The following is a 57,671-nucleotide window of genomic DNA, read 5'->3' on the forward strand; positions in this document are numbered from 1 at the left end:
AAAAAGAAGGATAAGAATTTGGAAAAGCCTTATTTGGACGAAACAATGCCACATCAAATTAACGCTCCATCCTTTAAAGAATCCGGGATAAAAATGCAACCACCCTTCATTAACGAATATGGAGTTGTTATCGGAGACAGCTTATATGATTCCAAGGAATCTCCATTAAATAACTGGAGTGATGAAACTGATCCTTCCATCATGGCAGGAGATCAATGGGTACACCCTACAAATGATATTGGGTGGAATTCTGCAGAAAACCGCGAGCTCGTTGAAAAATCAAAAAAACCACAAGGTGTACCATTCACCCACCCAGATAAGGATGTTAGTTATGGGAGCGATTGAAAATTAGATCCATAAAAGAAGCAGCAGAGTAGGACACTCCGCTGCTTCTTTTATGATTCGACCCCTTCCTCATCATTTTTAGGGGGATGTATACCTGTTAACGAGATCAGTAAAGCAACTGCACACGAACCACCTAACACATAGAACATGATATTGTCCGATCCTTTTATTAATAATGCTACTATCGGTGGTCCAAGCGCTACGCCAATAAATCGCATGGAGCTATAAATAGAGGTAATAGTACCCCTTTCTTCTTTTTCGATTCCTTCTGTAATGAGTGCATCCAGACTAGGTAACGCAATCCCTATTCCAATTCCTCCAACAAAAAAGAGCCCAGTTGTAACCCAAATATTACTGAAAAAACTATTAGCTAAAACAGTTCCTCCTAGTAACCCCGTACTAATAACGATCAGCCATTTCATCAGCACTTTATTCTTATCAATTTTTTTACCTGTTATATAAGAAGCTATACATAGAGAGGCTAATGGCACAGCCAAGAAAAATCCTTTCTTTATCCCCTCAATCTCATGTTTCTTCTCTAATAAATCAGACAGGTAAAATAAAACTCCAAACAAAACAAACATTAATATACAGCCAATAAAGAAGATAGCAAATAACCATTTACTATCCTTGCGGAAAATTGCTTTAATCGCTTGTAAAAACTCTTTAAATGGTAAGGGATTTTCTTTTTTCTTAGGCGATTTAACAAGAAAAATCATTAATATAATGGATATGATACAAAACACTGGAATGGCAAAGAAGGGTAAAAACCAAATAAAACCTGCTAATACAGCTCCTAAAATAGGACTTAAAACCTTACCTAAAGTATTGGATGTTTCAATAATCCCTAAATTCTTGCTCACTTCAGAATCACTATTGAACATATCACCCACTAGAGGCATAACGATGGGAGCAGCTCCTGCGGCACCTACTCCTTGTAAGGTTCGACCAATCAAGATAATCCAATAAGGATTGTCCATTTTCCAACCTGCCCAACCAGAAATAACTCCACCAATCGCTGTAATTATTAAGCTTGGAATAATTACAGCCTTCCTACCTAATCTATCAGATAGATACCCTGCAATAGGTATTAAAATAATCGCTACAATAGAGTACACCGTAATAATCATACTGACTTGAAAAGAAGAGATCTTCAACTTCTTTTCAATTGTAGGCAAAACCGGAATTAACATCGAATTCCCCAAAGTCATCACCAGAGGTATCGACGCCAAAGAAACAATTGCCCATCTTTTCTCATGCTCCATCTACTGTACCTACCTTAAATTATTTCATCCCCCTTAATATGAATCCAAATGCCCAAAAATATTTATGCACAAATCCCGTTTTGGTGCCAGGCACCAGCAGGATTTTCCCAAACAATGTCGAAAAGCCAGACATTCCGCAAAGTGGAGTGCCTGGCTTTTCTCTTTACTTCCCTCCAGTAAAGGAAATTCCTTTTATGAAGTAGCGATTGAAGAATCCATATATTAACAATACTGGAAGTGTAAATACCATGGAAGCTGCCATTATATAATTCCAATAGGAAATAAATTGTCCTTTAAATGTATTTAAACCTAACGGTAAGGTGAACATAGATGGATCAGACAGAATAATTAAAGGGCGCATAAAATCGTTCCAGAAACCCATAAACACAAATATCGCTTGAGCTGCAAGTGCTGGTTTAGCTAAGGGCAAGACAATTTTGAAGAAAGTCCCAAAACGGCTTAATCCATCCATTTCTGCTGCCTCTTCCAACTCTTTCGGGAAGTTAATAAAGAACTGGCGCATCATGAATATAAAAGTGGCATTAATCATAGCTGGTACTATCATACCTTGATACGAATTTAACCAGCCTAATTCACGAAGGATTAAATAATTAGGAATCATTGTTACTTGAGATGGAATCATTAGTACCGCTAGGATAATAATGAATAAGGTTTTTCTACCTGGAAAACTTATTCTTGCTAACGCATATCCTGCCATTGAATTAAACAGGATATTTAATGATGTTCCAATGATAGCAATGACTAAGCTATTAAACAGCCACCGGGGGAAAAGCTCTTGTTCCAAAAAGATTTGTTTATAATTGTCCAAAGTAAAATTCTTTGGAATAAAATTTATTGCACCACTAACTATCTCTTCTAATGTTTTGAATGATGAAGATACCGCCCATAAAAAGGGAATGAGCGTGATGACTGCATAAAGCGTTAGTATTCCGTATAACAAAATTTTACCAAAACTACTTTTTTTCTTCAATTTCGCCGCCCCCTTAATATAGTGATTCTTCTTTAGAAAATTTGCGTTGTAACAACGTTGCCACAAGAATAACAATTGAAAGCATCACTGCAATCGAAGCAGCATACCCCATTGTTCCTAGACTTTTAAAGGCATATTGATAAATTAATAATACTACCGTCAAAGTAGAGTTATCTGGTCCACCAGATCCACCAGAGAAAATAAACGATTGATCAAATAATTGGAATGTCCCGATAAGTCCCATAATCACAACAAAAGATGTCACTGGGCGGAGATTGGGAACCGTAATATAGATAAATTTCTTAAATGCATTAGCGCCATCTAATTCAGCTGCTTCATAAAGGGAGTCCGGGATACCCTGAAGAGCTGCTAAATAGATAACCATAAAAAATGGTGCGGTTGCCCAGATATTCATAATCATAATTGCGATTAATGCTACACTCGGATCACCCATCCAATTATATGTAGGAAGTCCAATCATCGATAAGAGTTTATTAATCAATCCGTTTTGGTTGTACATCCACATAAATATTAAAGTTAATACTGCGGAAGAAGTTAATGTTGGTAAAAAATATACAATTCGGAAAAAACTTTGACCCTTTAAGCCTGTATTTAATGTTGCAGCCAATATTAGTGCAAGTAAAGTTTGAATTGGGACAACTATTATCACGTACTTAAACGTGTTCCATAGGGCACGTAATGCTCGCTGATCCTCTGCTATATTCGTAAAATTACTCAATCCGACAAAATCATACGAGGTAGTACCTAAAAGCTGAACTTTATGAAAAGATAAGAAAAATGCATATAAAATTGGCCCAATAATGAATAATGCCAATACAAAAATTGTTGGTGCCATAAAAGAATAACCTTGTGTTGCCTCACGTAATATCCTTTTTGAATAGGTTCTTTTTTTCTTCATAATTTTCACTCCTTTTCTCTTCCAAGAGTTCGGGATGATCTACCTATTTGAACTCTTTCTAAAGAAGAATCATTTTCTTCTTCACAAAGAGATAAATAGGTGATTTAAAGACTCTTGTTGTGCCTGGCGATTATATAAACCAGGCACCCCTTGGATCGAGTCAAAAAACTTAATTATTCGCCAATTTCTCTATTTGCTTGTGCTTCTGCTTCTTTTAACGCTTCATCTAACGGTCTTTGCCCTAAGAATGCAGACACAAATTGATTATTGAAGTTGTTCATGATTGTCGGTAGGTTTACTCCATTTGACCAAACCGTTGCATAAGAGGCACCAGAAACTAGCGGCGCACGGTATTCATCTTTATCAAACCCTAGTTTTTCAGCTACAGATTTACGAGTTGGTAGCGCGAACCCTTTAGAAGTCCATATCTCCATGCCTTCATTTCCTGTTAAAAATTCAATTAATTTCCAAGAAGCTTCTTTCTTATCTGAGGCAGCATTCATTACATAAGATACCGTATAGGCCATTGTTGCCTTATCTCCGTTAACCGTCGGCAATTCAGCTGTGCCATACTCGACATTTGGAAAAGTATCTTCTAAGAATGGAATCGCCCAGTTCCCTTCAATAACCATCGCAGCCTTTTCCTGACCAAACATTTCCCCGCCCCAGTTAGCTCCTACATCTGAAGCTTGAGCTGCTGACTTGTCAATATTTCTTTGATCTACGATTGGTTGTAACGCTTCAATTACTTTTGCATCTCCAAAGTTCGCTTTCCCATTTTTAACCACTTCGCCACCAGTGGCTTCCGCGATATAGTACATACGTGCTAATTCTGGCGCAACACCTAGACCAACTACTCCATCCTTTGTTAACACTTTTGAAACTTCACGAAGCTCATCCCAAGTACTAGGAACTTCTACACCTGCTTCTTCAAACAATTTTTTATTATAAAATAAGGCTAAAGTAGAATAATCTTTTGGAAAGCCATAGGTAACCCCATCTTTTTGGAAAGCTTCAAGTAATGGAGTTTCAAAATCATCAACGTCAAATTCATCTGTCACATAGTCATCAAGTGGCTCTAAAACACCTGTTTCAATTAGTGCAGGTGCTTCAAACGCGTCCAAGTAAAAAACATCAGGAGCTTCTCCACCAATTAAACGTGTTTTCATTACGTCCATATATTGATCTGAAATAACTTCGTGCTTTACCGAGATATTTGGATGCTTTTCTTCAAACGCATCTAGAGCTTCTTTTAATAATCTCGTTTCAGAAGGATTTCCTCCCCAACCAGCAAGAGTGATTTCTACAGAATCTCCAGAGCTTCCTCCATCTGACGAACCTTTGCTTCCTCCAGCACATCCAGACAAAATCCCACCAACAAGCATCGTTGTTACCCCTAATGTTGCCAACCATTTTTTCGTTCTCATCATTTAATCCCCTTTTCCATGGAATATATTTTTTTATTAGAGAATAGCTCAACATTAAACTTTAATTTTGGACAACCTTACAACCAGTTGAATTTTCTAGTATTTCTACAGTAACAATTTCATTAATGTTCTTACTTACTTTCAGAGAAAGATTTCCTTCTCCAATTCTCATTCCCTCAATTACTAGCTCATTCATAGAGCTTGGTAACACAGGGTTTAACTGAATTTCTCCTTGTAATACATTTGGGAAGAGGCCTAATATTGTTTGTACAAAAACTAATGGAGTTCCTGCTGCCCATGCTTGAGGGGAACATGCTACAGGATACTTAACTGCTTTCCCAAGTGATTTATCATAACCACAGAATAATTCTGGTAAACGATCATATTCAAAATGTGCTGCAACTTCCATTAAACCCTCAACAATAATATTAGCTTTTTCTTGTTGCTGAAGTTTGCTCATTCCAAGCAACACCATACTGTTATCATGTGGCCAGATACTTCCATCATGATAACTCATAGGATTATAGCCAGCCTCACCTTTGCCCATCGTTCTCAAGCCATATCCAGTAAACATTTTAGGAGATAAAAGTGTATTGATAACAGCTTCCGCTTTGTTTTTATCCAACATTTCTGAAAATAATACATGCCCAGGATTCGAAGTGATAGTACCAACCTGTTTCTTATCACTATCTAGTGCAATAGCGTAAAATTGTACATCTTCCATCCAAAATTCTTTGTCGAATTTTTCTTTTAACTTCTGACTCTGCTCACGTAACTGCGCAGCTTCCCCTTGTTTATCTAAGATGTCATAAATAGCTGCTATTCCCATTTTTGCTTGGTAAACATAACCTTGAACCTCTGACAAAGCGATTGGAGTGGTAGCATATTCACCAGTACGATGCACTATTGAATCGCCCGAATCCTTCCAACCTTGATTCGCAATCCCTTTGCTGGATTCCTGATGATATTCAACAAATAAATCACCATCACGGTCTCCATATTGATCAATCCAAGTTAATGCAGCATTAATATTCGATTGCAAGTCTTTTACTATTCCGAGATCACCTGTCCACTTCACGTACTCAGTAAGCAATACTAGAAATAGTGGTGTCGCATCGATAGTTCCATAATAAGGTGTAAAAGGAATTTGCTCAGTTGTCGCTAATTCTCCAAAACGTATTTCATGCATTATTTTACCCGGTTGCTCATCTCTCCAAGGATCAACTTTTGTCCCTTGTTTACTTGCCATCGTATAGAGTGTTCCTTTCGCTACTTCCGGTTGAAAAGCAAGCATTTGTAAGGCAGCAATTAAACTGTCTCTGCCAAACGGAACTCCAAACCAAGGTAAACCAGCTACTGGGAAAACCCCATGACCTAAATCCGTTAATAGTACCCTCAGATCGCCAAGACCTCGATCGACAAGTCGCTGTAGTGGCTGATAATCTGTTTTTATCTTCGTAGTAGTAGATTCCCATTTTGTATAAGAATCTTTAAGTTTTTCAATCGCTATGTCTGCTGGAATAATCTCTGTTACTTTCATTTCCCCATGCTGAGGCTCTATCATAAAGGTAACTGTTTGTTCCTCATCATGTTCTAAATGAAACGAAAAGCTGACCTCACCATTTTCATCAATATGCTGCGCTTCCTTATCCCATTTGATATACGTTCTACGAGCAAGTTCATCAGCTCCATCATAATGGAAAGTTAAACTTTGGTTCTGAACACTTTGTCCAGTTCGACTGCCAATATCGCCATTTTGAAAGCCACGAACAATAAACATATCTGCAAAATCAACATCCATCTGAATACTAAGATCGAATGATACTTCTTTCGGAAAATAGTTTTTTACGGTAATAGATTCATAGAGTACGTCATCATAGATAAATCGACTTCGTTTCATTTCAACCGATTCTCTCCACAAAATCAACTTACCATCTTTTTCCATATGAGGGTTCGTCAATAATATCGTAGCCATATAATTTTCCGCTGCATCAGAATGTAAGAGAATAGGATTTTCCCCGTTTATTTTTAAGTCAAGCTTACTTAAAAAACGTGTATCTTTTGAATATAACCCTAAGCCATAAGGATGGTTCTCTGGGATATTTCCGCTTGTGTCAGTTAATAGAAATAAATCATTTTCTTTGATAACGCGATATTCCATCATAATTCCTCCCCAAATTCGTGTACCAAAACGTTTTGGATGAAAATCAAAAAATTTTTCTTCTTCCCAAAACGTTTCGGATTTTCTTGATGAAAAAACCACTTTCTACTTCGTGGCCTTTTTGGTTGACTCCCTAATAATGAGTTCTGTATCTATTATTTTCGCCTTCGACTCCAGTTGATTCTCTAACATATTAATGAGAAGCATCGCTGCTTCATAGCCTAGTCTATATTTGTCTTGGCGGATGGTAGATAAGGTGGGACTGACATAAGAAGCCAATAGGATATCATCGTACCCAATTATCGCAACGTCCTCTGGAACTCTTTTGCCTAATTTCCCAACCGCTTTCATAGCACCTAAAGCCATTAAATCGCTTGCACAAAATATAGCTGTAAGTTCTGGGTGTTCAGTCAATAATTCTAGAGCTGCAGCTTCTGCGAGGTGTTCTGCAAATTGTCCATTCTTAATCCATCCTGTTTTTAACCGGAGATTATTTTCTTCTAGTGCCTCCACGTAGCCTTGTAATCGTCTAGTGCTTACATCCGCTTTACTATGCCCATTAATCAAACCAATATTTTTATGGCCTTGTTCAATCAAATGAAGGACAGCTATTTTCGCCCCCCTTACATTATCTGTTGTCACATAGCCCACTGTATTTGATTCAATCGGTATATCAATTAGAACACATGGGATATCACTTTGTAATACTTCCTCCAAATACGGATCATCTGTTTTTATACCTTGTATAATAACACCATCCACTCTTCTTTCTCTACATAGTTGAGTATAGGTCTTTTCCCTTTGTTTGGACGAGGTAGTACTAAATAGAACTAAATCGTACTCGGCATCTGCAGAGGCTTGGTTTAAGCCACATAGGATTTCGAAGGTAAAATTGTCCTTTACACCTTCTCTATTCATATTAGACACAAGAAGACCTATCGTTTTGGATTTCTTCATAACAAGACTCCTTGCTACGGTATTAGGACTGTAGTTCAATTCTTTTGCTACATCCAATATTCGTTGTCGTGTCTGTTTACTAACATCTGAGTAACCGTTTAGAGCACGGGATACAGTGGTGACAGACACGCCAGCAACTCTTGCTATATCTTTTATTGTTGTCATGACTTTCCTCCAAAACGTTTCGGGTAATTTTCTTATTTGAAGGATACCACGTTTTTGAAAACGATTGCAATACTTTTATTTAAAAAAACTATTTTCTTATCTGTTTCCGTATTTCAGCCATTTTTTCACTTTCATGAAAAGTGTGAATTATATATAGGAATAACTATCTATGCAGAGCTCCACATAAAAAAGAGACCTCTATTATAAAAATAGGGTCTCGTTCCCGTAATCCCTACCCAATAATCACTCGCTCCACTGGATAATGATAATTCGGCGGTTTTTGTTTACTTTCTAATATGAATAGGAAGGTTAATAACCCAACACGACCAATAAACATTAGACACATAATGATGACTTTTCCTATAGTTGACAAATCAGGGGTAATTCCCATTGAAAGGCCAGTAGTACCAAATGCAGAACAAACTTCAAAAAGGATTTGGATTAGACTAAATGGTTCTGTAAAACTTAATATAACTACTGCAAAACAACAAATAAGGATTGCTAATAGTAGTACAACTAACGACTTAATAATATCCTCTTCATGAATCTCTCTTCGAAACAATTTAATGTTTTTATGACCTCGAGCAAAATGAAAAAGAAATAGGATATTTAAAGCAAAGGTTGTTGTTCGGATCCCGCCACCTACAGAACTTGGAGAAGCACCGATAAACATTAAGCCACTCATAACTAGCAATGTTGGTAAAGTAAATTCGCTAACATCCATTGTTGAAAAACCACCACTTCTCGTCGTAACAGATTGAAACAACGCATAGAAGAATGATTCATGCCATGTCATTCCCTTAAAAAAATGAGAAAACTCTAATAGGACAATTGCAACTGTTCCAAACGTTATTAAAAAGGCAAAAGTAATAGTCGTTATTTTGGTAAATAAGGAGAAGCGGAAACGTCCACCCTTATTCATAATAAACTCTTTTACCTCTACCAAGACGGGAAATCCAATAGCACCAGTAATAATTAATATCATTGTAATAAATTGCACAAAATAATCTTTAGCAAAAGGTGCTAATGACTCACCAGTAATATCAAAGCCACCGTTTGTAGTTGCACTAACTGAAGCAAAGAACCCATGTAAATAAGCTTCTTGCCAAGTTTGGTAAAACGATAAGTAATAAGTTCCTAAAATTAATGCTCCTAATAGCTCGATTGTTAAAATCAGAACAAGAATTTGCTTAATTAGCTTTACAATTCCAGACAGACTTGACTGGTTTTGGTCAAGCATCATTAGCCTTCTTTCACGGAGTCCTATCTTCCTTCCCAATAAAAGCCAGATAAATGTACCTACTGCCATTACACCAACCCCACCAAATTGGAGAACAAAAGCAAGAAGCAAAACACCAGGTACTGTAAAGGTATCTACTGTATTCACAACCGATAGTCCGGTAACACTTACAGCACTTACAGCAGTAAATAGAGCATTAATAAAGGTCCAATCGGCACCATCGAATCGTGCAATAGGTAAGCTTAATAAGATTAAAGCCACTACAACTGCAAGGAGATAAAAACTTACAATTAGTTGGGCTGGTGTTAAATGATGTACTTTCTTACTAAAAGTATTTTTAAATTTTATCATAGTGTCCCTTTCAAAATGAAATGCATAAACGCCACGTTCAACACCTACACACATAAAAAATACCATTACCACTAGCAAAGTAAAATAATAACTTGGCTTCAGCAAGTCCGTTCGTACTCTTATAAAACTAAATTATAATGTCATACATTAATGAATTTCCACATACAAAACTTACCTTACCCACACTTTATTTCATTAATTGGCTATTACTTACTAGTATTGATCATTCGTATTTCCTCATACTAACTATACAACTTTTAAAACAAAAGTTGTATACAAAAAGGAGTGATTAAGATGGCGAGAAGTAGCAACAAATTACTAGTTCCAGGTATTGAACAAGCTTTAGATCAAATCAAATATGAAATTGCTCAAGAATTTGGAGTCACTCTTGGGTCAGATACCGCTTCACGTTCGAACGGATCTGTTGGCGGAGAAATTACAAAACGCCTTGTAGCACAAGCACAATCTCAACTTAATGGTAAATAAACTAAATAAATTGGCTAAACCCAGAGTTATACACTCTGGGTTCTTATTATGAAAAATTTCACGAAACGTCAAGAAGACCCCAGTCGAAAGGAGTCTCCTTTGAATAAAACAATATCAAATATAATAATAGCAATTTCTAGCTAATACCCTACTCAATTATTCTTGCGGTGTTCGCGATCTTTTCTTTCGTGTTTATTGTTGTTGGAGTTATGCTCTCTTCTCTCGTTCTGTTTTTTATTATCTTGCTTTCGGTCGTCTTTTCTTTCTTTCCACTCTTTATTCTCCGGCTTTCGGTCACCTTTTCTTTCTTTCCATTCTTTATTGTCGTGCTTTTGGTCACCGTTTTTTTCTTTCCATTCTTTTTTCATTTTATCCGGATTTTTTTTCCATTCTTCTCTTTTCTGCTCTCTATGCTCTTTCCTTTTTTCCTTTTCTTGTTTATATTTCTCTTTTTGCTCTTTAGTGAGATGATCGAAATTCTTATTTCTCTCTGTCTGTCGATCACGTGCTTTCTTATTCTCCACAATCCCATTATTTGAAGCTTTGTTTAAATCCTGGTTCTTTATTACATTTTGGGATCCATTAACATTTGAGCCTTGTGTTTCTGTGCTCTTTTCATCCTGTTTAGAAGTATTATCTGAATCTACAAGTTCTATGTTCTTTTCTTTTTGAACAAATTCCCCAGGTGAAATTCCCAGCTTTATAGCTTCCCCACGCTTTTCGCTAGTGGTTTCGATCATAGTTACACTTATATCATCTATTTGAATTGTTTGGGAAATAGATAAAATTTCGGTTTGAATCTTCTTTTTCCAAGCTAAATTATCACTGTTACTTAGAACTGATGCAATAATAACCTCACTACCAGAAGTTAAATAGCCCTGTTGGCGGATTATATCTAGTATCTGAGTGGAGACATTCATTAATCCTTCATTTTCCCAGTTCTGCAAGTTCTTTACTAGCTTCTTTCCTTCCTCGTTATACCCAACAATGGAAACCACTTGCATCTTTTTATTTAAACTAAGCTCTATGCTAGGGTTCACATCTAACGAAACATAGGCGTAAACTTGGTTATTCATATACTTAGGATAAAAAGAAAATAAAAGAATAGCAGCTGTTAGAACAGTAACGATGGCCCATCTTAATTTAAAAAAAGTTGCTAAACCCCTCTTTTTCATCTCTCTAGATGTATGCAAAGGAAAAAAAATGACTTCTTCCCCGATACCGACTTGCGTCTTTTGTTTTCTAGATTTCAAAAACTCGCCTTCAGGGGTTAGCATTGTGACATAGTCATCATGAACTTCGAGCACAATCCCTTTTTTCACCCTTAATCGCCCCTTTTAAATAATCTTTCAAATATATATAATCCCCCGATAATATAATGGACACCGCTATTATGTATTTACGGTTGCGTTCTATTGTTTTTCTACTTACATTAACCAAACCTTCTAATTGTTTCATTGGAAGCATTTTTTTCTCAAATAAATGTTTTTTCAATTCAAGGTTTTGAACTAATATAATCGCAACTTCAATAGCATTTTGTCTCGCGTCCGAATGTTTTGGTGAGCATTCAAGTAAGTCAGAAAAAGAAAGGCCAAATTCCTTTAGAACAGATTGGTAATAAGCTATTTCTTCTCTACGCTGTTCTTGATCAATCTGTTTTTGAAATTCTTCCACTGATAATGTCGCTTCTATCTTATTGGAAGCATAATCATCTTGATCATCATCTTGATCTGACATCGTAATCGTCATGTTTTTACTTTCTTTTCTTATATAGTCAATAACTCTTCTTTTTATAATTAACTCAGCAAAAGATAATAAGGAGCTTCCCTTATCTTTTGAATACTTTTCAATCGCTTCGTTAAAAGCTATTAATCCGATACTAAATTCATCATCTGTCTCATTTATATATCTTTTACAAACAGATGAAACGGCCTTTGCTATAAAAGGTTTATATTTATTAATTAAGTTATTTTGTAATTGAATGTTGCCAGCTTGAATTTCAAGTACTTCCTCTTCAAGAGACTTCGGGCGTCGTTTGCCGATTTTAAAAAATAGGCTCAGCATTGGCCTCACCTCTCTCCCCCACTTATATATTAAATGAGTACTTGCCTCATTTTATAAGCTTTTTTTAAGAAGGAGGCTTTTTCATTTTCAAGAAAAAGTCACCTGTCTATATATAAAGGTGCCGTTTTCTCTATAAAAAGTCAATGTTAAAACCTGTTAAGACAAAATTACCACTTTTTTATTGGAATAATTTTCTTGATTTAATAACTGTTACACCAAATTTTAAGTACTTTCCTCCTTTAGAATACGAGTTGAACATCTACTTACTCATCAAATGTTACGTGAATGTTTCATTTTTTTCGGGGGAGCAACAAAAAATATTTTTACACTACTTCAAAATACCTAAGGACTAAATAAAAAAACAGCCAATCTAATTACTAGAATGACTGCTTTCTCCATTACTCAGCTAATATGCACATGCTTCATCTGGTCTAATTTATGCTGATTATAATAATTCACCATATTTTCTGCAGTAACTTGAAAAGGTGGACAATGTATTTTTCCTTTCGCTAAGATGTCAATGGCTTCGGAACAATCAAAGCTTCCTTTCCAAGTAAAGTAGTCTAATGCTTCTTTTTCCACTCTCAGCCATCTTCTTGCTGTCGGAAAACGCAAAAACTGTTTCGCTAAGGACAGTGGAATGGATCCCTTAGGAGCTTTCTTTAGGAGTATTTCCATCAATAATGTGTAGGTTTCCCTTATTGTAATTCGATTAGGGTTCGTTAGATGAAGCGTTTTTCCTTCTGCCTCTTCTGTATGCGCCAGATAGGATGTAGCTTTTACTATATAATCAATGGGGACAACATTAAACTCTGCCTCTCCCTTTCCCAAATGTGGAATTAACGGTAAGAACCTTAGAGAATAGAGGAAATTCAACATGAAATATGGCCCATCAAATTTCGTTGTTTCACCCGTTTGACTGTGCCCTTTGACAATACCAGGCCTTATAATCGTAAGTGGCAGATGTTCTTTCTCCTTATCAACTATTAGTTCTGCTAAGTATTTTGTTTCCTCATAATGATTTTTAAAAGGATAAGGATGTTTTAATTCATTTTCGAAAATGATCCCTTCACGTAATCCTGCTACATAGGCTGTACTGAAATAAACGAAACGTTTTAAAAAAGGTAAGCTTTTTATCCAATCTACTACATGTTTTGTTCCATTAACATTTACAAGACGAGCAATTTCCTTTTTTACAGCCAAATCGTAGACTGCTGCTAAGTGAAAAACATAATTTACTTCACTTTTCAAAAGTTCAGCATCCACATTATTAAGCATTAAGTTAGGTTCTGTAATATCTCCTTCAATGAGGGTAATCGTGGTGTGAGGGTATTGTTGTTGAAGCTTTTGAATGATGGGAATTGCGGTACTTTTCATTCTTGGGAGTACTAATAAAAAGATATGATTGATTTCATTATTCTCCATTAATAAATTCACTACTAATTCTTTACAAATAAACCCTGGAAATCCTGTGAAAAAATACCCACTCAAAACATTTCCCCCTTCCATTATTTAAAATACTTGTCTCTTTTTTTCAGGATAAACTAACAAGGAGCACGAGTGAAGTGCTTTTTAATCGATGTGAAAAACTTTTAATGAGCTAGGTGATAATGGACATGCATACAATGTGGAAGGGCTCCATCAGCTTTGGGCTAGTTAACATTCCCATCAAGATGTTTTCGGCGACAGAAGATAAAGATATAAAGCTTCGTACATTGCATAAGGAATGCCATTCTCCGATAAAATACGAAAAGGTATGCCCTAACTGTGAAAAAGAAGTGGAACAAAGTGACTTAGTTAAAGGATATGAATATGTAAAGGGCAAATATGTTATTTTGGATGACGAAGAGTTAAAGGAATTAAAAGAAGAGCATGAAGATAAAAGTGTGAAAATTATTGATTTTGTAAAGCTAGAAGAAATCGATCCAATTTATTTTAACCGCTCCTATTTTTTAGGACCAGGAGAAAATGGAAGTAAGGCTTATACATTATTACGAGAAGCATTAGAAACTTCCAAGAAAATTGGAATAGCAGAAATTACGATTCGCTCTAAGAAACAACTAGCCATCGTTAGAGTCTATCGAGACTGTTTAATGATGGAAACGGTGCATTACCCAGATGAAGTGAGAGATGTAGGGGATGTACCTAGTGTCCCAGAGAAAACCAAAGTTAATGAACAGGAACTGAAAACAGCCATCATGCTCATTGATCAATTGACTACTGAGTTTGACCCCGAAAAGTATCATGATGATTATCGTGAAGCTGTTTTAGCATTAATTGAGAGTAAAATAAATAATCAAGAGAATACAACGACACCTCAGCAAACAGCTGGTAAAACCAATGTGGTTGACCTTATGAGTGCTCTGCAAGCAAGTATTGAACGAACAAAAGACCAAGAGCTAAAACCGACAAAAAAGAAAGCAGCAGTTAAAACGAAAGCTACAGTAACAAATAAAGAAGTTACCCCTAAAAAACGGACAACCCGTAAGAAGGCGAATAGCTAGCTGTTAGTCGCCTTCTTTTTGAGCTTTCAGCCAGATAGCAGCTTCCAAAAGTGATGGAAAGTTGATATAGGCATCATTCATACTCGAACCAATAAATATTGTTTTTGTACCAGCCGCTTTTCCTGCTAGGATATCGACATCTCTGTCACCAACCATATAGGAGGAAGCCAAGTCAATCTGATACTTTATAGCTAAGTCTCCTAACATTTTGGGTCCAGGTTTTCGGCAAATGCACCCCTCATTCGGTTTGTGAATACATGCTGCAACTTCTTCAATTTTTCCACCAGCTGCTTTTATTTCCCCTACCATAAATTGATGAACATTTTCCAAAGCACTATGCTTCATAAACCCGAGTCCTACCCCACCTTGGTTGGTTACCACAAAGATTTTGTAGCCTACTTCAGTTAATATTCTTATTCCTTCTTTTGCACCCGGGAGAAAATAAAAATCACTCGGTTTATTGACAAATTTCACCCTTTCCGACAACACCTCATTAATAACACCATCTCGATCCAAAAATACACCTTGATACATAAATTCACCTCATGAACATAGTTTCAGTTTTTTAGAAGCATATTAAAAAAGGAAAGAGGCCCTATTAGCCGCTAAAAGCAAATACTGTGTTTCTTACTATAAAAGCATTGAAAATAATAGCTAACTCAGAAACATAATAACCGTTTATAGAAAGGATTATTACGATGATTAAACCTATGCTTCCCACTCTACACCGTGATCCACCTATTGGAGAAGAATGGGTGTACGAAGTTAAATACGATGGCTTTCGTTGTATAGTTTTACTAGAAACACAAAAGATTACTCTTCAAAGTAGAAACGGAAACCATTTAAACAATCAGTTTCCCGAAATAATGGCATATCTGAATACGTTATTAAACATAACTTACATCCAATCTCTTTTACCACTGACTTTAGATGGAGAACTTGCAATCCTCACCTCTAGCATGAAAGCAAATTTTTCCGCTATTCAAAAGCGAGGGCGAACAAAGTCCAAAAGTACAATTAACACCTTAGCTACTACTAGTCCAGCAACACTCCTTATATTTGATATTTTAAGCAAAAATGGCGAAAAGCTTCATTCTCTTCCCTTTAATAAGCGGAAACAACAAGTGGAACAACTGTTCACTTTATTGGATCTCCCGCTTTCACCAAGATTCCCATCGTCCGTACCTTTTCAATACGTTCCATTTTTCAGAGATCCAAAAGATATTTGGACTGAGATAAATAAACATCACGGGGAGGGCATGCTTGCAAAAAAACGGAACAGCACCTATCAATTTGGGAAGAGGACATTAGACTGGATAAAAATTAAAAATTTCAGAACTGCAACCTGCTTTATCACAGCTTATCAAAAAGATAACAGCTATTTTCATGTAGGTGTTATGGATGGTACGTCCGTCATTACTATTGGGCTTTTTTCCCATGGACTAACCTCTGAAGAACGCCAAGCATTAGTTACTGTCATAAAAGAAAACAGATATCAAGAAGATCATCAATATATGTATGTGCATCCTGGCATTTGTGTGGACTTATATTTTTTAGAACTTTCTCAAGATCAATTGCGTCAACCAGAATTTCGAAGATTTCGTTTTGATGTTCAAGTAAAAGAATGCTCTTTAGAGAACCTTAAAACCTCTAATTTAAATTTTCCAACTTCTGTTCCTATTACACACCCAAAGAAGCCTTTATGGGAAGAACCACTTCTTACTAAGCTAGATTACTTACATTATTTATCCGAAGCGGCTCCTTATATTTTGCCTTTCCTAGAAGACCGTCTTCTTACTGTTATTCGTTTCCCGCATGGAATGCTTGGAGAAAGCTTTTATCAGAGAAACTGCCCGGATTATGCACCAGATTTTGTCGAGACGTTCGATTCCGAAGGCATTCCATACATTGTCTGTAATAATCTTGAAACGCTTCTATGGCTTGGGAACCAGCTAGCTTTGGAGTTTCACATTCCTTTTCAAAAATCAAAAGCTTCTAAACCAAGTGAAATCGTCTTTGATCTTGATCCGCCATCTGATAAGTATTTCTCCGACGCTGTAGCGGCTGCACTCCTAATGAAAGAAGTATTTGATCAACTACAGCTATATTCTTTTGTCAAAACATCTGGAAGAAAAGGATTGCAAGTCTACATCCCCTTACCCAAAGAAACTTATACGTATGAAGAGACAAGGAAGTTTACCGAATTTATGGCGGAATATCTTGTATCGAAAGAACCACATTTATTTACAATAGAACGCTTAAAGAAAAATCGTGGCACGAAAGTGTATGTTGACTTTATTCAACATGCAGAAGGAAAAACAATTATTGCACCATACTCATTAAGAGGGCATCATTTCCCTACCGTCGCAACTCCATTATTTTGGGAAGAAGTAAATCCTACACTAAGACCTGAGAGTTTTACTATATTCACTCTGTTGAAACGATTAAGCGAAAAAGGAGATCCTTTTCAACATTATTTTAAAATACAAGCACAGCAACCTTTCCAGCAGGTTCTCGACTTTTTAAAACGAGTATAGGATGGAAGGCAAATGGAAAAAATGGTTTTAAAATAGGAAAAGGTGATTCTTTTGCAATCTTTTGCCATCGTTCATCCCATTATCGAAATGGAACAAACCATCATATTAGAATTTATAGATGAAACTGAACCCATCGAAAGTAGACGCTATCGACTTTTTCTACAGAAAAAATCATTACAGGAAATTAAGCTTATTGTTTATCGTCCTAAAAGAGATTTATGGCAGGATATCACAACGATGCTCTCCCCTTTTTATTTAGCATCATTAAGAAATATTTTATTAGATCAAATCGACATAAACCCAGAAAAAGAAAACGCCATTTCATAAAAGCAAGCAAATATCTCTGAGGAGAATTGCTTGCTTTTTAATTTGTGTGTTTTTGATTCTATTTTCATGTGGTATGACTAGGACAAACATTACTTGTAGTTCATAAGATAGGAGTGCGAGGTATATTCTCACAAAAGTGAGGGGGTGAAAATATGGCATTACAGCTTATGAAATTATTTGTAGGAGTTACTACCACCATTAGTATTGAACCAGAATCGCAGAAGTTTTTTTATGTAACTACAGGTGAAACAGCAGCCGAAGCCACACTATCTATTGATACAAGCGACTTTTTTGATGATACAGGAGCCGTTCCCGTGGAACTGCCTGAAATAGAAACAGAAAACAGCTACTATAACGTTTATATCAATGGAGTTCTACAAATGGCGGGAATATCCACATATACACCTGGCCCTACAACAACAGGTTCTCTTGATATTACTGTTCCGGAAGATTCCGAGCCTCTTTTAGCAGATACACCGATCGTGTTAGAGTTAATCATTTATTCTCCAACATCTGATACAACGGTACTCACTTAATTCAATTAAGTATTACCACTCCATCGCAAGTGACTTATTTTCCACCTGCGTTAGGAGTGGTAGATTGTAATAAATTGCACGATAATAGGCGCTCCCTGTATCGGAACATCCTCCGTTCTAAGTTCAAGAACCCCCTTTTTCACTACATAAGTTACAGGTGGCTGTAAGACTCCATTTATAAATAGATTCACATAAGATACTGTTGTCGGGTCCAGTATTCCACGATTTCCGTATTCAGTAAGTTCATGATCATTCGTATATACAGTTTGTACTCCATCCGAAATTGCATTGTATTGATATGTATCGACCTTTGCAACATTGGATGATTTTGTTATTGGAATACTCAAATGAATAACAGATGTTGAACTTACACAATCAAACACTTTACGAACTTTGACTGTATGTGATTGTTTTTTTGAAAAAGTCATTTAAATCACCCTAACAAACATAATAGTAAATAAGTTCACTCTCTATCCTATGAAAAAAACAGCTAATCTGTTCGCCGTCATACTCTTATTTTCCATTTTTTTATAGCACTATTTAGTTGGTGCTTGCCCTTCCTCAAAAACTAGAGCTTTTTTCCATATAAAAAAAACACCCACTTACCGTGGGTGCTATCCAATCACATATAGTACATAAATTAAACTTATTAACGTCACAAACAATGAAGCAATAAATCCAGCAATAAACGGCTTTAGCCCAAGATTACGCATCTTTTTCCATTCCACTTGGAGACCTACTCCAGCCATCACCATCACTATTAGAAACTTAGCAAGCGTTCCTAATATAGTACTCAGTTCTTCCGATATCACGCCTACAGAATAGAAAACACTCATCAAAAGGAAACCAATAATAAAAACTGGAAAAGCACCTTTAAGACTCGCATTCTTATCATTACTTTTATTTACGAGTAGGAAAGAAATCACGAAAACTAACGGAAGAATAAATAAGGTCCTGACAAGCTTCACAGTTGTGGCAATCTCACCTACTTCTTCTCCGACAAGATACCCTACAGCTACAACTGAGGATGTATCATGAATAGTAGTTCCTATCCATATTCCGAGTTGGATCGTATTTAAATGCAGCCATTGTCCAATCCAGGGATACAGAATTGTCGCCAGTATATTGAAAAAAAAGATGGTTGATATAGCATAAGCAGTGACTGATTCTTTCGCGTGAACAACCCCTTTCACAACAGAAATAGCAGTTGCTCCACAAATACTAGTTCCTATTCCTATAAGTAGACTGAGCATCTTATCAATTTTCAATAGTCTACCTACAATTATAGTTACTAAGATCCCTCCTATTACTACCAGTAAAATAATGAAGATAGATTGTGAACCTATTTCTAAAATACTACGAATACTTAATGTTGCTCCTAAAAGGACAATCGCCAGTTTTAAAATGTTCTTCACTACAAATTGAATTCCAGGTTGAAAACGCTCGCTCAATGGCATACTATTTCTAATAATAATCCCGATTAATAGTGCAAAAATCACTCCACCTATTGCAGGAAAAAGATTACCGAAATATTTTGCAACAATCGCTATCACAAGAATTAATAAAGTTCCCATCAGCCATGACGTGAACTGATGAGTTAGATTTTGTAGGATTGAAAACCTTCTCCCCATCGCTATTTTCTCCTAACACACTGAATTGCACATCCATTCTATTCTAAAGAACAAAGAAAAGACTGTCGAGTTTTTTCGACAGTCTTATGTTTCTATGCGATGGAAGTGTTTTCTCAAGCCTTCCCCAAATATGTTGAATGTTAAAACGGTAAATGCTAGTGCAAGTGCTGGGAAAAATGGAATCCAAAAGGAGCGAAGAACATCTCCCCTTGCTTGGCCTAATAAAGTTGCCCAGTTAAAGCTAGTATTCTGAATTTCGCCGTACCCATAGTTTAGTTGAACAAATTCCTGAGTGATAAAAATACTAAAGATCCCTAGCTGCCCGATTAATAAAGCAATTCTCCCTAAATCCAGAAAGAATTGTACCATAAGTTCAGGTAAAGCATTTGGTAGATAATATTTAGTAAATAACGTATAGTTGGAAACGCCAACTGTGATGCCTGCCTCTACATATGGTGTTTGCTTTATTCTGTAGAATTGATTTTGAAGGATTGTCCCCACTCTGCCAACTTCAATACAAGCCAATATAATAATTGCCCATAAATATCTATTCTCGTGAAATACGAATATGGGAAGGTTTAACAAAATGATTGCCGAAAAAATGACTGGTAATGCAGAAAATATTTGATGCCACCCTTGTAAAACCCAATTGGCTGGCCCTTTCTTATTCACAGATAATAAGGCTAAAGTAATAGCAATGCTATAACGTAAAAGTGTAATTGCTACTATTAACAGCAACGTATCTCTTGCCCCAACTACAATAATGCTTAGTAAGTCTCTTCCTTCTCTATCTGTTCCAAAAAGGTGGTTACCAGAAGGTTCAAAAGGTGCCGTCTCTATTCCTGTTTCAGTAAACACTACCCGCCTACTTTCTAGAACATTATCAATAAACGGGAGAAAAGGCCCGATAAGTGTTACTACTACTAAGAAAATTAAAAAAGAACTTCCGATGACTAATGTCCAATTACGTTTCATATTCATTCACCTACCTAGGCTCTACTTTCTTAATAACAAGCAGAGTAATTATTTGAGAAATAAAGACAATTATCATAAAACAAAGACCGAATCCAATAATTAAACCCGATTCATTAATAAGGTTCATTCCTCCTGAGATTGCTTTACTTACGTCAAATGCCTGAAACATCCGGTAGGCTGCTCCACGATAATCTAATAAATACTCTACAATTAATAGATTAGATAACAAATAGAGCATCATTGCCGTTAAGTTAGAAAATATAGGGTACAGACTATTACGAAGCATATGCTTCCATAGTACCTTTTCTTTAGAGAGTCCTTTCGATCTCGCTACCTGAATATAGGGCTTTCCTTTTTCACTACCAAGTGAAGCAGAAGTTATTCTTGCAATATACAGCATCGGATACATAGATACTAAGAAAGCAGGTAGTATGAAGCTATACCAATGGTCATGACCAAATATTCTTATAAAAGGGAGATAAAATATGATTAGCCATTGTAAGCAGATAATAAGGAAAAAATCAGGAATGGATTGTAATAACCACGTCATTCCTTTACCAAATACATTCCAACCGCTCCACCTATCATAAAAATCATAGATTCCTTTTAACACACCAAAAGTGAGCGTTATAAAAAATGCAGCAAGAATTACTTTTAAACTTCTAGCCATATGTAACCAAATTTCTTCTTCAGCGGGATTATTATATCTAGTAAAACCTAACGTTTTATTTTCTTTTACATCATGGAGAAACATCGAAATGTTATGTTTGTAGGCTTCCCACGAAAATTCATAGCCATATTCGAGCGTCATCGCTCTTCCTTGAACAGCAATATCTGGCGACCTTGGAAATAATACGGCTAAAATTAGCAATATCGATACTAACAGAAAGAATAAGATGGATTTCATTATCTTCCATGTAATTAACATATATTTGACCTCCATTGTTCGTAAACCGAAGTAATTATATAGTAAAATACTACCACTATATAATTTCGAATACTACAAAAATATCAATTATTCTAATAATTCGTTGCTTTTCTATGAATTGAAATATGACAAGGAACGTAGTATTATAATGATTTATGATATATTGATAGCCATTTGAAGGCATAACCGAATGCACTAAAAACCTAAGTAACTAAAGGAGGTTTGTTCCTTTGAACAAAATAATTAATAGCTTCACTGATTTTTTTACTAATGATTTTTGGACAAGCACTGACTATTGGATTGACTTCGGAGGATCGCTCCTTATCCTGTTTCTCTTTTTATTATGGAGAAACCTCTTTACTAAATATTTTTTCAAGATGATATTAACATTAACGCGAAAGACCCCGACAGATTTATTCACCTATATTGTCTTAGCGTTTGAAAAACCTGTCCGAACATTCTTTGTCATTTTGGGGATTTTCTTCGCATTGAAAACTGCACCATTTCAACTAATGGAGCCAGCGACCTTAACACTATTAATGAGATCTTCCATTATCATTATGATTACATGGGGATTGTTTAATTTCATTCCATCCTCTTCAGTTTTGTTTTCAAGACTTTCGACAAAGCTGGATTTTGAAGTAGATAAAATTGTTATGCCATTTATCACAAAGGTGTTGCGATTTATCTTAGTCGCCTTAGCATTAAGCATCGTTCTTGAAGAATGGGACTACAATGTTGGAGGTTTTGTTGCTGGACTTGGACTTGGTGGTTTAGCTTTTGCATTAGCCGCTCAAGAATCATTGAAAAATCTACTTGGCGGATTTATTATCGTGTCTGAAAAGCCATTTACAATGGGAGATTGGGTTAAAACTCCGAGTGTCGAAGGTGTTGTAGAGGACATATCATTCCGAAGTACGAAAATTCGAACGTTTGCACAAGCTCTTGTGACAGTACCAAATTCAACCCTATCTAACGAACCAATTACCAACTGGTCCAAAATGGGGAAGCGTCAGATTACCTTTGAACTTCCCATTCAATACCACACATCAAGAACCAGTTTAGAAAAAGTGGTTAAAAGGATAGAAACGATGCTTCAAGAACATCCAGATATTCACAAAGAAACAATCTTAGTTCGATTCGATAGTTTTGGTGCTAGTAGTTTAAACGTCTTCCTATATTTCTTTACTAATACAGTTATGTGGGCTGAATTTCTAAAAGTTAAAGAAGATACCAATTTAAAAATCATGAAAATACTTGAAGAAGAGGGCGTCGAAATTGCCTTTCCTACTCGAACTCTCCACATTGACAAAAATGCACAGGAAGATCTAAAAAAAGAATTAAGTGCGGAATAAAATGCACAAACAACATAAGGCATGGTCCCTAAAAATAGGACTATGCCTTATTTGATTTTTTTCTGGACCTGCTCTTGATGCTTGGGACATCGTTATAAAAATAGTTATACTCCTCTTTCAATTCACTTGTAGTTAGTTTTTCTAAAATACTCAAGTCGTAAACCCCTATCAATAGAAGCTTTTTCAAATAATATTCACGCTGTTGTTCTAATGCTTGATGCAATCTTCCTTTCATTCCATCACCCTTCTTCCTTTTATTTGTATTTTAGCCGACTACTGTTGATAGAAGTTGAAGCTATTGTTAATTTTTCAAAAAGATAACGCTAAAGTAAATCGTAGTCGATGCATAATATCTTCATTTAAACAGGAAAATAAAGTAAGGGATGCACGCTCGGGAGGTGATTCGATGGTTTCTGAGGATTCAGTTGTTCTCACAACGAACTTAGATGAAAACATAATGATTCTGCGTGAAGTATTCGTTCATTCAGAAGATTTTATGGTGGATTATACTTCGTATCAGAATAAGGACTCCTTTCTTATCTATCTGGAAAGTCTAACTGACAAAAAATTAATGAACCAGGAAATCCTTAAGACCATTTACATAAATAACGAAAAGGATAAGCAAAACACTTTACCACAAGCGTTTATTAAAGAAACTAACAGTATCAAGGAAATATCCAAATTTATCTTGGAAGGAAACTCTGTACTTTTAAAAAGAGATGATTCTCTTGCAACGGTTTATCAATCACAACTTATCAATGAGCGAAGTATTGAAGAGCCAGATAGCGAGACCATTATACGCGGTGCTCACGAAGGATTTGTCGAGGCTTTAGGAACTAATATTCATCTTATCCGCAAACGCATCCAAAACCCTAGGTTGAAAGTTAAGTATTTCTCCCTTGGAAATGATTCACACACGAAAGTTGCAATGATTTATCTAGATCATCTAGCCAATAAAAAAACAGTAACTAAAATGGAAGAGCATCTTGCAGCAATTGACACAGATTTCATTCTCGCTCCCGGACATATAGAAGAATTTATGAGTGATAATTTTTCTATTTTCCCATCTATGTTAAGTACGGAAAGACCAGATCGAACGGTAGCAAATCTAATGGACGGAAGAATTGCTATTATAGCTGATAACAGTCCAAGCGCGTTAATCGCACCTGTTACATTTTTTTCTTTTTTTCAATCTCCAGACGATTACAATAGCAGGTGGTACTTTGGTTCCTTTATTCGCTTTCTAAGAATAATCGGTTTTTTAATAACGATTGGATTACCAGCAACTTACATCGCAATCGTATCTTTTCATTTTGAAGTGTTGCCTACTGAAATTGTGTTTTCGATCAAATCATCTCTCGAATATGTGCCTTATCCACCGTTAATCGAGGCATTAGCAATGCAAATCACCCTAGAAATCTTGAGGGAAGCATCCATACGATTGCCTAATCCCATCGCTCAAACTTTAGGTGTAGTGGGTGGTTTAGTAATTGGGACTGCAGTTGTAGAAGCGAATTTAGTTTCAAATACGATGATAATTGTCGTTGCTATCACAGCAATCTCTTCTTTTATCGTTCCCATTACAGAAATGGGGTCCTCGATTCGTCTATTAGGGTTTCCTTTTATGATAATGGCTTCTTTGTTCGGTTTTATTGGAATGAGTTTCTTTCTCATGTTTGTCATTATTCATCTATGTAAACTAGAGTCCTTTGGCACTCCTTTTTTCGCTCCATTTTCCACTTTAAGATGGGCTGAAATGAAGGATACAATTATTCGAATACCTCTTCCTTATTTTAAAAACCGCCCTAAAGACACACTGCCTCAAAAAAAGAAAAAAACGGATAATTAAGGAGATAATTATGCTTAAGGCCAGTGAAAAGTCAATTAGCCAAGGTCAATTGTACTTCCTATTGATCCAATCACAAATCGGAGTAGGAATACTTTCCTTACCCTTTGCTGTTCATAGTACTGCAAAGGGTGATGGATGGATTTCAACAATTCTTGCTGGGTTTGTTATTCAGATATGGTTGTTCTTATTCCTCAAACTAACAAAATTATTTCCTGAAAAAAACTTATTTCAAATAATTAATAGTATTTTTGGTCGATATTTAGGTGCCTTATTTACGGTCACTTATATCCTATATTTCACCGCGATTGCCGGGTTAGTAGCGGTTCTCCAAACTGCCCTAATTAATAAATGGATCCTTGCTTTAACTCCCTTTTGGGTTATCTATATTTTGATTATTGTCGTTTCCGTCTACCTTGCTAAGGACAACATCCTAATGATTGCTCGATTTTTTAGTTTATCGACGGGTGTGATTCTTTTCTTTCTAATCTTAGTAACAACCGTTTACCGTGATGTCAACACATCCTATATTTTACCTGTTGGGCAAGAAGGGATTAAGAACATTTTATTTGGTATTAAAGACGTTCTCATTGCATTAATTGGATTTGAAATCATTTTAATGGTCTACCCCTTACTTAATAAAAAAAAGAACACTATTAAGACATTAACTCTCGCAAACGCTACCGTAATTATCATTTATACCTTCCTTGTATTTACTAGCTTGGTGGTATTTAGCCCAGAAGAAATTGCGTTAGTTCCAGAACCTGTACTTTATATGCTGAAAGCTATATCCTTTGAAATCATTGAAAGGTTAGACTTAATATTTCTTTCCATTTGGGTTATTCCAATGACTAATTCATTTATTATTTATTTATATCAAGCAAGTAAGGGACTAAAGGAACTATTCGGAACCGAGTCCCATTCACCTTTTGTTCCAATAATTGTAGTACCGATCTTTATTTCTGGTTTCTTTATGCAAAATTCATTTGTTATCGAAAAGATAAATTCACTCATTGAATACACGATTTATACATTTGTCTTTACCCTTCCTATTCTCTTTCTTCTATTAGGCTTATTAAAGAAAAAATTCAGAAAGGGGCAGAACAATGTCAAAACATCGTAAGTTATTCATAACTTGTAAAATTTTGCTTTGTATTGCCCTTCTAACTGGTTGTTGGGATCAACGTTTATTGAAAGATTTAAAACTCACTTTTACTGTTGGCTTTGATAAAGGGGAAAACAACGAAATAATTTCACATGTAGCAATTCGTGAAACAAAAAAACGCAGTGTAGGTGGAGAAGCAGGAGAAGCTACCGTTGCGGTAGTGGAAGGAAGAGGGATGACACTTAGGAGTACACGCTTAGCCTTAGATCAAAAAATTCCAGGTGAACTATCTCCAAGTAAAACGAGAGTTTATTTAGTTGGAGAAGAATTAGCAAAGGAAGATTTATATACTATTTTTGATATCCTCTATCGCGAACCTAAAGCCCCACTCGGAGCCAAATTAGCAATTGTAAAAGGAGAAGCAGCTAGTATTATTAAATTAAAAACCGTAAATGAATCATTAATAACCGAAGCCGTCACTGAATTGTTAGAGAACGGAGAAGTAAATACATTGATTGCAAATGAAACGGTGCAATCTATTTGCCCCGTAATGTTTGATCCGGCGTCTGACTTCTTTCTACCTGTAATTCAAATAGATGGTTTAAAGGATATTGAAATTAGTGGGATTGGGTTAATTAGTGATAGAAGCTACACTGGAGTTTCACTTAATCACTTTGACTCCACGATTCTGCTATTACTAAGTGGGACAAAAGGACGGAAAACTCAATTAAATTTAATGGTACATCCAGAAGAAGAAATTATAAGAAATCGATATGTGACGATTAGTATCGGAAAAGCGAAAAGGAAAATAAAGGTCAATGTTCAATCAAAAAATGATATTAAAGCTACGGTCGAGCTAAAGTTAACTGCTAAGATAGAAGAATATCCAAGAAATCATGCTGTAAATAAAGAAACGGTTGATGAACTAGAAAAAAAAGCTGGCACTATTTTAGAAATGCAAGCAACCGAAATTATAGAAACAATACAATCTGCAAATAGTGATGTACTCAAAGTTGGTGAAGAGCTTCGCGTTCATCATCACGAACATTGGAAGGACATCAATTGGCGGGAAACCTATCCCACCATTGAAATAATACCTAAAATCAGCGTAAAAATAGTTGGAACTGGGATTATAAATTAAGGAGAAGACTTTACACTTCTCCTCCAGTTCACTTTTTTTTAAGCATAACTCATTATTTCATTAACACTGCTCTCACAGGACTTCCATCCGATTCTTCTAGCTTCAAAGGGAGTGCTACTAACTGGTACTCTCCTTCTTCTATTTCTCTAAGGTCAATCCCCTCAAGTATAGCAATGTTCGCTTTATGCAAGAGGTGATGTATAGACAGCTCTTTACTTTCCAATTCATCAACACTAGGTAGATCCACTCCTATTAATGGAACCTCTAATTCTTTAAGAAGTTCTACAACGTCAGAATGTAAGGTAGGTATCGAAGTAGGAAATTCATCACCCTTTACCCAAGCGTTTGTTTTAAAGAGAATTCTTTTCTTAGCATTTGCTTTCAGCGAGTCTGCTATTATTTCCCGGTTAATTTTAGCTACATTTGTTACATCTAATACAATTGCTGGTCCGATAAATACTGCCAAATCTAATTCCGCCATCTTTGCACCTTTATTATCAAAATGAAACGGAGCATCCACATGCGTAGCAGTATGCACACTCATCTCAATACTCCCTACATTTACCGAGCCAGTTTCTTCCTTCGACCAGTTCAGTGAGTATGAAAAAGCAGTATCACCTGGCCAAGTAGGAGTTTCTGCTTTCAATGGTCTTGATATATCATAAATCTTCATAAATGTCTCCCCCTTACATATAGCTATCATTATCTCATTTTTCTGCGAATACAAACAAGCATTCCTCATTCAAAAGATGGAGAAAAAAAGACTTAATATTAATTCAACTCAAGCGGATAAGAAGGATACCAAATCGAAAATTCCTCGTTTTTTCATCATTTTTAGGTTAATCCTCCAAAAAAGGAGGGGTTTTAGTTGATTTTTTGATAGTTTGAACATAGTTGTTGGTAGACTCAAGCTGCCCTTAGTCTACCAATATTAAAATCCCACAAATAACATGATAGTTAGATAGCTACATTAAAAAAAGACCCTTATAATAAGAGTCCATTAAATCGCATTTTGCGTAAGTTCATAAAAGATAGAATTCATTTTCTTTTCTGCGATGTTGTTTAGTAAATTTCTTGTTTGCAAGGAAGGATTACCATTGATTCGAAAGCTATAGTCAAGAATTTCTGGATGATGTTCGGAATACATAAACTCAATTTTCACTTTATGCCCCTCGGATTCCAATAGGAAAGTACAAACCTTATTCCCCATAAATTCTGTGATTTTCACGTCAATTCCTCCTTCTCCCCTTTCACACCATTACTATTTCTACACAGATGGACAAATTCCTGCGTTTTCTTTATTATTTTTCGTAATTTTCCGAACTTTTTCGCAAAAAAAAAAGGATGACATAACTCTGTCGCCCTTCTTAGAAATTTTGCTTTAAATAATTATTTACTCTTCTTATTTCTCGATTGTTCCCAAACGAATGCGTAACACCCCAAATCTTGGTGTCCCCTTCTTCTTCGGTTACTTCATTTAGTTGAACATCCAAATCATGAAAAATTCGATGTAAGTAACGAAGGGCTGTTCTGTCTCCGTTTCTTTCTACTAATAAAATTAAACCATAGGCATTCTCCATATCATTTAAAACTTTCGATGGAGAAAATCCTTCCGTTCTCATCCAGTTCACTGCAGCCTTTAATTCTTTCCATTCATCAGAAGTAATTAAGTTACGAAGATTAAGCGTCTCCACTCCGCCCCAACCCGTTACATCATTTAAAAAGCTGTGCTGAGTACTTAAAGTATCTAATGTCGTCACTTCTCTATTAGGCTGATACAATACACTATTTTCATAATCATTATGCTCGATTTCCTGAACAGATGCTAATGTGGTAGAGGAAAAAAGCGACCCCTCATCTACATAATCAAAAAAATGGTAACCTACCATTCCTATGATACAAACTAATAGGAGATTAATAGACATCGTTAGTTTATGGGATTTCATATATTTAAACAAAGCTGTACACGTCCTTTCTATCCCGATTTACTCCCCACAATATTTTCTTCTTTTCTATCTACTTTTTGCCCTAATCTCGATTTATTGATAGGATAAAAGAAAAAGCAATAGGTGAGAAATGATGAAAAAACAACTATGTATATTTATTATCGTCAGTTTTCTTGTTTTGTTAACAGCATGCCAAGAACAAAATGATCCAGCAGAAAAAGCACCTTTAGAAAATCTATTTGCTCAAAGCGAGCTTTCTTATGGTGAATATCTTGTTATTTTTAAAGATGTTGTAAGTCGAGTAGATGCAATGAACATTCAAGATCCAGAATTAAAAAGATGGGTTATACGAGCTATAGGCGATGAGAAGCTAACGAATAAACGAGACTTATCAGAGGCAGAAGCCATGGAAAAAGCGCAAGAAAATTATCAACAAAATAAAGCTTGGATGACTGTTGCCGAAAAGAAATATGGCATCACCATATCAGATGAAGAACTTGATATATGGCTAGAAGAAGGGCCTGATCAAGCGGATATTCCACTTCAAAAAGCATATGCAGATGCACTTGGCTTAACCATTAAAGAACTAAACCGCAATTTCGATCGTGAACTCTATGAGCCAACATTATTGTGGGAAAAGTTAATTCCTGTTTTGGAGGAAGAACATGGAACGACAGAAAGAGAGAAACTTTTAGAAGCTTTTGAAAAAGAAGTGGATAAAACACTCTAAAAATGATGAAAAAACACGACGACAAAACCTATTAAAAGTTTGTCGTCCTTTTTCATTTTCAACTCAAAGACGACTTACTAACCCATACCCAAACAAGAAAAAGACGCCTACCTCCCTAATAATAACAGGAAAGTAAGTCGTCTTTTTTAGCCGTTCATGTATGGGCATAAATTCCAAGCCTTAAGTAAACTCAAATCGATTACTTATAAACCTTAACTTTAACTTCTTGCACACCATAATTGATAGCATCTTGCTTTTCTGGAATAAAGATGTCAATCTTATTTCCTTTAATAGCTCCACCTGTATCACCAGCAATTGCTTCACCATAACCCTCGACCCATACTTTAGACCCTAACGGGATAACATCTGGATCAACAGAAATTACTTTTAAATCTGGATTTTCAAGTAAGTTAATCCCAGTTGCTGTAATTCCTGAACAGCCTTCACATGTTGCAGTGTATGCAGTTGCAGTCATTGTTAGCTCCTGTACTACTTCCTCATCTGCTGCTGTTTCTTCAGCTGGTGCTTCTGTTACTGGTTCCTCGGCTGGTACTTCCTCAACCGGTGCCTCTGTTACTGGTTCCTCGGCTGGTGCTTCCTCAACCGGTGCCTCTGTTACCGGATCCTCGGCTGGTGTTTCTTCAACTGGTGCCTCTGTTACTGGCTCCTCGGCTGGCGCTTCCTCAGCTGGCGCCTCTGTTACCGGTTCCTCAACATGCACTTCCTCTGCAGGTGCTTCTGTTTGAGCAGGAATGGGATTTCCTTTTACATAGATTACTAGATCATCGCCTGCATATATTAAATCAGGATTTTCAATAGAATTCCATTGTGCTAATTTTTGGTATGTTACACCTTCGTAATTTTGAGCGATTCCCCATAGTGTATCACCCTTCACAATTTGGTAACGTTCTGAAACTGCTACTTTTAATTGATCTTTAGGAAGGATTAAATCACTAGAAAGATTATTCCAATCCTTCAATTCCGCTACCGTAATATTGTTCGCTTTAGCAATGTCCCAAAGAGTATCACCCTTTTTTACCGTTACTTCTGCGGCAGAGGCATTTGCTCCTAAACTAAACGTGCCTGCTATGGCCGCTGCTGTGACCAACGAAAACATGGTTTTTTTCATAGTGAGTACCTCCAAAATTAAATTATCTATCTGACTCAATGCTTACAATCATATCATGTTATTGATAGATTAAAAGAACAGTAGAATAACATTTGGGTTACGTAGATAACAGCTATATTAAAGGATTATTACGAGTATTCCTTATATTTGAATATAAAGGAATACTATTCTAACAAAGGATTATTCCCCCATTAAAATAGGTTCTCTTAAAGAGTTTGCCTCTCTAATAGAACCTTGTATGCCTACTTTTTTATTTAGATAGTGTAAATTGATACCAGCCGCCTTCTTTTATAACAGGCTTCATTTTCTTTATTTTTAACCCTGCCGCTTTAGCTAACTCCTCTAAATCGGTTTCTGAAGGCAAGGCGTAAAGATTTTCAAATGCTGTAAAAAAACTATTAAAAACACTTGAAAATGGACCACCATGTTTGGAATTGTGAAGGGGAGTGACAATGGAGAGAGTGCCTTTCTTGTTTAACCACTTGCCAATATTTCGAAACAACTTCTCCCTTTCCTTCGGCGATAGATAATGAAGCATATTATTAAGCATCACAAAGTCCACTTTCGAATCTGGTTTCCATTCTAGTACATTTTCGCAAATGATATTGATTTGCTTTTGTTGCTCACATTTATTTTGGGCTTCTTCTGCTACCTCTTCATTTAGTTCGATTCCAATCATGTTCGCTTTCGGGAATTTTTGTGACAGCTTTAATAAATAACCTCCATTCCCACATCCAACATCTACTAAAGTCTTCGGTTTTGCTTGTTTCACTACCTTCATTACTCTCGGTATCGCCAATTGTTCTAATAATGAAGAGGTTTGTGCTATGACCATTCCATGTTCTTTTTGATTGAAATTTTCTTTTTCTGTGCTTTTCATCAATTTGGGATAGTTAATTAGAGTAGGAATATGAAGCTCCATCATTTCTTTGAGCAAAACACCCGTTGATCTTGGATTGTTTTTACTTGAAGGGACCATGAAACGATTTACTGTTTGATGCCTTTGTTTGGAACGTTGTTTTATATAGCCAATAACTCCACCTACTTCTACCCACCTCACTAAAAGATCTTCCTTAAGTGCGTTTTCCGTTGCCACTTCGTTTATTGTTTTTGGCTTTTTAAACGCTTCATATAAATCCAATTCGTACCCTACATAAGCGTGCCAGCTATAAAGAAAAGGGATATTTCTTTTCATATACCCTCGCGCTTTAATAAGTCTAATATATTCCTTAATCATCTGTTCGCTCCCTCCTCTATGTACCGCCAAGGGTAATCATCTATCTCTGTAAAGAGATGACGCTTGTCTAAGTGGAAATCTTCCTTTCTTTTTGACACCATTCCTGTTTGAATCGCGCGATCTATTATTGTTTCCTTCCAAATACCCAGTCCAGATATATTTAACATATGTTTACTGTGAAGGACCGGATCGCTTGTAAGTTGATCCATTACCTTATTTCTCCATGAAACAAGCGAGCGTAATGGACGTGAATATGCTAAGGCAGCTAGATGACTTAGCTTCAAAATGTGTTGCACCCGCGGCTTCCTTACCTTTTCATATAAGGAAAGATAATCATTGGAGAGGGCATTATGCTCATACATCCAACAAAAAAGTTCTCCAAGAACATCGCCATCTTGAATCGCTAAGTTCATCCCTTCACCAGCCATAGGATGGACACTATGTGCGCTATCTCCAAGTAATGCGATATTGTTCTTCACATAGTGATCCACATGAAATTGAACAGGTATCATGAGTTGAATTTGCTTCCAAGATTCGATCTGTTGTACATACCCGTCTAAGGAAGGATATAAGTCTACGTATTTTTGAAAAAGAGAAGTTAGTCCTTCTGCAATCATACTTTTATATGTTCCTTTTGGTATAAGGTAAACAGACCTCACCATATTATTAGGTAATGGAAAGAGCCCAAGAAATGTTTTGTCAGTTGATATTAATTTCCCTTCCATTAAACTAGAGGGTCTAGGGAATGTAACAGTGAGGAAGTGATGATCGTATGTCTTTTCTTTTTTGCGCAAATTCATTACGTCCCGGATCTTTGATCTTCTTCCTTCTGCACCGACGTAATAATCAGCCTGTATGAATACCTCTTCCTTATTTATTTTCACCTTTGCTTGCCCATTACTGAACCCGATAAATCTTGCAGGCTGGATGTATTGAAAGGAAGGATATTTCATCGCTTCCTTTAACAGTAAATCTTTTAACGTTTCATGCGGAATCATTAATGCATGATGAAAAGGTTCAGGTAAAACGTTATAACTCATGGATTGCTTTGGTAATTCTTCTAGATCCATTTCTGAATTCTTTCTATCTATCAGTTCAATATTATTGATAACTTGGCCTTCTGCTAATACAGGTGATAGGATACCAATATTCTTGAATATTTGTAATGTTTTCGGCTGAACTAGTTCTCCTTTATATAAATGGGGATTCCCCTTCATTTGTTCGACCACGGTAACTCCAATTCCACATTTAGCAAGTTTGAGTGCTACTGTTAAGCCACCAACACCGCCGCCAATCACCAACACATTCGTTTTCATATTCATCACCACCTATAACTTTTCATTCCACTTATTCACAAAAGTGAAACTTAGAAAAAACTAGGCAAATTCAAAAAGCCGTTCCATTTATCAGTAAAACTGATAAGCGGAACGGCAGAAATTAATTATTACCTTGACCCTACCTATTTTTATTAGTTGTAGTTGTAGGTCTTTGTAAACTTTCCATATCTTCCTCTATCGCTACCCATCTTTCCTCCATCAATTGTTTTGCGTCGTCCACACCTTGATTATAATAGTAGACTCCGATTTCCTTTACAAAGAAATCCACTAGCATTTCCGCTCCAAGATCTCCAATACGTTCATCTCTTTCGTCTTCAAAATAACCTTGAATTTTACCAATCATTTGATCCTTTGCTTCTTTCGGTAATTTTATCATGGCTTCTTCACCCTTATGTAGAGATTAACCGCTTATTTCTGACGTCTCAAGTAACGGTTCATACATCATAATAGCATGGTTTTCTGTTACATATTGATCATCTATCTCGATTCCTTCTTTATTTAATACTTTACGGTGAATCACATTATGACGAAGATAACCGCCCCAATAAGCCGGTGTAATCATATGTTCTTTTTCATAGACTTTGTATGTAGATAATGGTGGTTTAGCCATTCTCCATTCCCCGACTAAATCATCATCCTTCACTTTTACTAAAAGCTGAAAAGGTTGATTTGTATCATTTCGAATTTGTAAATCTAAATAATTGTAGGAACAAGTTGCTCCGCTACCAAATGGCTGAGTTCTTCTTGCATCTGGAAACACATCAAAACTATGACGATAACGCTCTGTTACAGTCAGTGGGGTATGTAGAGTCATCCAATAAATTAAATTTGATAATTGACATAAACCTCCGCCTAAACCAGGTTTGAACGTTCCATAGAAAAGGACCATCCCTTCTACATAACCTTTTTCCTTCGTCGGCTTCCCGATTAACTTCCAATAAGAAAAAGTCTCCCCTGGTTTAATAACGACACCGTTTAATTTTTGGACAGCAATACGAAGATTGATTGCCTTATTATGTTGATACCACATGTCTACATCCTTTAATTTCCTTAACATCGGGGTTGTATGTGCAAACGATTTAAATGGAAGCAATTCATCTGTAAGCTCTTCTGCATAGTTCTTTTTATCTGTTTGCCATTCCATCCAACGCTTCGCTGTATAATATTGCGTACCTAGCCAAATTCGAAACGCCGACCTTCGCTTTGGTCTCAAATCCACATAGTTCATTTTTTTCACAATCCCCTCACATCTGACTTCGCTAGTATATAGACGTTTGACAGAGTGTGAAAGTTTCAAATATTTAGTAATATTTTATAAAAATAGGCATTACTTTTTATCGATCATGTTGAAGATATAGATCTAGATTTTCACTGTTGCCTGTAGTAATTAGGTCTACTACTACTTTTCCTAGAACCATATTATAAACCGTCCCATTTTCCCCATAACCGTAGATATAGTAACAATTAGGAAAACCTTTCTCTATTCCGATCATTGGAAGTCCATCATGCGTGCCTCCGAAAGCGGCACCTAGATAAAATTCCGCTTCTACCATAATGTTCGGAAATAATGTATGAAACTCTTGAATTAGCTGTTTTCGCTTTTCCAACATAATTCGTTCACGTTGCGTCACATCTGTGATAGGTTCATCAAGTCCCCCAATTATCACCCGGTTATCAGGAGTAGTCCTCATATAAATATATGGCCAAGCTGTCAAAATCATCGATTTCTCATACCAAGCTGACAAATCCTTTACAGGGGTAGTTACGACCGCAAATGAGCTCGCTATTTTAGCATTTTCATTCTTCTTAAACTCAATGCTTTCGTATCCTCCAGCTACGATAAGACTTTTTGCTCGGATTGCATAATCAGAGGTTGTGTAAATAGTTACTCCTTCTTTATCAAGGCGCTTTCCTTTTACTTCTGTTTGTTCATATACCCTTACTCCACATTGCTTAGCTGCCTCTAAGAGTCCATATACATATTTTAAAGGGTTCATTTCACCTTCATTATAGGCGTAGATTCCAGCACTTTTTTCAAAGGGGAAGCGTCCCCCTATTTCCTTTTCAGATAGCCATTCTACTTGAAAACCATGTTTCTTCAAATAATCAAAATCACTCCGTAGCTTATGAACATCCTCTTCCCTGCTTACATAATAAAGGCCATTACTGTTTGTGAATTCTGGATTAATCGGTAAGGTTTGTGAAATTGCTTCCATATCTTTTATCGCTTGCTCACATTGTTTAAGGTGGCGAAACGCTGTTTCTTCTCCAAACGCATCAACTAGCTCTGTGATTGACTTATCTCCCATGTACTGAATCAAGGCTGTATTAGCGCTTGTACTACCCTGACCTACTTTCCTTTTATCAACAACCACTACATTAAGCTCGGTATCCTTCAATAAATAAGCGATTTGTGCTCCAGAACTTCCTGCACCAATAATTAATACATCACATTCAATGTCTTCTGTTAATGAAGAATAAGTAGGCGGGTTCTTTATTGTTTGATGCCAATATATTTCCCCTTCATATAAATCCATATAGATCCTCCTAATAAATCCACTCCTATCACTTATTTTTTCCATTAAAATAAAAAACATCCTTCTCCTCACATACATTATTTGAATTTTCTCGGTTGAAATTTACTAACTTGCCTAACCCGAAAACAGAAAAGAACAGCAGCCATATAGTTAAAGGCGCTGTTCTTTGTTCAAATTAATATTTCACCATCTCAGATAATAAATAGTGATAAATTAATCGCTCCGTGTTTTCGATCGAACTTTCATGCGTCCGTTCAAATGCATGCGATGATTCTATTCCAGGACCAATTAATCCATGAATGATATCATTCCCTGACCGAATGGCAGCAGAAGCATCTGAGCCATAAAAAGGATAAATATCGACTTTATACTCAATATTATTTTGTTTAGCCAGGTCGACTAAATGCTTACGTAAGCCATAGTGATAAGGACCACTGGAATCTTTTACACAAATGGATACCGTGTACTCATCCGAGGATTGCCCATCTCCTAATGCGCCCATATCCACGGCTAAATATTCAACCGTTTCAGGTGTTATATTGGAATTACCCCCATACCCTATCTCTTCATTATTAGAAATTAAAAAATGTGTTGTATAGGGAAGTGTAATCTTTTCTGATTGAATATGTTTAATTATGTTTAGTAGGATAGCTACGCTTGCCTTATCATCTAGATGTCTAGATTTTATGTAACCACTTTCTGTTAGTTGGACTCGCGGATCAAAGGATACAAAATCTCCAACCTCGATGCCAAGCTCTCTGACTTGATCTGCATTTGAAACTTTTTCATCAATACGCACTTCAATATTATCGTCATTGCGCGGTGCTTCTCCAGCATTCTTATATACATGTACCGAAGTTTGGTGCATAAGGATGGTACCTGAGTAGACTTTACCAGATGCAGTTTCAATTTCACAATATTCTCCTTCAACTGAATTCCAGCGAAATCCACCTATCATCGTCAGCTTTAATCTCCCGTTAGATTTTATTTCTTTTACCATTGCACCTAACGTGTCTACATGTGCAGTTAGCATTCGATGTTCTTTATCGTTGGTTCCTTTAATTGAAGCGATTAATCCACCTTTACGATTTCTTTTCAGCTCAAGTCCGTATTCTTTTAAGAAATTTTCTACGAATGCTATTACTTTCGTTGTATTTCCTGAAGGACTTGGAATCGAAACAAGTTCTTTAATTAAGGAAAAGGTTTCTTGTACATTTGGTTGATAATTCAAACTAACACTCCCTTTGCTACGAATATTTACTTTCCTCTTACTAGAGTAAAAGAAAATTATTCTGTTGTATATGGCTACCATGAAAATAAGTAGGTCGCCTGTTAAACTCCCTGTAGATCTCCGTTGCTGGCGTTCGCTTTCCACTTCAATCTACAGGGGAGACGGGGATATTTGTCTCTCCACTTTATCATCATTATGATGCAATTTTTCTTTGCATGGTAGCTACATGGAAAAATAATTTTAATAAACATTTGACTTTTATTTCGTACCGTGTATAATGAATGTTTGGGTACCAACCCATGACAATTAGTAACTTGATATAGAAAGGAAGAACGTTATGACATTCTGTTGCTTTACAGAAAGATTGCAAGGATGCACTGGCGTTCCATATAGTTTTTTAAGCAAAACTTAAACGTACTGGCACGGCCTAGGAGCCGTAAAGACGTATGAGAGGTAGGGCTTACGTTGTTTAAGTAAGAAAAAACTACCATGGAATTATATAACCGCGGCAAACGAATATAAAACTTTTATGTCAATTATAATGCTTGTGATGAAGCAAGTTACTAATAGCGCTATTGCATCAGTATCATTAGCGCTCGATTAACGAAAATAAAAGCGAGTCGATCCTTAAGGACGACTCGTTTTTATTATATGTAAAGGTTGTTTGCACATTACTAGAAAGTTCTTATTGAATATGCTTAGATAAAAGAGAAACAGATTCGAGGAGCGATCTTTCAAATGCGAAATTCAAAAGAAATCCAAGTGCTTGGTCAAATCGTGGATAAGGAAACGAGATGCGCTCACTATCATACACCAACAGACATCATTGCGATAAAATTCTACTGCTGTCAAACATATTTCCCGTGCTATCAATGCCATGATGAACACACCAACCACCCTAGACAAGTGTGGCCTAGAGATCAATTTGATCAAAAAGCAATACTTTGCGGAGTTTGCCATACGGAACTAAGCATTAATGAATATTTACATAGCAATTCTACCTGTCCCTCTTGCAAATCAGACTTTAACCCTGGTTGTAAATTACATTATCACTTATATTTTGAAAAATAGAGACCGACTTGCGGTCTCTATTTTAGTCGTCACAAAGCTTATGATCTACTTTCGTTGGCGGCTGCTCCATCCAACCGTATTTGACGAGGAGCTTGACGCCATCACCTGCATATCCCATCACCTCTGACGTTACCTTAATATACATCAACGTCAAATCTTTTCTCATACACATCGATAAAGCTAAACCATAGTTTGCGATTCCATAGGTAATAAGATGGGTGATATGATTGAGCATAAAGCGATCTGAAAAAGGAGAAATAGTCGTGTCCATTACTTCACTAGCATAGGTGGAGGGGACATTACAATCCTCTTTCAACAATAAACTAGAAAACATGTCTACATACTTATTTGAAATGAGCTTGCCTTTTTCAAAATATGTACAAATTTTTTTATTCTCCGTCACTTGCATGAATCCTTTAATTAGTGCTTTCCCCAATGCATTTGCTCTAATATTTTGAAATAATTGATTCATTTCAAATACAGTCAACGGTCGTTTCTCATTGGTGAAACCAGCAAAGAAATGATCGTTTTGGATAAAATTAATTCCATGTGGGGTGGAAATGGAAGGCGGTCTGGAATACAACCCCTTTGCCAATAAAAGCTTTATCCCGATCTCATTAATTTCCTGAAGTACATTTAGATGCGCTCGAAAAACATTTCTAATATCCTGACGAGTTACTTCAGTTAATGCTAAAGCATAGCCATTTAATGCAAACTTCGCCATCCCTTCTATATAATATAAATAAAATATATCCGAAAATAGACGCGGAGCATCCGTGTTTATATCCTCAGAAGTGGTTCCTCTTGGTTTCGGAAATTCCTCTTTTTCAAAAATTCCTATGTAAGCGTGAATATGTCGTTTCGACACGTGCAGACATTGCTCGATATATTTTTTGATTTCTGGATCCTCCACATGCGAAAAGAAATACAGAAACATATGATGAACAGATGTTTCAAACATATAACTGCTCCATAAATGTCCGATTTCTGCTGAAGTAAGCCTTGTATGATGGTAATGTGATTCCACAATATATCCTGCCTTTCGATTTTAGCTTTCTTCTTCCACTAGCAACCACTAAAAGAAGAGTTAAGATAGGGATCTTAACTCACAATTTAGAATTATTATTTCCTTAAATTTTCTTTTCTATGTGTTTATAAGCCACTATTTCCAACAATAAGATCTTGTTGGCGACACTCTACTACAGCCACAATTTTTTGAGCGATTCCTATTCAACGGAGAAAGGTCCGTTCTTCGGCCACAACGACATTTGTATTTCTCTTTGCAGCATTTTTTACGACATTCTACATATACAACACCCAAATCTATCACCTCCTTAACTACTCTAGTAAAGTATATGAAAAATAATAGATTTTGCTTGTATTATTACAACTAGTTCCTGCAAACTCATAAAAAAATAGACAAGCATATTAGACGCTTGTCTATTTTAGTAGCGAAAATAGTATTTAATGAACGTTTTTCTAACGATATTGCTCTAAAGCAGCTTGAAGTTTTAGTGCCAATCCTAGATCCCCTTTAATCTTAAGTTTTCCGGTCATATAAGCCATTGTCGTATTAAAATTCCCCTCAAGCATCTTCAACATATTTTCATCAGACAACTGTAATATACAATCTGGATTTCCATTGTCACCTTCTAGCATCTCTACTTTTCCTTCTTGAAAAACAAACTGAAAAATACCACTTTCTTCTAAATTAAATTGGTAGATTGCACGAAGTTTCTGAATCCCCTCTGGCTTATTATTCATTTTCACCTGTAACTCTTTAAATGCTTCTTTTACTGTCATTCTCTCTTATCCCCTTTTGAAAATAGTTATAGTCTATATTCTTATTTCGTTATACTATTCTGATATCCTTCTCTCAAAGAAAAACTTACCTTACAGTAAGTTTCTTCTTCATGGATATTTCGCTATCCTGTTATTCTAAATAAAGTTTAGGTTTACTTATAGCTAGATTTTCTGTGAGTGGTCTTTTTCTAGACTTTTTAAATTCAATTTGCTCACTATTCATTCCTTTGTTTTTCCCAACAGCTTTTTTCCCACCTGCGACTGCATGTTGCTGTTTCGTATTCGCACTCTCTAGGGCTGCATTTGTACCAGCCGCACTGTACGTACCCGCTCCACTTGCCACTTGAGTTGACGAGCTTTGAGCTTCTGCTCCCGATTCATTGATTTGGTTATTTAACACCAACACAATATCTGCATCGTCACATTTATGCTTGGTTGCAGGTTGAATCTGTTTACCTTTCATGCCCTCATTTTCAGCTTTACCATCTCCTCCAACACTTTGTTGCTGTTGTGTATTAGAAGAGTCAATCGCAGCATTACTTCCAGCAGCACTACTTCTTCCAGCACCACTTGCAATTTGGGTAGTATTAGGAGCATTCGTATACTGATTATTAATTACAATCACGATCCTAGCCCCTTCTACAACCGGATACTCGATCGATGTAGCACCATTCACTTCACTAGCTACCGACATCTTTTGTTCAGCCATATTACACCTCCATCCTTATTTCCATATAGTATATGTACTCTATCAAATACGAGATTGTACTAATAACCACTTGATATTTTTAAAAATAAATAGAGTTCATAACATTCATACAATTTCCTCTTTCACGCTATTTTTTGTAAAATAAAGATGCCCTATCAAAATTAAATCCATTTGGAGGAACAGCCTATGAAACCCATTACCGTACCTGATCTTTCTTTACGACAATTTAATCTAATGGTAGAACGTGCGATGGATTGCCCTGCCGAACTACTTTACAACGCTTAGACGAAGTATTTGGACAAATGGTTTGCTGCACCAGGTTCGGTTTTAATGGAGAATAAAATCAATACTGCTTTCTTTTTCGAAACTGATTTTGAAGGGAAGCGCCATCCCCATTACGGTCGCTTTTTAAAACTAGAGCAGGACCGCCTAATTGAACTAACATGGGTTACTGGGGATAGAGGAACAAAAGGTGCTGAAACAGTAGTTTCGGTTGAGCTAGAACCAACTAGTAGTGGGACTAACTTACGTCTTACACATGCAGGTTTTCCAGATGAGGAGTCAAAGCATCAACACGAACAAGCGTGGCCATATGTGCTGGAGCAACTCGATGAAAAGATGATGAAACTTTAGAAATCGGAGGCGGTTTTTATGATAACAAGAATCTGGCACGGTTGGACGACTCTTGAAAATGCCACTACGTATGAAAAGTTGCTGAAACAAGAAATATTCCCAAGCATAGAAAAAAAGAACATAGAGGGATATCAGAGCATACAGTTACTGATGCGTCCTCATGAAGATGAAGTAGAGTTCATTACAGTGATGTCGTTTGACTCTTGGGAGGCAATTAAGCAGTTTGTTGGCGAAGATTTTTCCATTTCTTATGTACCAGCAAAAGCTCGAGGGGTTTTATCACGATGGGATGAGAGAGCACAACACTACGAAACACTAGAATTCATCAACTATCAAAAGGATGAGATACAAAGGTAATAAGTCATTGGTTCTCTGAAATATACAAAAAAGCTTTCATCTCAATTAGGATGAAAGCTTTTCAACAGATGATCTGAGAGGGATTCGAACCCCCGACCCCGTCCCTGTCAAGGACGTATTCTCCCGCTGAACTATCAGATCTTAAAAGTATTAAGCTGTATAAGCAATAATGAATAGGCTTCTAACAATACTTTTCACAGATAACACAATCGATGTTTCTCAATGGAATATCTTAAATTATATTCCATAGGAGTACTACTTTGCAATAGTTTTGTCCAAGAAACTGTAAAAAAAGTAAACTGCTAAAATCTACAATTTACTTTATCACTTTTTCCCCACTTTGTGTAATAATTTCTCTCTATACCATTGGAATAAGAAAGTGATTCTAAACCTTGGATAAGTTTAGGATCACTCTTTAATTGCTATCATTAAACAAAAGTAAAAAGTACGTAGGGTTGTTTCACTTGTTGCGATAATAAAACTCACTTTTCTCTTATGAATAATTACAATTTTTTCTTTTCGCTTTTACTTCCAAAAATACCATCAAATAACCAATTTAATGCCACAAATATAAATGAAAAAGCGATAATCCCATAAATGCTTCTAAAAAAGAAAGCTACATTAAAAACATAAATTAGTAAACTCAATGCACTAAATATTAAGATAAAAAGGGTAATATATTTTTTCATCAAGATTCCCCTCCGAATTAATTTTATTTTGGACTCGTCTCCCAAGCACAAGCTCCCCAAAAATACATAAGTGTTGCTACAACTCCCAGTACATTACCTTTTACACCTATCCGTAAAAGTCGTTTAGCTGCATCGGTGTACTTCCCTTCCGACATTAATTGCATAACAGTAGTTAAAGCAGTAATAGAGAAATATTGTTTGTATTCTTTAACGATTTTGTCTTGAATACACTTATCTAATGCAGGATTTTGCCCACGAACCCAAGGCTTCTTTTTTTGTGCTGAGCTACGAACCATAAGTTGACTACCAAACATCGGAGTCTCAATATACTCTTCTGGTTCACTATCAAAATATTGTATAAAGGATAAGAAATTATCCTTATCTCCTTTCAATATATCTAATTCTGGACTTGAACCATACTTTTCTTCAAACATCTCAAAATCTACTCCAATTTTATTACCGTATGCATCCTTTATTACAGCTGTTTCAAAGAGGAATTCCAATTGTTCCGCCACTTCTTCAATTAATTTTTCTTCCTCCGTAATCTCAGAAGCAGTTGCTACACCTGAAAAAGTACCTACCAGTAATATAAAAACTAAGCTGAAAACTATTAAATTTTTTAACACCCGTCAAGACTCCTTTTTATGTAAAAATTGTTAATATATGAAAATATATCATTATGTTAATATACTAACAAGGGTATAAAATCATAGTCTTTAATAGTGATATTTTACTATTTAAGGGTTTTTTAGATTTTGTAAGTAACTTATACCTATAATCAAAAATACTTACTCCAATGAGACGAAGAAGAACGTATTTTGGTTCAAATAAAAAAACTTCCCAGAAGGTTAAATAATTATTTTAATAAAACGAACAATATTTTGCACCTTAATTCAACCAAAAAACCTACCGCTACCACTGGATCTTTGGTACTAGAAGCAGGTTAAGCTTACAAATTTTTATATGATATGAAAATTGCAAATAGTTTAGGAAACTCATCGCGTTCCTTTCAATCAATATATAAATAATTTAATTCATTTATTTCATAGCTATGTAATACATGTTTTTCATCTTACTTCTTCTAGCATCCATACGATGTAAGCTCTGACGACTTCTTTAGTTATAATCAGGCTAAATCTTCTTTTTATCTAAGAATTCCAAGAGGATTTTGTGATTATTTCTGACTTCTCAACAGTGTTCTCAGCATTTTAATTCCTTCTGCAATTTTCATCTCCTTGAATTGCTCAAATAGATTTGTTATTGAAGAATTATTTCTTGATTCAATTCTTAAGAATTTAACTTATTTTCTCTTTCGTACGGACATAAAAAAACGCTTCCGTTATCGAATTTTTAGTTCTAATAAAGAAACGTCTTTTTAAAATCGGAACCCTACATTCTGGCTTATCGGAGAGTTACCTAGCTCTATTTGAAAATTATGTAAGAAGATTGTTTTATCAGTATTTATGATAAGTTAATTATAGGAAATTTCACCCCACCCCTGTCAAGGGCGTATTTTCTCGCTGACCTATTAGACATTAAAACTATTAAGCTGCATTTTCAATAATAAATAGACTTTGCTTTTGTCAAAGGAATTTCCAAATAATTATTAGGTTTTATTTTATTAAAAAGAGGCTGCGACAAAAGTGTTTTAGTCTAAGAAAAACCCGAACTAATTTGAGTTTTAAGATCAAATTAGTTCAGGTTTTTTATATGTTCAACTATACGTTTAATTTTCAGGCTACTTCAGCGGTTGATTGGAGTGCAAGACGAAGACTCCTGCGGGAGAAGTGGCCAATGTGAGACCCCGCAGGCGAAGCCGAGGAGGCTCACGGGTCACCCGCGGAAAGCGAAGTCTTGCACGGAAATCAATAGCGGTTTTTAGAGCCGGTACTTAAATTGTTCGTCTTTTGTAAGCGTTTTTTTAGTTTTGTCCCATCCTCTTTCCTCAACTATACTCGCTCTCTTTCTTCCCTGCTCCATAAGCATCAATCATTAAGAGGATTGCTGTAACAGTATGTAAGGCCCACCCTAATATTGGAATCCAAGCTAAGCAAGATGTGACAATACCCCAAATACTTCCGTGCTTTTTCTCTCCATCTTGTACACTAAACACTAACGTTATTATGTGCAGCACTAGAAGAATTCCAAGCGGCGCATATGCAAGTGATAAAACGGTGATACCTCCAATAATCGGAATCGCCAAGAAAGCTTCTAGGCCACCAGTTACCCATTTCAAAGTAGTCGAGACTTTCATTCATTCCCCTCCAACCTAAATCACTTCAAAAATAATTATCCTATACTTTAGTATATTCCTCAACTAGAAAACAATAACTGGAATATAAGTTCGTATTTTCTTATATAGCCTCTGTTAAACAGAGGTCTCGTATAAAAAAACATATGTTCGCATATGCTATTTGTAGGAGGTGTAAAAAATGATGCAATTATTGAATTGGTATTGTGATGCAAAAAAAACCATAGAGATTATTTATATCGCAAAAACCGGTACCATTACCCAAAGGAAAATTACAATACTACACACGCTAGATAAAAGTATTGTAGCTTATTGTCACTTGCGCGGAACAAAGAGGACATTCCTATTAGAAAATATACTTTCCTTTTCTCCTTATACTAAAAAGAGAAAAAATGATTCCGCCATCTAATTTCCACTATTGTCCTATTGTCAATATCCCTCCAATTATGATATTCTATAAAGTAATATATTTTTATTACTTATCCAAAAAGGGAGGAGAATTACATGCGAGATGTCACATTAACTGAATTATTTCAACATCCAATTACAAAGAAACATTTACAACGCTCTGGTATCGCACATGCCATTGAAGTAGCTTATAATGCCTTTCATTTGGCCTTTAAATACAATGTGAGTGTTGATTTAGCGACAAAGGCTGCATTACTCCATGATATCGGGCATTACGAATGGTACCGCCAAGGAAAATGGGATTATGAACAATACAGAAAAAATGATATTCATGCTATTAAAGGGGCAGAACGTGCGCACAAGCTTTTAGTTCGATTGGGTGAAAATCCACAAAACGCAAAGTTGATTTCTGTTGCCATCCTCTTGCATACCGATTCCTATTTACCAGAGGTTGATATAAAACGAAGTCCATTGCAAAAGGTTGTAAAACTTGCTGATGAAATGGATGAAGAACAAGGTGGCAACCACCACTATAAACAAATCGATCAAATCACCGCACTCGAGAAAATTCAGCAGCTGGATCAGCTTGTCGACCACCATCTACCAAAGCAACAACTCCAACAAAACAACCAGGAAAAGCTAATGTAATTCAACTCACACAAAAATAAAGAGGTAGTAAAAGCTACCACCTCTTCTATGAACAAAAATGTAATCCCTTACTTTTTACCCTCATATAAATAATAGTCATAGCCACTTAACTTTTGAAAACCAACAGCTTCATATAATTTTAATGCATTACTATTTTTCACATCCACGTCTAGTCTTATCTTTCTACTAGGATGTTTTTCCTCGATACGTTCTATTGCCATTTTAAGGATTTCCCTACCTATACCTTTTCCTCTTTTATTCGGTGTGACCGTAAAGGCACTGATATACATTGCACTTTCTTCGTCTGAGATAGTTAAAGTTGCAATTCCCTGATCTTGATCTTTAATAATATAAAGTTCAAAGCCATCTTTGGATAAATTACGCTTTAGTAAAGGCAGTATGCTATCATCTGATTGGTCGAAATCAAACCCATCCCTAAATAGCTGCACAATCACTTGAATATCCGCTGCTTCCGCTGGTTTGAACTCCAGTATTATATCCTTCGCGATTGCTTTACTATTCATTTCAAAGAATTCCATCGTATATTCTGAAAAAGAATAGCTTACCGCTAGTTTTTTCATTAAGCCTTTCGCCGCAACTGAGTTCGCGGGGCAGACAAGTAATATTTCATTAACCTCTCGCTCATGACAAATTTGCCAAGCCTTTTCTAGTAACAATCCAAATCTACCTTGGCTCCGGTAAGCGGGATGTACCATACCAGCGATTTCTACCTTTTTCTTATCGACAAAGGAATAAATACCTAGAAATCCTACTAGAACCATCTTTTCATACGCCAGCAATAGATTTAGTTGGCCATCTTCCGCTTTTTTCAGCATTGATAGATTGATACTTGTACTAATAGCCAGTTGATCATGCTCTTCACAAAGCTTCATTAAATGAACTACATGTTGGTATTCTTCTGTAGATAAGCTAGTCATTTTATCTATTCTCATTGATTATTGCTCCCATTTTGATTATTTATTTCAGTTTTCACTTACAAAATATTCTACTCTTAAAATAAGGTGCCAACGTTAAACATCCTGTTGATTCCCATTCTAGACGGCAGCGATAACACGCTTCCTAGTAGGCCACTTGCGAAGAATCAAATAAAAAAACACCCATAATTATATGAGTGTTCGACATATACTGTTTGTTTCCCTTTAATTAGTGCGACACTAGTTCGTAACCTTTTTTACATCTTCCATGATCTCTTCCAATGGAACATCCAGTCCACTGTATTGTTCACGCACATACCCTTCCTTGTCTACTAAGAAAATACCAGTGCTGTGCATATATTGATCAGACCCTTCTTCCTTTGCAGCTGGAACCATAAAAGACACATTGGCGAATTTTTCAATCGTCTCTTGATCATATCCTGTTACAAAATCCCAATTTGCATAATCTGCTTCAAACCGGTCGCCATACTCTTTTAAGATATCTGATGTATCTTCAGCAGGATCTATACTAAAGGAAACAATCGATATATCTAACCCTTCCTCCACTAACTCACGTTGGACTTTTGCCATATTGGCTGTCATCGGCGGACAAACTGTGTCACAGTTTGTGAAAATAAAATTAGCTAGCCAAAACTCACCTTTTTTATCCGAAGTAATAAATGCTTCTTCATCTTGGTTTATTCCCTCAAGCTCGCTTACTTCTAGTTTCATAGAAAATTCCTCATCTAGATTTACTTCCTTGTCAGCTCCGCATGCCGTTAATAAAATGAAAAATGATATCAACCCACATGCTCTAAAAAATGGTTTCAATTATAAGACCTCCCACTCAAACTATAGAAAAAGTGTCGAGACTATTATAGCCCGACACCCATCTTTAGTGCTAGTTAATAAACTCCGTATCAATAAGATCTTTAAAATCTGGCTTTTCCTTTAAGAATTTCAAATCAAAAGATGAATTGGCAAACTCTTGGATAACCTCTGCATCTACTTCATGTGTGAAACGAATTCTTTCCCAGGCACTATCCACTACTTCTTTTGAAAGTTCTTGATTGGTCGAATCTTTGATAGATTTAATTGCTATTTCTTTTGATTCCTCTGGGTTCTCCGAAATAAAATCAACGGATTCGCGATGCGCTTGAACTAGTTTTTCTACTAATGCTTTCTTTTCATCTATTAACTTACCAGTTGTGACGAAAATCGTATTAGGCAACGTCGTACCAAAGGAAATTTCATTGCTATCAACTAAGATTTTTGCTCCATGCTCAATTGATAATAAAGAGGCCCACGGTTCTGGCACTGCTGCTGCATCCACTTGCTTCGATTCAAACATCCCGCCATATTGTGCTGGATTTCCAGTAACATGCTTCATTGATCCACCAATACGTGCGGAGGATAAACCGAAGTCTTTCAAGAAAGTTTCCATCTGAACATCATGGGTACATCCTACTCCAGGGGTAATAAAGGTGGCACCATCTAGTTCTTCCACGGATGTTATTCCACTCTCCTTACTAGCAATAATCACGGTTCCACCAGAAGAGGCACCTGCAACGATTTTTACATCTGCACCACTCGTATAGTTATTCATAACTGGAGCAGGACCCACTAAACCTGCATCTATATCCCCTGTTTTTAATGCTGTCATGAATGCACCACCATCTGGGAATGTTTTATATTCCAATGTGTAATCTTCCCCTAAAGCCTTCTCATATAATGCTTTCTCACGTGCTACCATCGCTGGAACGTGATCGATATTAGGAAAATACCCGATTACTACTTTTTGTTTTCCATCAGCAGAACTGCCACTTGAAGAACCACATCCACTTAGTACCCCTATTACTAACAGCATAATAGCACTCATAATTAGCCAACCTTTTTTCATCGTTCTTCCTCCCTATTATCTAATTAAGATTCTAAGCCCCAGCGGCGAATAACATTTTTCTCAAAGCGCTGGAAGATGACTAAGTCTACGACAGAACCAATTACACAAATAATGATAATGACACCAAAAACTAAGCTCATTTGTCCAAAGTCTGCAGCGTACTTTAAGGTATATCCTAAACCAGGTCCCATACTAAGTAGCTCCGCTGCCATTAAGGCTCTCCAAGCAAATGCCCAAGCGAGTCTTGCTCCTGTCACTGCATATGGAACAGAGGCAGGTAATATGATTTTCCAAAACAATTCAATACCAGAAGCCCCCATTGTGGAAGCAGCTTTTATATAAAGTGGTGGGACACTCTTAATCCCCATCCTCATATTTATTGTCATGACTAAGGTTCCACCGAGTGTGACGATAAATATAATCGCTGTTTCATTAAAACCAAACCAGATTATCGCAAGTGGTAACCATACAATACTCGGTACACTTTGTAAGGCAAGAACCAATGTGCCAAGTGTCTCATCTGCTGACTTCGATTTGGCCAGCCAAATGCCGAGTAATGTACCTATTATTAAGGCAAGGCCTAAACCGACCCCCAATCGTTTAAAGCTGGCAAATAAATCATAGAGAAGCGTTTTATCTGAGAAGCCAAAATATAATGCTTCTGCAATATCAGTTGGTTTTGGCATCACAGCTGGAGACCAACCGATGATGCGAATGGTTACTTCCCAAACGATAAATAAGGTGGCAAAGAATAGTAGACGCTTTACTCCTGCTTTCATTGCCTCAACTCCTCTTTCACGACTTTATCTATTTCTTTTTCAAGGATTGCGCTAATTTCTGCTTCTAGCTTGGTAATTTGGATGTTTGTTCTTGTGCGAGGTCTTGGCGTATCTATCTTCATATCGGCTAGGATGGTTCCAGGTCGGGTACCCATCACTAGAATTCTGTCAGATAGCTTAAGCGATTCATGGATACTATGTGTGACAAATAAGACAGTTTTTTTCGTTTGAAGCCAAATTGTTTCTAACTCTTGCTGCAGCCGCAAACGCGTTTGTTCATCTAAGGCACCGAACGGTTCATCCATTAATAACACAGCTGGGTCCATTGCTAAGGCACGGGCTATCGATACTCTTTGCTGCATTCCGCCTGATAATTCGTGAGGATATTGTGTGAGGCTACTTCCAAGTTGGACCATTTTTAAATAATGTTGTGCTCTATTGTAGCGTTCCTCTTTATTTTTCATATCTCGAATTGCAAAGAGAACATTTTCTTCCACTGTCATCCACGGGAAAAGCGCTGCCTGCTGGAATACCATTCCTCTGTCTTTTCCTGGTTTCTTTATACTTGAGCCCTTTAATAGGATTTCTCCACTTGTAGGTTTCAAAAGTCCAGCAACCATAGAAAGGAGAGTCGATTTACCACAACCAGACGGTCCTAAAATTGAAACAAATTCTCCTTCCTCGATAACAACATTTATGGAAGATAAAACAGTCGTCTCCACATTGTTTTGCACATACTGCTTTGATATATTAGAAAGCTGTAAAAACATTCGAACACCTACTTCATTTTTAATTCATATAAAAATAATCGGAATAATTGGATTAAGATACATTATATAACCTATGTTTTTTTCGTCAACATATTTACAGAAAAAAATAGAAATATTATTACTTTTTCGAATAATAATCATCAGGCTATCCATTCCTCCTTTTGGACAAGAATATGGTATGATAATGGTTAAAGCGCTTACCAGAGTGGAATAAGACATCATAGGAGGTTTATACTAAATGAAAAAAACAAGTGGACGTATTGAGGAAGTAAAATTATATAGTAATGAATTAGAAGAAGAAATGACGTTAATGGTTTATACACCTGCGAATTATTCGCCACTCTATAAATACAATGTACTCATTGCTCAAGATGGCAAAGACTACTTTACCTTAGGAAGAATTGGCTCGCTAACCGATGAATTATTAGCCAATAACGAAATCCAAAATACGATTATTATCGGGATACCTTATAAAGATGTTCAAGACCGTAGGAAAAAATATCATCCAGAAGGAACGCAGCAAAGTGCCTATATTCGCTTTTTAGCACATGAGCTTACCCCTTTTATTGACCGAGAATATCCAACCTATCAAATGGGAATGGGACGTGCATTAATTGGGGATTCTTTAGGAGCAACCGTTTCTTTAATGACTGCACTTTCTTACCCACATACCTTTGGGAAAGTCATTATGCAATCACCTTATGTAGATGAGTCTGTATTAAATAAAGTAAAGGATTTCGCACAACCATCCTTCCTTTCTCTCTATCATGTTATAGGGACTCAAGAAACTGCTGTGCCAACGACAGATGGAAAGAAAAAAGACTTTATTGAACCTAATCGGGCTTTACATTCTTTAATGAAGGAAAAAGATTATTCTGTATTTTATGAGGAGTTCGAAGGTAATCATACTTGGACTTATTGGCAGCCTGATTTAAGGCAAGCACTAACAAAAATGTTTGCTTAATTGAGTTGAAATGTTCAGAATTCTTTTCTATCTATTTCAGAAAAACTACGATAAAATAAGGAAAAGAATATTTCGCTTTTCTTAAATACAATGAAACTTAAGTAGGAGGGATATTGGATGAAATATGGTATAGCTATTTTTCCATCTAAAAAATTACAGGACTTTGCAAATTCTTATCGCAAGCGCTATGACGGTCATTATGCGCTAATACCGCCACATGTCACTTTAAAGAATGCCTTTGAAATTGATGAAAAAGACATGACAACTGTTACAGATGAGCTTTGTTACATAGCGAAAGAAACAGCTCCTATCCCTTTAAATATCTATAAGGTAAGTTCCTTTGCCCCAGTAAACAACGTGATTTATTTAAAGGTAGATCCAAATGCAGAATTGCTTTCCTTACATGAAAAGCTACATTCGGGAACTGGATATTTCAAAGATAATAGTGAATTTTCCTTTGTTCCACATATAACAATCGGCCAGAGACTTTCCGATGATGAGCATTCTGATGTATTAGGCTCATTAAAAATGACGAATATCGAGCACGAAGAAATGATTGATCGCTTCCATTTACTTTATCAATTAGAAGATGGTATGTGGACTGTATATGAAACATTTCGTTTTGGAAAGGACTGCTAAGCCTTGCACGTACAACTAGTAGAAAAAGAACAGGAACTGCAGGATGCATACACTGTTCGTAAAATAGTTTTTGTAGAAGAACAATTAGTTCCTTTAGAAGAAGAAATTGATGAATATGAAAATGATGCTGCGCATTTTGTTCTGTATGATCATGACGAAGCAGTTGGAGCTGGGAGGTTCCGAATTCTTGATAACGTAGGTAAAGTGGAGCGCATTTGTGTCCTTCCTTCCCATCGAACGGCAAAAGGTGCTGGACGACTTATCATGAGCGCGATTGAAGATTATGCAAAAGAACAAAACGTAACCTCACTAAAGTTGAATGCACAAACGCATGCAGAAGGTTTTTATTCGAAATTAGGTTATCAAACCGTTTCAGATATTTTCATGGACGCTGGTATACCACATGTAACCATGACCAAAACCATATAAGAGGATGACTCTTTACAGATATTCTGTAAAGAGTCATCCTCTTTTTTCATATTTCTCCTGAACTTGAGCAAGCTAAGAAAAGGAAAACAAATGAAGGATGAAGACAATTGATGATGGATTTTGGTAGGATTTCGATTGAATTAATAGTCGGCTTTTTTGCTCTATTTGTTATAACTAAGTTATTAGGTAAAACACAAATTACACAAATTACACCCTTTGACTTTATTTCTGCACTAGTGTTGGGAGAATTGGTTGGGAACGCTTTATACGATGCGGAGATTGGTGTAGATAAGATTCTCTTTACTTTGGCTTTATGGGGTGTGCTCATCTATTTACTTGAGATGATCACACAAAAGTGGGGACGTACACGAGTATACCTAGAAGGTCGACCTGCCATCGTCATACATAAAGGTGGTATTAATAAAGAAGAACTTAAAAAAGCGAAACTTGATATCGATCAGCTTCGCCATTTACTTCGCTCTAAAGGGGCATTTTCCTTAAAAGAAGTAGAATATGCTATTTTAGAAACAGATGGTACTGTCAGTGTTCTAAAGAAGTATGGCTATGAAACCCCCATTAATCAAGATCTTAATCTTACACCGAAAAAAGTGAACCTCCCCGTCCCTGTAATTTCGGATGGTAGGATACTTTCGGAGAATCTAATGGAGCAAAACTTAACTGAACAATGGCTGTTATTAGAGATTAAAAAACTCGGGTATCACTCTCCACGTGACCTAGTTTTTGCCGAGTGGGAAGAAGGGGAGCCACTTTATGTTATACCTTATTTAGAAGAAGATACTACTAATAATTGATTTTGTTCCACTACAAAACATACTTGGTTTTGTTTCATTAACTTAGTAAGATAAGCAGTTACTGCCGTTCGAAAAAGCATGAAGGACGGTGCATTTTTTATTTGGATGCCTTTACTTAAACAAGCAATAGTTACTAGTTTTTCTAAAGCTATTCCATCAGGATTTGCTTTTACTTGTTCATGAATGAAATGCTCGATTTCTTTATGTACATCTAGATTTTTCTCGACGGTTTGAACATATGCCTCTTCATAGCTTCCGTGACCTGGAACCGCTCCTTTGCATGGAAGCTTTGTCAGTTTTTCTAAAGTTTCTATCGTTTGTGCTGCATCGACAATGAAAGGAATCCCGTGTTTTTCTAGTGCCTCTATTCCAAAGTAACCATCTGTGGCAAAAAGGATATCATCAAATATGACACCAAATTGATTGTAGCTGTGTCCAGGCAAAGCTATCGTTTGAAAAACAGTGTTACCTATTCGTACTACGCCTTCTTTTTGCAACACAGAGTCAATCCTGACAGGTTTCCCTTCTAAAAATTTATTTCTCCATTCAGCAATTGGATGGACTCCATGAAATAAATAAAGTGGCTCTATCATTGGATTTTGTAGAATAGCTGCTTCAAATTCAGGTGCAAATGTATAAACATCCTGTTTCTCCTGAAGATACGCTGCACCGCCATAATGATCTGCATGAGCATGAGTAATAAACAAATGAGATATCGGTAAGCTTTGCTCTTTCAATTGCTTGATTACTTTTTTCATAGCTTGATCATCCAAACCAGCATCAATGAGCATGCCTTCTTCAGACGACAGCCTTAGATAGCCGATATTTACTGAACCATGAAAATAACTAACCTTTTCGGTTATCTTTTTTAATTCCACTTCTAGCACTTCCTTTTTTCCTACTACTATACTAATTCGTTCACAAAACGCCCTTTTCCTGTTATATCTGCAAGCAAATGTGCAGGTATCGTTCCACGCTTCTCTTCATTTTGCTTCTTCACTATGATGGACGGATTATTTTTCTGGATTTCTGACCACGAATTTTGAGAATCAATGCGATAAAAGCTTGGTCTGTTTATAGGATTTAGCTTAATATATTCTTTGCTTACAGCAGTTCTGTTTGCATACTGTGTATATGCATCCATTTGGATAGGTAATACATAGCCCATACTATTCGCCTCCCTATTCATAATTTCCCTCTTTTTCAAGATACAAACTTAGCAATGCCTCATGTTTTCTCTCTATCATATGTGTTACTATGAAAAGGATTGACTGTAAAAAGGAGTTACATATCTTATGAAGTCTGCAATTTGGAATGACCGACCGATACAATTAGAAAAAATGACGCGCGAACGCTACCAAGAATTATATGAAGCCGGGATAAAAGGAGCACTTGTTTGCTCTGTATGTGGAACCAATGTAAAGCTTTATCTTGGATTGCGGAAAGAGCCTCACTTTTATCATACAAATAACATGGAACCTCATTCTATACCGGAGGATGAGCAATCGGAATCGCCTTCTCCTCAACCTCAAGAGGAGTTTGTGGAACGCAATGGGTTTCGAATGCCGAAGTCTAGATCCATCATTTCCGATTCAAAAACAATGAAACAAGAGAAATGGAAAACACCAAAGCTGCTATCACATCTTCCAATCTTTATAAAAGAAAATTCGGAATCCTCTCCTTCTTTAGGTGGGTTTTTCCAACGCTTACAGGAAAAAAATATTTTTCTAGATACTGCCCAACAAAAAGCTGTGACGTCTATTGAGGGTCCTTTACTTGTGCTAGCTGGCGCTGGAAGCGGGAAAACACGAGTATTGACAACTAGAGTAGCTTACATGGTACATGAGCAACGAATTGATCCTCGCTCCATTATGCTCATTACTTTTACTGCGAAAGCAGCGAATGAAATGAAAGAAAGGTTACAACTATACGAGGAGCAACATTCACGTGTATTTTCTTCTCTAGTTACTGGCACCTTTCATAGTATCTATTACAAAATTCTCGCGCACCACCATTCTTCACGTTGGAATGGGAATAACTTATTGAAATGGGACTGGCAGAAAGAGCAATTTCTAAAACAAGCCGGCCGGAAAATTGGGCTAGATGAAAAAGATTTCCCATTTGATCAGGCCATACAGCAAATTGGGTATTGGAAGAACAATATGCAGACGCCAAAAATGGTTATTCCAAGTAACAAGCTGGAGGAACAATTCCACTCACTTTACCAGGATTACGAAGATTGGAAAAAAGAGAAGCAAGTGTTTGACTTTGACGATATGCTCATCGGATGCTATGAGCTTTTATTAGAAAATCCTACGCTTCTCGGAAAATATCAAGAACGCTTTCAGTATTTTTTAATTGATGAATTCCAAGATATAAATAAGGTCCAGTATGAGACGATTAAACTGCTTGCACGTGATGGAAATGTTTGTGCCGTTGGAGATGATGATCAATCCATTTATGCTTTTCGCGGTAGCAATCCCAATTTCATCCTGAATTATCATTTAGATTTTCCAGAAACAAAGGTTGTTACGCTTGCCCAAAACTATCGATCTTGTCATAGTATTGTTGCTGCTTCTAATATGGTTATTCAAAAGAATATGAGCCGAAAGCAAAAGAAAATGGTTGCCCAATATGACAATCAAGCGTGGCCAGTCCTTTTCTTTCCATATGATGAGGAGGAAGAAGCAACCATCATCGTGCAGGATATGAAAGAACAAATTGAAAATGGCACACCACCAAAGGATTTTGCTATCCTCTATCGCACGCATAGTGCAGCGAGGGCAGTTTTCGAACGTCTTTCTCAGTCAGGCTTACCATTTACGCTTGACCAAGACTATGAAAGCTTCTACAAACGTCGAATTGTTAAAGGGATCCTTGGTTTTTTACGCTTAAGTAAAGATCCTAATGACGTCCAAGCATTATCTGATATTTTACCTGCCTTGTTTTTAAAGCAATCCAGCTTACAAGATGCCAAAGCAACTAGTATCTTAGAGGATTGCAGTTTAGTGAAAGCATTAAGCAAGCTAAGTAATTTACAGCCCTTTCAGCTTAAGAAAATAAAAAGAATTATTCCATTATTCTCCACATTAAAGACTGTCACTCCCGCTGTTGCGTTAGAAATGATTGATAAAGACATGGGGTTTGACGATTATATTAAGAAACGTGGCAACGAAGGAAATGCGCTTGAGAAAGGATCCGATGATATACGCGACTTAAAGGTGGTCGCCAAGAAATTCAATTCCACCTCCTCCTTTTTGGAGCATGTAGATGACATGATTGCCAAAACAGAAGAAATGAAAAAGCTAAGCAAAAAATACACGAATGCCATCCAGCTCTCCACTATTCATCGATCGAAGGGATTAGAATATACACAAGTATATTTATTAAGCGCGGTGGACGGCAGTTTGCCTCACGACTTCTCATTAGAGGCATTTCGTAATGGCGAACAAAATGCTCTGGAAGAAGAGCGTCGCCTACTCTATGTCGCGATGACACGAGCAAAGGAATCTCTCTATGTTTCCATTCCAGAAAACAGGCGTGGAAAAAAAGCATATATGTCCAGGTTTATTAAAGATATTCTATAACTATACAACCAATTCCTTCTTTACACTGTTTAATAACGTTCTTTATACTCTTCATCCCCTTTTCAATAAAAGGGGATGAAATACTAATCTACCTTCCTTAATTCACCATTATGTAGGTTGTTTCGAGTGAAATAATCTTTTAATCGAAACAACTTTTAACTAGAACTATTCTCTATTACAGTCCTTACCATACACCACAAACCTTTCCCTACTAAGATGATACGAGTTAGTAAGAAAGCATTGTCCTTTTAAGACATTATTGAAACGAAATAACCGCCGCAATTTCAAAGTATGCAGTATACGAGTATCTATCAACTTCAAGTAATAGGACCAACTATAAAATTCGCTATTCTATCTATTGCTTCTTGTACAGTAGTTGGTAAAGGTGTAGTCCAATCCGCTGGATTACCTGGAGTATATCCCAAAGCATCAGCTTCATTAATACGAGTTAATACAATACCCCCTGAGATACTTGTATTTATTGGAATACTATTAACCGTAGCACTAATAGTACTCAAAGGGCTTCCTGTAGCAGTAAGAGCTCCACCAATCGAAAAACCATGAAGAGTAGTGATAATCGCTGGATGACCCGGAGTTTGAGTAATAACTACTGATCCATCTGTCCCTCCTCCTATTCCCTGTAAACGTGCAGCAGTAAAAGGACTTGAATTTACTGTTATTACCCCTGCATTAATAAAATCTGTATTGGGTAGTATCATATTTATCCCATTTTGAGTGTATCCTGCAAAAAATATGGAGTCTTGAATTATTACTTGATTAATAGGATGAAATGCTGTAAATACAGGAGTAAAGTTCGATCTCATATTCATAAAATACAATTTACCTTCAACACTAGATTGCACTGTAAAATCAAAGACAACATT

At 36.4% G+C, this 57,671-nt stretch carries 61 protein-coding genes and 1 tRNA gene (2 of these 62 cut by a window edge); 21 read left to right on the plus strand and 41 right to left on the minus strand.

Translation table 11 applies throughout. The features are described from left to right. Positions 1–345, plus strand: the 3' portion of a protein-coding gene (locus BK580_RS16015) for a DUF3905 domain-containing protein (RefSeq protein WP_078381312.1). The gene continues 3 nt to the left of window position 1, outside the view; the window shows 345 of its 348 coding nt (coding positions 4–348); the start codon falls outside the window, past its left edge; its stop codon occupies positions 343–345. Positions 346–395: 50 nt separating this feature from the next. On the opposite strand, the gene BK580_RS16020 is transcribed toward BK580_RS16015, so the two are convergent. From BK580_RS16020 to BK580_RS16050, 7 genes are all read right to left on the minus strand, one after another. Then, positions 396–1,610 carry a bacillibactin exporter BcbE gene (locus BK580_RS16020; RefSeq protein ID WP_078381313.1) on the minus strand — a complete coding sequence of 405 codons (1,215 nt, stop codon included), beginning with the start codon at positions 1,608–1,610 and terminating at the stop codon, positions 396–398. A 163-nt stretch (positions 1,611–1,773) separates the two neighbouring features. After that, positions 1,774–2,601, minus strand: coding sequence for a carbohydrate ABC transporter permease (locus BK580_RS16025; RefSeq protein ID WP_078381314.1), 828 nt, complete (start codon positions 2,599–2,601; stop codon positions 1,774–1,776). A 13-nt stretch (positions 2,602–2,614) separates the two neighbouring features. Further along, positions 2,615–3,520, minus strand: a complete 906-nt coding sequence (locus tag BK580_RS16030; protein WP_078381315.1) for a carbohydrate ABC transporter permease — start codon at positions 3,518–3,520, stop codon at positions 2,615–2,617. A 173-nt stretch (positions 3,521–3,693) separates the two neighbouring features. Beyond that, positions 3,694–4,947, minus strand: coding sequence for an ABC transporter substrate-binding protein (locus BK580_RS16035; RefSeq protein WP_078381316.1), 1,254 nt, complete (start codon positions 4,945–4,947; stop codon positions 3,694–3,696). A 61-nt stretch (positions 4,948–5,008) separates the two neighbouring features. Beyond that, positions 5,009–7,108, minus strand: a complete 2,100-nt coding sequence (locus tag BK580_RS16040; protein ID WP_078382801.1) for an amylo-alpha-1,6-glucosidase — start codon at positions 7,106–7,108, stop codon at positions 5,009–5,011. 105 nt (positions 7,109–7,213) lie between these two features. After that, positions 7,214–8,230: a LacI family DNA-binding transcriptional regulator gene (locus BK580_RS16045; protein WP_078381317.1), complete on the minus strand. Its 1,017-nt coding sequence runs from the start codon at positions 8,228–8,230 to the stop codon at positions 7,214–7,216. A 232-nt stretch (positions 8,231–8,462) separates the two neighbouring features. Further along, complete coding sequence (locus BK580_RS16050) at positions 8,463–9,821, minus strand: TrkH family potassium uptake protein (protein WP_078382802.1); 1,359 nt, start codon at positions 9,819–9,821, stop codon at positions 8,463–8,465. A 294-nt stretch (positions 9,822–10,115) separates the two neighbouring features. Between BK580_RS16050 and BK580_RS16055 the strand changes: the two genes are divergently transcribed. Further along, positions 10,116–10,307, plus strand: coding sequence for an alpha/beta-type small acid-soluble spore protein (locus BK580_RS16055; RefSeq protein ID WP_078381318.1), 192 nt, complete (start codon positions 10,116–10,118; stop codon positions 10,305–10,307). Between the two features lie 152 nt (positions 10,308–10,459). Here BK580_RS16055 and BK580_RS16060 read toward each other — a convergent pair whose 3' ends face one another. From BK580_RS16060 to BK580_RS16070, 3 genes are all read right to left on the minus strand, one after another. Further along, complete coding sequence (locus BK580_RS16060; protein WP_078381319.1) at positions 10,460–11,629, minus strand: anti-sigma factor domain-containing protein; 1,170 nt, start codon at positions 11,627–11,629, stop codon at positions 10,460–10,462. Continuing rightward, positions 11,598–12,380, minus strand: coding sequence for an RNA polymerase sigma factor SigI (gene sigI / locus BK580_RS16065; RefSeq protein WP_139364919.1), 783 nt, complete (start codon positions 12,378–12,380; stop codon positions 11,598–11,600). Before sigI ends, BK580_RS16060 begins: the two co-directional genes overlap by 32 nt. Before the next feature lie 393 nt (positions 12,381–12,773). Beyond that, on the minus strand, positions 12,774–13,862 hold the full coding sequence (locus BK580_RS16070; protein ID WP_139364920.1) for an SDR family oxidoreductase: 1,089 nt from the start codon (positions 13,860–13,862) through the stop codon (positions 12,774–12,776). A 125-nt stretch (positions 13,863–13,987) separates the two neighbouring features. Between BK580_RS16070 and ku the strand changes: the two genes are divergently transcribed. Then, positions 13,988–14,875, plus strand: coding sequence for a non-homologous end joining protein Ku (gene ku / locus BK580_RS16075; protein WP_078381322.1), 888 nt, complete (start codon positions 13,988–13,990; stop codon positions 14,873–14,875). A 3-nt stretch (positions 14,876–14,878) separates the two neighbouring features. Here the strand turns inward: ku and BK580_RS16080 are convergent, their stop codons facing one another. After that, entirely contained in the window at positions 14,879–15,409 is a 531-nt protein-coding gene (locus BK580_RS16080; RefSeq protein ID WP_078381323.1) for a D-glycero-alpha-D-manno-heptose-1,7-bisphosphate 7-phosphatase, read from the minus strand. A gap of 164 nt (positions 15,410–15,573) precedes the next feature. On the opposite strand from BK580_RS16080, the gene BK580_RS16085 reads away from it, so the two are divergent. The 3 genes from BK580_RS16085 to BK580_RS16095 all read left to right on the plus strand — a co-directional run bounded on the left by BK580_RS16085 (position 15,574) and on the right by BK580_RS16095 (position 18,275). Then, entirely contained in the window at positions 15,574–17,412 is a 1,839-nt protein-coding gene (locus BK580_RS16085) for a DNA ligase D (RefSeq protein ID WP_211279038.1), read from the plus strand. A gap of 51 nt (positions 17,413–17,463) precedes the next feature. Next, a complete protein-coding gene (locus BK580_RS16090; protein WP_078381324.1) occupies positions 17,464–17,739 on the plus strand; it encodes a hypothetical protein in 276 nt (91 codons plus the stop codon). A gap of 152 nt (positions 17,740–17,891) precedes the next feature. Then, complete coding sequence (locus BK580_RS16095; protein WP_078381325.1) at positions 17,892–18,275, plus strand: DUF4183 domain-containing protein; 384 nt, start codon at positions 17,892–17,894, stop codon at positions 18,273–18,275. A gap of 50 nt (positions 18,276–18,325) precedes the next feature. Here the strand turns inward: BK580_RS16095 and BK580_RS16100 are convergent, their stop codons facing one another. The 4 genes from BK580_RS16100 to BK580_RS16115 all read right to left on the minus strand — a co-directional run bounded on the left by BK580_RS16100 (position 18,326) and on the right by BK580_RS16115 (position 21,809). Continuing rightward, positions 18,326–18,703 carry a DUF4183 domain-containing protein gene (locus BK580_RS16100; RefSeq protein ID WP_078381326.1) on the minus strand — a complete coding sequence of 126 codons (378 nt, stop codon included), beginning with the start codon at positions 18,701–18,703 and terminating at the stop codon, positions 18,326–18,328. Positions 18,704–18,889: 186 nt separating this feature from the next. Continuing rightward, a complete protein-coding gene (locus BK580_RS16105; RefSeq protein ID WP_078381327.1) occupies positions 18,890–19,906 on the minus strand; it encodes a YeiH family protein in 1,017 nt (338 codons plus the stop codon). A gap of 84 nt (positions 19,907–19,990) precedes the next feature. Continuing rightward, positions 19,991–20,881, minus strand: a complete 891-nt coding sequence (locus BK580_RS16110; RefSeq protein ID WP_078381328.1) for an ABC transporter permease — start codon at positions 20,879–20,881, stop codon at positions 19,991–19,993. A 10-nt stretch (positions 20,882–20,891) separates the two neighbouring features. After that, positions 20,892–21,809 carry an ABC transporter permease subunit gene (locus tag BK580_RS16115; RefSeq protein ID WP_169865058.1) on the minus strand — a complete coding sequence of 306 codons (918 nt, stop codon included), beginning with the start codon at positions 21,807–21,809 and terminating at the stop codon, positions 20,892–20,894. Positions 21,810–22,039: 230 nt separating this feature from the next. Here BK580_RS16115 and BK580_RS16120 point away from each other — a divergent pair, with 230 nt between their 5' ends. After that, positions 22,040–23,164, plus strand: coding sequence for a mechanosensitive ion channel family protein (locus BK580_RS16120; RefSeq protein ID WP_235864058.1), 1,125 nt, complete (start codon positions 22,040–22,042; stop codon positions 23,162–23,164). 40 nt (positions 23,165–23,204) lie between these two features. Here the strand turns inward: BK580_RS16120 and BK580_RS16125 are convergent, their stop codons facing one another. Continuing rightward, positions 23,205–23,399 carry a stress protein gene (locus tag BK580_RS16125; RefSeq protein ID WP_078381330.1) on the minus strand — a complete coding sequence of 65 codons (195 nt, stop codon included), beginning with the start codon at positions 23,397–23,399 and terminating at the stop codon, positions 23,205–23,207. A 171-nt stretch (positions 23,400–23,570) separates the two neighbouring features. Here BK580_RS16125 and BK580_RS16130 point away from each other — a divergent pair, with 171 nt between their 5' ends. The 3 genes from BK580_RS16130 to BK580_RS16140 are packed head-to-tail and all read left to right on the plus strand — an operon-like array spanning position 23,571 to position 27,256. After that, on the plus strand, positions 23,571–25,013 hold the full coding sequence (locus tag BK580_RS16130) for a spore germination protein (protein ID WP_078381331.1): 1,443 nt from the start codon (positions 23,571–23,573) through the stop codon (positions 25,011–25,013). Positions 25,014–25,023: 10 nt separating this feature from the next. Then, positions 25,024–26,133 (plus strand): GerAB/ArcD/ProY family transporter, encoded by a 1,110-nt coding sequence (locus BK580_RS16135; RefSeq protein WP_078381332.1) that lies wholly within the window; start codon positions 25,024–25,026, stop codon positions 26,131–26,133. Continuing rightward, positions 26,117–27,256: a Ger(x)C family spore germination protein gene (locus BK580_RS16140; protein WP_078381333.1), complete on the plus strand. Its 1,140-nt coding sequence runs from the start codon at positions 26,117–26,119 to the stop codon at positions 27,254–27,256. The genes BK580_RS16135 and BK580_RS16140 overlap by 17 nt, the downstream gene beginning before the upstream one ends. 52 nt (positions 27,257–27,308) lie before the next feature. Here BK580_RS16140 and kynB read toward each other — a convergent pair whose 3' ends face one another. The 3 genes from kynB to BK580_RS16155 form a co-directional block, all read right to left on the minus strand. Continuing rightward, on the minus strand, positions 27,309–27,929 hold the full coding sequence (gene kynB / locus BK580_RS16145) for an arylformamidase (RefSeq protein ID WP_078381334.1): 621 nt from the start codon (positions 27,927–27,929) through the stop codon (positions 27,309–27,311). Between the two features lie 327 nt (positions 27,930–28,256). Continuing rightward, on the minus strand, positions 28,257–28,484 hold the full coding sequence (locus BK580_RS16150) for a hypothetical protein (RefSeq protein WP_078381335.1): 228 nt from the start codon (positions 28,482–28,484) through the stop codon (positions 28,257–28,259). 139 nt (positions 28,485–28,623) lie between these two features. After that, a complete protein-coding gene (locus tag BK580_RS16155; RefSeq protein ID WP_078381336.1) occupies positions 28,624–29,214 on the minus strand; it encodes a hypothetical protein in 591 nt (196 codons plus the stop codon). 118 nt (positions 29,215–29,332) lie between these two features. On the opposite strand from BK580_RS16155, the gene BK580_RS16160 reads away from it, so the two are divergent. Further along, complete coding sequence (locus BK580_RS16160; RefSeq protein ID WP_211279040.1) at positions 29,333–29,932, plus strand: hypothetical protein; 600 nt, start codon at positions 29,333–29,335, stop codon at positions 29,930–29,932. Positions 29,933–30,131: 199 nt separating this feature from the next. Here BK580_RS16160 and BK580_RS16165 read toward each other — a convergent pair whose 3' ends face one another. The 7 genes from BK580_RS16165 to BK580_RS16195 all read right to left on the minus strand — a co-directional run bounded on the left by BK580_RS16165 (position 30,132) and on the right by BK580_RS16195 (position 37,403). Further along, a complete protein-coding gene (locus BK580_RS16165) occupies positions 30,132–31,061 on the minus strand; it encodes a LysM peptidoglycan-binding and 3D domain-containing protein (RefSeq protein ID WP_078381338.1) in 930 nt (309 codons plus the stop codon). A 250-nt stretch (positions 31,062–31,311) separates the two neighbouring features. Continuing rightward, on the minus strand, positions 31,312–32,298 hold the full coding sequence (locus BK580_RS16170) for a class I SAM-dependent methyltransferase (RefSeq protein WP_078381339.1): 987 nt from the start codon (positions 32,296–32,298) through the stop codon (positions 31,312–31,314). After that, entirely contained in the window at positions 32,295–33,614 is a 1,320-nt protein-coding gene (locus tag BK580_RS16175; RefSeq protein WP_078381340.1) for an FAD-dependent oxidoreductase, read from the minus strand. The genes BK580_RS16170 and BK580_RS16175 overlap by 4 nt, the downstream gene beginning before the upstream one ends. Positions 33,615–33,753: 139 nt before the next feature. Beyond that, positions 33,754–34,011 carry a DUF2164 domain-containing protein gene (locus tag BK580_RS16180; protein WP_078381341.1) on the minus strand — a complete coding sequence of 86 codons (258 nt, stop codon included), beginning with the start codon at positions 34,009–34,011 and terminating at the stop codon, positions 33,754–33,756. A 24-nt stretch (positions 34,012–34,035) separates the two neighbouring features. Then, a complete protein-coding gene (locus BK580_RS16185) occupies positions 34,036–34,863 on the minus strand; it encodes a VanW family protein (protein ID WP_078381342.1) in 828 nt (275 codons plus the stop codon). 106 nt (positions 34,864–34,969) lie between these two features. Further along, a complete protein-coding gene (locus BK580_RS16190) occupies positions 34,970–36,172 on the minus strand; it encodes an NAD(P)/FAD-dependent oxidoreductase (protein WP_078381343.1) in 1,203 nt (400 codons plus the stop codon). Positions 36,173–36,347: 175 nt separating this feature from the next. Beyond that, positions 36,348–37,403 (minus strand): M42 family metallopeptidase, encoded by a 1,056-nt coding sequence (locus tag BK580_RS16195; protein ID WP_235864059.1) that lies wholly within the window; start codon positions 37,401–37,403, stop codon positions 36,348–36,350. Positions 37,404–38,141: 738 nt separating this feature from the next. On the opposite strand from BK580_RS16195, the gene BK580_RS16200 reads away from it, so the two are divergent. Beyond that, entirely contained in the window at positions 38,142–38,474 is a 333-nt protein-coding gene (locus BK580_RS16200) for a CHY zinc finger protein (protein ID WP_078381345.1), read from the plus strand. Positions 38,475–38,496: 22 nt separating this feature from the next. Here BK580_RS16200 and BK580_RS16205 read toward each other — a convergent pair whose 3' ends face one another. From BK580_RS16205 to BK580_RS16215, 3 genes are all read right to left on the minus strand, one after another. After that, a complete protein-coding gene (locus BK580_RS16205; protein WP_078381346.1) occupies positions 38,497–39,501 on the minus strand; it encodes a DUF3231 family protein in 1,005 nt (334 codons plus the stop codon). 452 nt (positions 39,502–39,953) lie between these two features. Continuing rightward, entirely contained in the window at positions 39,954–40,277 is a 324-nt protein-coding gene (locus tag BK580_RS16210; RefSeq protein ID WP_078381347.1) for an SCP2 sterol-binding domain-containing protein, read from the minus strand. A gap of 130 nt (positions 40,278–40,407) precedes the next feature. Next, complete coding sequence (locus BK580_RS16215; RefSeq protein WP_078381348.1) at positions 40,408–40,986, minus strand: hypothetical protein; 579 nt, start codon at positions 40,984–40,986, stop codon at positions 40,408–40,410. A 294-nt stretch (positions 40,987–41,280) separates the two neighbouring features. On the opposite strand from BK580_RS16215, the gene BK580_RS16220 reads away from it, so the two are divergent. Then, the gene (locus BK580_RS16220; RefSeq protein WP_235864060.1) at positions 41,281–41,619 is read left to right on the plus strand and encodes an SRPBCC family protein; all 339 of its coding nucleotides are present in this window, start codon (positions 41,281–41,283) and stop codon (positions 41,617–41,619) included. 18 nt (positions 41,620–41,637) lie between these two features. After that, positions 41,638–41,976: an antibiotic biosynthesis monooxygenase gene (locus tag BK580_RS16225; RefSeq protein WP_078381349.1), complete on the plus strand. Its 339-nt coding sequence runs from the start codon at positions 41,638–41,640 to the stop codon at positions 41,974–41,976. Between the two features lie 69 nt (positions 41,977–42,045). Here the strand turns inward: BK580_RS16225 and BK580_RS16230 are convergent. The 4 genes from BK580_RS16230 to BK580_RS16245 all read right to left on the minus strand — a co-directional run bounded on the left by BK580_RS16230 (position 42,046) and on the right by BK580_RS16245 (position 44,919). After that, a tRNA-Val gene (locus tag BK580_RS16230) sits at positions 42,046–42,117 on the minus strand. A 362-nt stretch (positions 42,118–42,479) separates the two neighbouring features. Further along, a complete protein-coding gene (locus tag BK580_RS16235) occupies positions 42,480–42,665 on the minus strand; it encodes a hypothetical protein (RefSeq protein ID WP_078381350.1) in 186 nt (61 codons plus the stop codon). A gap of 23 nt (positions 42,666–42,688) precedes the next feature. Continuing rightward, the gene (locus tag BK580_RS16240; protein WP_078381351.1) at positions 42,689–43,291 is read right to left on the minus strand and encodes a hypothetical protein; all 603 of its coding nucleotides are present in this window, start codon (positions 43,289–43,291) and stop codon (positions 42,689–42,691) included. A gap of 1,319 nt (positions 43,292–44,610) precedes the next feature. Next, positions 44,611–44,919 (minus strand): hypothetical protein, encoded by a 309-nt coding sequence (locus BK580_RS16245; RefSeq protein WP_078381352.1) that lies wholly within the window; start codon positions 44,917–44,919, stop codon positions 44,611–44,613. A gap of 178 nt (positions 44,920–45,097) precedes the next feature. Between BK580_RS16245 and BK580_RS16250 the strand changes: the two genes are divergently transcribed. Together BK580_RS16250 and BK580_RS16255 are read left to right on the plus strand one after the other, a co-directional pair. Beyond that, complete coding sequence (locus BK580_RS16250) at positions 45,098–45,325, plus strand: hypothetical protein (protein WP_078381353.1); 228 nt, start codon at positions 45,098–45,100, stop codon at positions 45,323–45,325. 95 nt (positions 45,326–45,420) lie between these two features. Then, positions 45,421–45,972, plus strand: coding sequence for an HD domain-containing protein (locus BK580_RS16255; protein WP_078381354.1), 552 nt, complete (start codon positions 45,421–45,423; stop codon positions 45,970–45,972). 68 nt (positions 45,973–46,040) lie between these two features. On the opposite strand, the gene BK580_RS16260 is transcribed toward BK580_RS16255, so the two are convergent. The 5 genes from BK580_RS16260 to BK580_RS16280 form a co-directional block, all read right to left on the minus strand. After that, positions 46,041–46,925, minus strand: coding sequence for a GNAT family N-acetyltransferase (locus tag BK580_RS16260; protein ID WP_078381355.1), 885 nt, complete (start codon positions 46,923–46,925; stop codon positions 46,041–46,043). A gap of 222 nt (positions 46,926–47,147) precedes the next feature. Continuing rightward, positions 47,148–47,738: an SCO family protein gene (locus tag BK580_RS16265; protein WP_078381356.1), complete on the minus strand. Its 591-nt coding sequence runs from the start codon at positions 47,736–47,738 to the stop codon at positions 47,148–47,150. Between the two features lie 70 nt (positions 47,739–47,808). Beyond that, positions 47,809–48,807 (minus strand): aliphatic sulfonate ABC transporter substrate-binding protein, encoded by a 999-nt coding sequence (locus tag BK580_RS16270; protein ID WP_078381357.1) that lies wholly within the window; start codon positions 48,805–48,807, stop codon positions 47,809–47,811. A 23-nt stretch (positions 48,808–48,830) separates the two neighbouring features. Further along, positions 48,831–49,586, minus strand: a complete 756-nt coding sequence (locus BK580_RS16275; RefSeq protein ID WP_078381358.1) for an ABC transporter permease — start codon at positions 49,584–49,586, stop codon at positions 48,831–48,833. Further along, on the minus strand, positions 49,583–50,356 hold the full coding sequence (locus tag BK580_RS16280) for an ABC transporter ATP-binding protein (protein ID WP_078381359.1): 774 nt from the start codon (positions 50,354–50,356) through the stop codon (positions 49,583–49,585). Before BK580_RS16280 ends, BK580_RS16275 begins: the two co-directional genes overlap by 4 nt. 238 nt (positions 50,357–50,594) lie before the next feature. On the opposite strand from BK580_RS16280, the gene BK580_RS16285 reads away from it, so the two are divergent. The 4 genes from BK580_RS16285 (at position 50,595) to BK580_RS16300 (ending at position 53,200) form a co-directional block, all read left to right on the plus strand. Next, on the plus strand, positions 50,595–51,320 hold the full coding sequence (locus BK580_RS16285) for an alpha/beta hydrolase (protein ID WP_078381360.1): 726 nt from the start codon (positions 50,595–50,597) through the stop codon (positions 51,318–51,320). A gap of 117 nt (positions 51,321–51,437) precedes the next feature. After that, positions 51,438–51,959: a YjcG family protein gene (locus BK580_RS16290; protein ID WP_078381361.1), complete on the plus strand. Its 522-nt coding sequence runs from the start codon at positions 51,438–51,440 to the stop codon at positions 51,957–51,959. Positions 51,960–51,962: 3 nt separating this feature from the next. Then, positions 51,963–52,388, plus strand: a complete 426-nt coding sequence (locus BK580_RS16295; protein ID WP_078381362.1) for a GNAT family N-acetyltransferase — start codon at positions 51,963–51,965, stop codon at positions 52,386–52,388. 110 nt (positions 52,389–52,498) lie between these two features. Continuing rightward, positions 52,499–53,200 carry a DUF421 domain-containing protein gene (locus BK580_RS16300; protein WP_078381363.1) on the plus strand — a complete coding sequence of 234 codons (702 nt, stop codon included), beginning with the start codon at positions 52,499–52,501 and terminating at the stop codon, positions 53,198–53,200. Here BK580_RS16300 and BK580_RS16305 read toward each other — a convergent pair. After that, on the minus strand, positions 53,170–54,078 hold the full coding sequence (locus BK580_RS16305) for an MBL fold metallo-hydrolase (protein ID WP_078381364.1): 909 nt from the start codon (positions 54,076–54,078) through the stop codon (positions 53,170–53,172). The genes BK580_RS16300 and BK580_RS16305 overlap by 31 nt on opposite strands. Positions 54,079–54,104: 26 nt before the next feature. Continuing rightward, complete coding sequence (locus BK580_RS16310; RefSeq protein WP_078381365.1) at positions 54,105–54,368, minus strand: hypothetical protein; 264 nt, start codon at positions 54,366–54,368, stop codon at positions 54,105–54,107. A gap of 127 nt (positions 54,369–54,495) precedes the next feature. Here BK580_RS16310 and BK580_RS16315 point away from each other — a divergent pair, with 127 nt between their 5' ends. Further along, positions 54,496–56,787: an ATP-dependent helicase gene (locus tag BK580_RS16315; RefSeq protein WP_078381366.1), complete on the plus strand. Its 2,292-nt coding sequence runs from the start codon at positions 54,496–54,498 to the stop codon at positions 56,785–56,787. A gap of 317 nt (positions 56,788–57,104) precedes the next feature. On the opposite strand, the gene BK580_RS16320 is transcribed toward BK580_RS16315, so the two are convergent. Next, positions 57,105–57,671 carry the 3' portion of a hypothetical protein gene (locus BK580_RS16320; RefSeq protein WP_078381367.1) on the minus strand. Its footprint extends 459 nt past the window's final position, so only the last 567 of its 1,026 coding nucleotides appear in the window; its start codon lies beyond the right edge, outside the window; the stop codon is at positions 57,105–57,107.

The organism is Sutcliffiella halmapala, assembly GCF_002019665.1.
GTDB classification, from domain to species: Bacteria; Bacillota; Bacilli; order Bacillales; family Bacillaceae_I; genus Sutcliffiella_A; species Sutcliffiella_A halmapala.

Bases quoted from the DNA above. Each gene is read 5' to 3' on its own strand.
- BK580_RS16170 (WP_078381339.1), bottom strand. From the start codon at position 32,298: ATGATTAAGGAATATATTAGACTTATTAAAGCGCGAGGGTATATGAAA.
- BK580_RS16140 (WP_078381333.1), top strand. From the start codon at position 26,117: ATGTCAAAACATCGTAAGTTATTCATAACTTGTAAAATTTTGCTTTGT.
- BK580_RS16165 (WP_078381338.1), bottom strand. From the start codon at position 31,061: ATGAAAAAAACCATGTTTTCGTTGGTCACAGCAGCGGCCATAGCAGGC.
- BK580_RS16310 (WP_078381365.1), bottom strand. From the start codon at position 54,368: ATGGGCTATGTATTACCTATCCAAATGGATGCATATACACAGTATGCA.
- BK580_RS16035 (WP_078381316.1), bottom strand. From the start codon at position 4,947: ATGAGAACGAAAAAATGGTTGGCAACATTAGGGGTAACAACGATGCTT.
- BK580_RS16175 (WP_078381340.1), bottom strand. From the start codon at position 33,614: ATGAAAACGAATGTGTTGGTGATTGGCGGCGGTGTTGGTGGCTTAACA.
- BK580_RS16130 (WP_078381331.1), top strand. From the start codon at position 23,571: ATGGTTTCTGAGGATTCAGTTGTTCTCACAACGAACTTAGATGAAAAC.
- BK580_RS16180 (WP_078381341.1), bottom strand. From the start codon at position 34,011: ATGATAAAATTACCGAAAGAAGCAAAGGATCAAATGATTGGTAAAATT.
- BK580_RS16275 (WP_078381358.1), bottom strand. From the start codon at position 49,586: ATGAAAGCAGGAGTAAAGCGTCTACTATTCTTTGCCACCTTATTTATC.
- BK580_RS16235 (WP_078381350.1), bottom strand. From the start codon at position 42,665: ATGAAAAAATATATTACCCTTTTTATCTTAATATTTAGTGCATTGAGT.
- BK580_RS16105 (WP_078381327.1), bottom strand. From the start codon at position 19,906: ATGGGGAGAAGGTTTTCAATCCTACAAAATCTAACTCATCAGTTCACG.
- BK580_RS16210 (WP_078381347.1), bottom strand. From the start codon at position 40,277: ATGACAGTAAAAGAAGCATTTAAAGAGTTACAGGTGAAAATGAATAAT.
- BK580_RS16215 (WP_078381348.1), bottom strand. From the start codon at position 40,986: ATGGCTGAACAAAAGATGTCGGTAGCTAGTGAAGTGAATGGTGCTACA.
- BK580_RS16300 (WP_078381363.1), top strand. From the start codon at position 52,499: ATGATGGATTTTGGTAGGATTTCGATTGAATTAATAGTCGGCTTTTTT.
- BK580_RS16280 (WP_078381359.1), bottom strand. From the start codon at position 50,356: ATGTTTTTACAGCTTTCTAATATATCAAAGCAGTATGTGCAAAACAAT.
- BK580_RS16085 (WP_211279038.1), top strand. From the start codon at position 15,574: ATGATTAAACCTATGCTTCCCACTCTACACCGTGATCCACCTATTGGA.
- BK580_RS16260 (WP_078381355.1), bottom strand. From the start codon at position 46,925: ATGAGAATAGATAAAATGACTAGCTTATCTACAGAAGAATACCAACAT.
- BK580_RS16315 (WP_078381366.1), top strand. From the start codon at position 54,496: ATGAAGTCTGCAATTTGGAATGACCGACCGATACAATTAGAAAAAATG.
- BK580_RS16160 (WP_211279040.1), top strand. From the start codon at position 29,333: ATGATGAAAAAACAACTATGTATATTTATTATCGTCAGTTTTCTTGTT.
- ku (WP_078381322.1), top strand. From the start codon at position 13,988: ATGCATACAATGTGGAAGGGCTCCATCAGCTTTGGGCTAGTTAACATT.
- BK580_RS16030 (WP_078381315.1), bottom strand. From the start codon at position 3,520: ATGAAGAAAAAAAGAACCTATTCAAAAAGGATATTACGTGAGGCAACA.
- BK580_RS16200 (WP_078381345.1), top strand. From the start codon at position 38,142: ATGCGAAATTCAAAAGAAATCCAAGTGCTTGGTCAAATCGTGGATAAG.
- BK580_RS16100 (WP_078381326.1), bottom strand. From the start codon at position 18,703: ATGACTTTTTCAAAAAAACAATCACATACAGTCAAAGTTCGTAAAGTG.
- BK580_RS16050 (WP_078382802.1), bottom strand. From the start codon at position 9,821: ATGATAAAATTTAAAAATACTTTTAGTAAGAAAGTACATCATTTAACA.
- BK580_RS16290 (WP_078381361.1), top strand. From the start codon at position 51,438: ATGAAATATGGTATAGCTATTTTTCCATCTAAAAAATTACAGGACTTT.
- kynB (WP_078381334.1), bottom strand. From the start codon at position 27,929: ATGAAGATTTATGATATATCAAGACCATTGAAAGCAGAAACTCCTACT.
- BK580_RS16250 (WP_078381353.1), top strand. From the start codon at position 45,098: ATGATGCAATTATTGAATTGGTATTGTGATGCAAAAAAAACCATAGAG.
- BK580_RS16055 (WP_078381318.1), top strand. From the start codon at position 10,116: ATGGCGAGAAGTAGCAACAAATTACTAGTTCCAGGTATTGAACAAGCT.
- BK580_RS16190 (WP_078381343.1), bottom strand. From the start codon at position 36,172: ATGGATTTATATGAAGGGGAAATATATTGGCATCAAACAATAAAGAAC.
- BK580_RS16040 (WP_078382801.1), bottom strand. From the start codon at position 7,108: ATGGAATATCGCGTTATCAAAGAAAATGATTTATTTCTATTAACTGAC.
- BK580_RS16185 (WP_078381342.1), bottom strand. From the start codon at position 34,863: ATGAACTATGTGGATTTGAGACCAAAGCGAAGGTCGGCGTTTCGAATT.
- BK580_RS16110 (WP_078381328.1), bottom strand. From the start codon at position 20,881: ATGAAACGTAATTGGACATTAGTCATCGGAAGTTCTTTTTTAATTTTC.
- BK580_RS16135 (WP_078381332.1), top strand. From the start codon at position 25,024: ATGCTTAAGGCCAGTGAAAAGTCAATTAGCCAAGGTCAATTGTACTTC.
- BK580_RS16020 (WP_078381313.1), bottom strand. From the start codon at position 1,610: ATGGAGCATGAGAAAAGATGGGCAATTGTTTCTTTGGCGTCGATACCT.
- BK580_RS16115 (WP_169865058.1), bottom strand. From the start codon at position 21,809: ATGTTAATTACATGGAAGATAATGAAATCCATCTTATTCTTTCTGTTA.
- BK580_RS16045 (WP_078381317.1), bottom strand. From the start codon at position 8,230: ATGACAACAATAAAAGATATAGCAAGAGTTGCTGGCGTGTCTGTCACC.
- BK580_RS16245 (WP_078381352.1), bottom strand. From the start codon at position 44,919: ATGAAAGTCTCGACTACTTTGAAATGGGTAACTGGTGGCCTAGAAGCT.
- BK580_RS16270 (WP_078381357.1), bottom strand. From the start codon at position 48,807: ATGAAAAAAGGTTGGCTAATTATGAGTGCTATTATGCTGTTAGTAATA.
- BK580_RS16255 (WP_078381354.1), top strand. From the start codon at position 45,421: ATGCGAGATGTCACATTAACTGAATTATTTCAACATCCAATTACAAAG.
- BK580_RS16095 (WP_078381325.1), top strand. From the start codon at position 17,892: ATGGCATTACAGCTTATGAAATTATTTGTAGGAGTTACTACCACCATT.
- BK580_RS16125 (WP_078381330.1), bottom strand. From the start codon at position 23,399: ATGAAAGGAAGATTGCATCAAGCATTAGAACAACAGCGTGAATATTAT.
- BK580_RS16225 (WP_078381349.1), top strand. From the start codon at position 41,638: ATGATAACAAGAATCTGGCACGGTTGGACGACTCTTGAAAATGCCACT.
- BK580_RS16080 (WP_078381323.1), bottom strand. From the start codon at position 15,409: ATGTATCAAGGTGTATTTTTGGATCGAGATGGTGTTATTAATGAGGTG.
- BK580_RS16285 (WP_078381360.1), top strand. From the start codon at position 50,595: ATGAAAAAAACAAGTGGACGTATTGAGGAAGTAAAATTATATAGTAAT.